Origin of the sequence: Dyadobacter sp. Leaf189 (assembly GCF_001424405.1) — a bacterium.
Lineage (GTDB): Bacteria > Bacteroidota > Bacteroidia > Cytophagales > Spirosomataceae > Dyadobacter.
Genome location: NZ_LMPS01000007.1, coordinates 288,357 through 345,892 on the forward strand (window position 1 = coordinate 288,357; position 57,536 = coordinate 345,892).

Genomic DNA, 57,536 nt, shown 5'->3' on the forward strand with positions numbered 1-57,536 from the left:
CGTGTTGTTGTCGCCCGCTTGTGCCAGTTTTGATTTATTCAAAAACTATGAAGACCGTGGGGAGCAGTTTAAGGCAGCGGTAAGAAATTTGGTCCGTTAAAAAAACCTGATTTATTCAATGGCATCAACAAGTATTGATATGCTGAACAAAACCAGGGAGGATACGCAAGCCTGGTTTACCAAAAATCTGAAAGGAGATCCGTGGATCTGGGGCATTTGCATTATAATGCTTTTGTGGAGCATTGTTGTCGTTTACAGTGCGAGTGTTAAGGATGCTTATAGCCAAATGGGCGGAAATACAGAATACTACCTCTACAAACATGTGGTACTCTGCGTGCTATCTCTGGCGGTAATGTATTTTGTTCACCGCATTCCCTACATCAAGTTTGTGTACGTTACCAGGCTGGCTGTATGGAGCTCCATTCTGCTGCTTGTTTTTACGATGTTTTTCGGAACCTCCGTTAATGATGCGGCCAGGTGGATTGAGATACCCGTCATTGGTCAGCGTTTTCAGCCTTCGGAATGGGCGAAAGTTGCCTTAATCGCGCACTTATCGCTTATTCTCGCGCGGCATATTAAGGGTGGCTGGAACACACGCGAGCTTTTTATGGAGCCGCTTTCATTGGTAGGTGTAGTTTGCGGACTGATTTTCACGAGTAATGTGTCCACGGCTGTTATGCTCGCGGGAATATGCTTTCTGCTCATGTTTGTGGGCAAAGTGCCATTGCATTACCTCGCCTTTACAGCACTGGGACTTGTTTTCTTCGCTACGATCGCCATTCTACTTAATTCTACTCAGCGCGCCGGTACGGCACAAAACCGTATTTCCGCATTTTTTGACAAAGATGTGGTCGTATACCAGTCGCAGCAATCATACATGGCGATGGCGCGGGGCGGATTGTACGGGGAAGGTGTTGCCAAGAGCCGGCAACGGAGATTTTTACCTGAACCTCAAAAGGACTTCATTTTTGCTGTTACTGTTGAAGAATACGGCACAGTGGGTGGGACTATACTGATCATTTTTTACCTCATTTTACTTTATCGCGGCCTGAAAGCAATTGAAGCCACGAAGCGCCCGTTCGGCGGGCTGCTTTCTGCCGGGCTTACATTCATTGTAGTCAGTCAGGCATTTTCGGCAATGGCGGTAACCGTCGGTTTGGTGCCCGTAACCGGACAAACGCTACCATTTTTCAGTCAGGGAGGAACGTCGCTGCTGTTTACGGGAATGGCGATGGGCATGATCCTGAGTGTAAGCCGCGGTGAAATACTCGAAGAGAAACGGATTTAGTATGTCAAAAAAAGTAATTATAAGCGGCGGCGGAACCGGCGGACATATTTATCCTGCCATTGCAATAGCCGATGCATTGCGCCGGAAAGACCCGGATCTGGAAGTACTTTTTGTAGGTGCTTTGGGAAAAATGGAAATGGAAAAGGTGCCGCGGGCCGGGTACGAAATTGTAGGGTTACCTATTGCCGGGATCAAGCGGGAAGTTTCTCTTGACAATCTTGCATTGCCATTTAAGCTGATCAAGAGTTTAAATAAAGCAAAGTCGATTATCCGGGACTTTAAGCCTGATGTAGCTGTGGGTGTAGGCGGCTTTGCGAGCGGACCGTTATTAATGATGGCTTCTTTCCAGGGAATACCTACATTGATTCAGGAACAGAATTCCTATGCAGGAATTACCAATAAGCTGCTGGCAAAAAGAGCGTCAAAAATCTGTGTAGCCTATCCGGGTATGGAAGAATTTTTTCCAAAAGAGAAAATTGCAATGCTTGGAAATCCTGTCAGGAGTGATATCGTCGATGTTTCTTCCAAGAAACGGGAAGCTTTCGCCGAGTTTGGGCTTGATCCTGAAAGAAAGACGCTTTTTGTCATGGGCGGCAGTCTTGGGGCCAGGTCCATTAACGAGAGCATCGCGGCAGGGCTTTCAGAATTTCTGGCGCAAGGTTATCAGGTTTTGTGGCAAACAGGAAGAAATTACATTGATACAGCAAAAGCATTAATTGAAGGCTTAAATACCCATTTGATTAAGGCTTTTGATTTTATTTATACAATGGACCTTGCGTATGCAATTGCCGACGTAGTGGTTTCAAGAGCAGGAGCGCTTTCGGTTTCAGAATTGTGCCTGGCTGCGAAACCTTCCATTCTGGTGCCATTTCCAGCCGCGTCAGAAGATCATCAGACCAAAAATGCGTTGGCACTGGTTGAAAAAGATGCAGCTTTGCTGGTGAAAGACGCTAGTGCAAAAGCTGAGCTGGTACCTAGTGCACTGGCTTTAATGAATGATTTTGCGCAGCAGGAAAATCTAAAAACGAATATCCGTAAGCTTGCCAGACCGACAGCCGCGGATGATATTGCAGCAGAAGTATTGAAATTAATCAGATCATAACTGTTTGTCCTTTAATAGAATGTCATCTTCAATGACCGATTGGAAGTATATTTATTTTGTCGGAATTGGCGGAATAGGAATGAGTGCGCTGGCACGCTGGTTTAAGGCAAATGGCTTTGAGGTTGCAGGTTATGACAAAACCAGGACTACGCTGGTTGAGAAATTGGAAGAAGAAGGAATTGAGATAACGCTGGAAGACTCCATTGATACGATTCCTGCACCTTTTCTTCATGATTCCGACAAAACGCTTGTTATATACACGCCTGCCGTACCTGTGCAGCACCAGCAAATGCTGTATTTCCGGGATCATAATTTTTTGATCCTGAAAAGGTCGCAGGTACTTGGGATTCTCACTAAAAGCCTTCGGACGATCGGTGTAGCGGGCACGCACGGAAAAACGACTACATCATCCCTGGTAGCGCACATTCTCCGGTATGCCGGAGTAAACAGCACTGCATTTCTGGGTGGCATTACACAAAATTATGGCACTAACCTGCTTCTGAATGAGCCAACAGATCATCTGGAAGAAGTTTTCTGCGTAGTAGAAGCCGATGAATTTGACCGCTCATTTTTAACATTATTTCCGGAGATCGCGATAGTTACCTCTACTGACGCCGATCACCTTGACATTTACGGGAAGCACGAGGCCGTTTTGGAATCGTTCAGGGAATATGTCGGGCAGATCGACGAGAATGGGGTGCTGTTTATGCGGACAGGACTTGAACTTTCCGGTAGTACGAAAGCAGAAGTATTTTCCTATTCGCTTGATTCGGGCGTTTTTCATTCCAGGAATATCACGATCAGCAATGGGAGATTTGTATTCGACTTTGTTTATCCTGACGGGGTAATTGAAGGCATTGCAATGAAAATCCCGGGTTATCATAACATTGAAAATTCCATTGCGGCGAGTGCGGTTGCTTTGCACGTAGGCGTGGCACCCGATCAAATTAAAGCGGCCCTTGAAACTTACGGCGGTGTCAAGCGGCGATTTGAATATCAGTTAGAAAAGGACGGAAAAATATATATAGACGATTATGCCCACCATCCGACAGAGATCGAGGCATTTCTTTCTTCGGTAAAAGGATTATATCCCGGCCGGCACGTAACCGCGATTTTTCAACCGCACCTATTCAGCCGGACCAGGGATTTTGCAGATGGGTTTGCGGAAAGCCTGTCGCTCGCTGATCGTTTGCTGCTGCTTGATATTTATCCGGCGAGAGAGTTGCCGATAGAGGGTGTTAACTCAGAAATGATCCTGGAAAAAGTAACATCTGAAGACAAACACCTGGTCTCTAAAGACAAAGTACTTAGCATTTTACGTGATTTAGATACGGATATTGTGGTTACAATTGGTGCCGGAGACATCGATACTTTGGTGGATCCGATACGTAACCAGCTCAAAAATCCCTTTGCGAATAATTAATAAAAGCATTGTTAATATTACTGAGATGTTACGTAAATTTGACTATTCATGGCTTTTGTTGAAACGTAGTTTGTGGCTTCTTCTGCCTATTGCCGGAATTGGTATGGCAGAAAGCAGGCTGAGTCAACAGCGTTGTACCAACCTGACCATTTCCATTCAGGGAGATTCAGGAACACGTTTTCTCGATCAAATGGATGTCCGGATGTTACTTACCGAAAATGGGGGCGATCCTCTGTTGGGCAATAAGTTAAGTAACGTGGCATTGAACGATCTGGAGAATCGGGTGAAGCGGAACAAGTTGATCAAGAAGTGCCAGGTATTTCGTGACCTTAGAGGTAATATAGTTGTTGAAGTAGAACAAGAGAAGCCGTTAGCGCGCTGGATTAACACTTCTGAAAATGGAGAAACGCGGAATACGTCGGGATACTATATTAGCGATGAGGGCATTTTTTTTCCTCTATCAGAAAGTTATTCAGCAAGAACGTTATTGGTTTCAGGCTCATTTTTTAATGATGCTAAAAAGTTACAGACCGCAAAAGGGGCTTCTGTAATGGATTTATTGCATTTCTTGAATTCTGATCCTTTCTGGAAAGCGCAGGTTACGCAGCTGGATGCGGATAATGATGGCGAGATCAGCCTGATGACCGTAGTTGGTGATCAGCAAATTGAACTCGGAAGCGCCGAGGACTATCAGTCGAAATTCAGAAAGCTCAGGATATTTTACGATAAAGTACTGAGTCAGGATTGGAGCAGATATAAAAAAATTAGTGTTAAGTTTCAAGATCAAATAGTTTGTGAATAATAATTCACCTTTAGCATGGCACACGAGAAAATTGTAGTTGGAGTCGATATTGGAAGTACTAAAATAGCCGTGATCGCTGCGCAGGGAAGTTCTTCCGGTTCACGCCAGAGCAACATAGAAATTCTGGGTTTTAGTGAAGTTCCAGTGCCTGCAGGAGCAGTTGTTAACGGATCAGTCGAAAATATAAAACAAGTAGGCGGCGCCATCAGAGAAGCTTTGCAGGAAGCATCGCTGCGCTCAGACCTTGATATTGGTATTGTAAATGTCAGCTTCAGCGGAACCCACGTGAAAGTGAGTGCGCACAGCGACGGGGTGATCAGACCATCTGCCTCTTCAGGTGAAGAAGTAACCCAGCGCGATGTTGACCAGCTGGTGGACGATATGTACCGCGCCAAGATCGAGCCTAATTACGATGTACTGCATGTACTGCCAATGGATTTCATGGTAGATAATTCAGTAGGTGTGAAAGAGCCGGTAGGCCGGACGGGTATCAAGCTTGGCGGTAACTTCCTGATCGTTTCTGCCAACAACCAATCCATTCAGCGGACAAAGAAAAGCCTTTCTGACGCGGACCAGAATTTAAGATGTGATAAAATGGTACTGGGGCCACTGGCTACCAGCCTTGCTGTTTTAACAGATAATGAAATAAAAGCCGGAATTGCATTGGTTGATATCGGCGACCATACTACTGACCTGGTTATATACCAGGATCGCATTATCAGGCACATTGCTACCTTTCCGGTAGGTGGAAGACATATTACAAATGATTTGGCAGTTGGCTGCGGTATTCAGTATGAAAATGCGGAACAACTGAAAAAGCAATACGGTGCGGCCATTTCCGCCGACATACCGCTCAATATTGAGATCCTGATCAATTATTTAAGCGGAAGACAGCCTAAACCTGTTCTGAAGAAAAACGTAGCGCTGATTATCGAAGCGAGGTTGAAGGAGATAGCAGCCATGGTTTACGCTGAAATTATCAAATCCGGCTATCTGGATAAGCTGATAGGCGGCATTGTTCTAACTGGCGGCTCTGCGAATATCGACGAAATTGAGCTTCTGTTTGAAAAAGTAACGGATATGTCAGTAAGGGTCGGTTACCCTGAAAATCTGGAACGGACTGCCAAGGCGGACGCGGTAAGTAACTCCACGTTCAGTACTGCTATCGGACTAGCCTGGGCTGGTATCAGGTCCATCGATCCGCGGGTTAAGTCGGTTTGTAAGCCGGCAACTGCATTCAATACGGGAGTTGTGCAAAAGGAGAAGCCGAAGGAAGTTAAAGAGCCGGTCAAAAAGACGGGTGGCACATTTTGGGATAACATCAATAATATTATCGGAAAAAAGGACGATAGTTTAGGCGACTATTGATAATCAGTAGAAATTATGACCAAATCAACCCCGGAAAAGACATTGAACAAAAGCTTGTTGCAAGCACTAGATCAGGATTATATTGTGAACGAAATCGTAAAGGATTTTCCAGTCGACGAGCAGGAGGAGCCTGCTATTATCAAGGTAATCGGAGTAGGCGGCGGCGGTAGCAACGCCGTAAACTACATGTTTGAACGTAAGATCAAAGATGTGGAATTTGCCGTTTGTAATACCGACAGACAAGCGCTCGCTAATAGTCCTGTTCCTGTTAAAATCCAGCTTGGCGCTACATTGACCCAGGGACTTGGAGCTGGTACGGATGCAACAAAAGGTAAAGAAGCTGCTCTTGAAACGATTGAAGAAATCAAGGGGCTGCTGGGAGGATCAACGCAAATGGTTTTTATCACCGCAGGTATGGGTGGTGGAACCGGAACAGGCGCCGCACCAGTAATCGCGCAGCTTGCCAGAGAAATGGGCAAGTTGACCGTCGCAGTAGTTACTGCACCTTATACGTGGGAAGGATTTGACAAGAAAGAACAGGCACTCGAAGGTATCGAACAACTTAAAAAGTACTGCGACACGGTACTGGTTGTTTTGAATGATAAACTGGAAGAACTGTTTGAAGATATGACCATCACACAGGCATTTGCCGAAGCAGATGGAATTCTTTTGAATGCAGTGAAAAGTATTTCCGAAATCATTACGACAAATGGAAATATCAACACTGACTTTAAAGATGTTGAGAAAGTACTGAAAAAGGCAGGTCAGTCTGTAATGGGAACCTCCGAAGCGACTGGTACCGATCGCGCGCAGGTTGCGATTAAGGAAGCACTGGATTCACCGCTTTTGAACGACAGGGATATCCGCGGCGCGAAACGTATCCTGGTAACGCTTGCTACCAGCAAGAAAAAGGAGGCTACGATGAAAGAGCAGCGCGAAATCTGGAGTTACGTATTGTCTCAGGTAGGCGGCGAAGCGCGTATGTTCAAATTAGGTACGATTATCGACGATTCACTTGTTGATAAGTTGCGCGTGACGATTGTAGCAGCCGGATTTGACAGCATTGAATCTCCGATCCCAGGCATTAAGTTGTCGCACAAATTTCCCGGAACTGTTGAAACAGCAGTAAACGGGTTTGATGCGAAAGATGAAGTTCCTGCTGAACAGGAAGAGATCGTGATGACGGAAGATGTTTTTGAAAATACACCGACCAGTTCAGTGGATCTTGTCATTGAAAAAGAATCAGTTTCCACCGCTTTCGAACCGGTTAATATATCACTGACTGAGGTTGGAGAGAATGACGAATGGTCGGAAGAGGATAATGAGGATTTGCGAATTATGATTGACTCCTTTAAAGACGGACTGGTGAAGTTTGCAGATCTGGAAGGGCCTGCATTCAGAAGAAGCCGGGCCGAGCTTTGGAAGAGACCGGCGATTCCGGCTTTCGAAATGGAACAGCACTGGCTAAAATAATGAGAGGGAGCACTTAGCTCCCTTTTTTCTTTTATGTCAAAAGTGGATGATCTGCCCAGCCTGCATTTCGAGGAGTTCCTTGTACAATGCATTTGACATGACATTATCATGAAAATGGGAGCGTATCTGGGCCAGCTTCACTCGCAATGCAAGTGTATTCATTCCCAGATAGCTGAATACATCATTGAGGTGACTTAATGCAATTGCTGCTCCCTGCATATTGGAAGATAATCCGACCAGGGCAGCTTTCTTATTTGCGAAACTGTTCGGATAAGGCAGCCCATCGATAAATGCCTTTAATACGCCAGGGTAAGATCCATTGTATTCCGGAACGATAAAGACGAATTTATCAGTTTGTTCCAAAAGAAACCTGAGGTTGTTGAAGTCCTCGTTTTTGCCTGAATTTGCGTACAAAGCAGATACTGTAAAATCGTCGGGCAAATTAACTAAATCAAGAATAATGCTCGGCGCATTGAGGTGATTCAGAATGGACTGATAGTATTCTGCAATTTTCCGTGACATAGAGCTGGGCCTGTTGGTTCCAACGATGATCACGATTGGTGAAGGAGCTGTACTCATTTAAATTATAAATAAACCGTCAAACCGTCGGTTTTATAGTAACAAATTACTTTGAAAATTGTTCATACCAGACTGGCTGCTACATTCTTCGGCCGCAGGTATAATCTGGATACCCGCATAAAAAAACATTTATTCTTATATTTGAGTCTGGTATTCATCACGAAATTAATATAAGCTGCTCGTAGCGAAGCTTTTATATTTATAATCAACCCACAAGAAATATGTCCTGGTTCATTCGGAAAGAGAAAGGTATCAATACACCAACAGAAATGAAGCGCGAGGCGCCTGATGGTTTGTGGTATCAGTGTTCAAATTGCAAGAAGATTACTCCTACCAGAGAACATAAGCAGAATGCTTTCACCTGCCCGCATTGTAATTACCACGAGAAAGTAGGATCCGATGTTTATTTTAACCTGCTTTTTGACGATAACGAATTCATTGAACTGGACGCTGATTTAACATCCGGAGATCCGTTGCATTTTGTAGATACCAAAGCTTATCCGGACAGGATCAAGTCGACAATGCAAAAAACGGGCTTGAAAGATGCGGTCAGAACCGGCCACGGCAAGATGAACGAAATGGACATTGTTATTGCCTGTATGGACTTCAATTTCATAGGTGGATCAATGGGCTCTGTGGTAGGTGAGAAAATTGCGCGGGCAATTTCATATGCGCTTGAACATAAATTCCCGTTTTTGATGATCTCAAAATCGGGCGGCGCGAGGATGATGGAAGCAGGATTTTCATTAATGCAAATGGCCAAAACCTCTGCCCGTCTGGCTCAACTATCGGAGGCCAAAGTGCCTTACATTTCGTTACTGACTGACCCGACTACTGGCGGTGTTACTGCTTCCTATGCGATGCTGGGGGATTTTAACATTTCTGAACCAGAAGCTCTGATCGGATTTGCGGGACCACGCGTTATCCGCGAAACGATCGGAAAGGATCTGCCGAAAGGATTCCAAAGTGCTGAATTTGTTTTGGAACATGGATTCCTTGATTTCATCGTTGACAGAAAGGATCTGAAAGATAAATTAACAAGTCTTCTCTCTATGCTGAAATAATATGCGACTGGTCTCCCACCCGGTACTTTGCAATTATTATGTAACCTATCGTTGCAATGCATCCTGCGGATTTTGCGATATCTGGGAGAAGCCCTCGCCTTATATTACAGTTGAAAATCTTCGCGAGAATTTACGGGATTTAAAAAAGCTGGGCGTTAAGGTCATTGACTTTACCGGTGGCGAGCCTTTGCTTCACAGGCAGCTTGACGTGCTTTTGAAAGAAGCAAAGGATCACGGGATGATCACGACCGTCACAAGCAATGGACTGCTTTATCCCAAGCAGGCAGAAAAGCTGCGCGGGCTGATAGATATGCTGCATTTCTCGCTTGATTCTCCCGACCGTGACGAGCACGATCAATCCAGGGGTGTGAAGTGTTTTGACAAAGTGATGGAGTCCATTGCAATCGCCAAATCACTTGGAGAGCGACCGGATATCATTTTTACCGTTTTTGAAGATAATATTGGCAAGATCCGGCAGCTATGGGAAGAAGTATGCATTCCCAATGATCTTGTACTGATCCTGAATCCGGTATTTGAGTACGATAAAGTTGGTTCAAACCTTTCCGAATCAGCGTTAAAGGAATTGTTGTGGTGGGCGAAGCAAAAAAATGTGTACCTCAACGAAGCCTTTGTGCAATTGCGGCTTGATGGCGGAAATCATGTAGAGGCTCCCGTTTGCAAAGCTGCCAGTACAACAATCGTCATTTCACCGGAAAACAAGCTTGTGCTGCCCTGTTACCATTTGGGATTAAAAGACTTTCCAATTAATGGCAGCCTGTTTGAGCTGTACCATTCAGATGAGGTTCAGAAGCTGGTTGCATTGGAGGGGCGCCTGCCGGCTTGCGAGGGCTGCGTGATCAATTGCTATATGCAGCCTTCATTTGCAGTAGAAATGAACAAATACTGGTGGAAGGCACTGCCAAGTACGATCAAGTACAACCGCCTGAAAGGTACGTGGCGGCAAATGGTCAAATTTTGAGCATCACGGGCAATTCTCCTTTCTTCTTGTATCTGTAATCGCATTGATTTTCCAGCCAGCTTTTGTATGTGTTAATGTAAAAACATTGACACCGCAGTGAGAGAAGGTTTCGCCGAGATAAAACTTGTAAGGTGCCCAGACGATCGCCATGGGTTCATCTATACTCACTGTCACGTCATAGATTTTTTCATCCCATTTCTCTTTGTGAGGTGTGCCGACTGCCTTGATAAATCCCTGCATGCTGCTTGTATGCACAATGACGGAGTCAGCTTTGTTTCTGGACAATGATGTTAATGCGCAGTCTGCTGTGACAACGCTTCTGAGAGATAGTGAATCTCCGGCGCGCATTGCATCGAACATCTTATCAACTACGGCTTTCACTTCGGCAGATTTATCCTGTGCATTTACATCAGGGACAGCTAGCATAAGCAATGCGAGTACAAATGCAGTTTGCATTGATCGCGTCAGGTGTGATTTCATGTGTTGGTATAGTTTTAACAAAAAATTAATTTTGAGCCCTTTACAATTTATGATATGTCTGAAAAAATAGTTAAAAAAGTAGATATAAAGAATCGCAGGGCTTCGTTTGAGTATTTTTTTCTGGAAGAGTTTACGGCGGGAATGGCACTGACGGGAACAGAGATTAAGTCTATCCGGCAAGGTAAGGTCAATTTTCAGGACGCATATTGCCTCTTCATGGACAACGAATTGTACATCCGGAGCCTGCACATTTCGCCTTACACGGAAGGTACCCACTATAACCACGAGCCAATGCGGGATCGAAAGCTTTTGATCACGAAGCGCGAGCGGCGAAAATTGACTGAGGGTCTGAAAGACCAGGGTTTGACGATTATTCCTGTGCGAATGTTCACCAACGACCGGGGGCTTGCTAAGCTGCATATTGCACTGGCAAAAGGTAAAAAGCTCTATGACAAGCGCGACAGCATCAAGGAAAGAGATGTAAAGCGCGAGAACGACCGGGCCGGGTATTGAATTGGTGCTCAGTATTTTTGCACCTGCGCAGCGGATTTTTTTGACGGATTTTTGTTATATTGTCAGAAATAATTACCTCGATGTGTCATGGGTAAAGTACTGGTTCTTAATCAAGATTACAGCGCATTAAGTGTTTGCACGGTTCCAAAGGCTTTTTTATTAGTCTACATGAACAAAGCTGAAATGCTGGCCGAGTCCCGAAGGCAGTATTTACGTACAGTAAACGATCAGTATCCCATGCCGGTTGTCATACGCCTCCACCGCTACATACATATTCCGTATCGAGGTGTTGTCATGACCCGGCAAAATCTTTTTAAGAGGGATGGTAACCGGTGTCAGTACTGTGGAACGCACGACAATCTTACATTAGACCACGTCATCCCGAAATCCAGAGGCGGCAAAACTACATGGGACAATCTGGCTACTGCCTGCAAGCGCTGCAATTCAAGGAAAGGCGACCATACACCCGAAGAAATTGATATGCCGCTCAGGCAACGTCCCTTCCGCCCATCTTTTCTAATGTTTATAAGGGACTTTTCAGGTCTGGCCGATGATGAGTGGCTACCATATTTGGGCTCCAAGGAAAGAACATATTGAAATTACTAACTACATTGCTTTCGTAAGTGCCTGTTCCTTGCTGGGCTTACCCTCCTCTTTGCCTTCAAATAAAATTCCCCACATCCCTTCGGAATTTATCCTGAAACGCGTACTTTTGCGCTCTCATTTTTCTAAAATGCTTGTTTAACTAATTTTCAGCTAGGTAGCTCGCAAGCTGATGTATCCAAGAGCTATAATTCCTATTTATGTCTAAGGAAAAACAAAATCAACCTCTTCCTGATTTCGATTGGGACAAAGCAGCAGACAAAGGTTTTGGTACAGGCTATTCAAGCGCTGACCGTACCAGTCTGGAACAAATGTATGAGACTACTCTTTCTCCTGTTCAGGAAAAAGAAGTTGTTAAAGGTGTAGTAGTTGGTATTACTGACCGTGAAGTGATCCTGAATATCGGTTTCAAATCTGACGGTATCGTTTCATCTAACGAATTCCGCGATTTGCCGGGAATGAAAATCGGTGACGAGGTGGAAGTTTACGTGGAGAATCAGGAGGACGCACAAGGTCAGCTTGTTCTATCACGCAAAAAAGCGAAAGTTATTACTGCATGGGACAACATCCAGAAATCGTTTGATGAGGATGTGGTTATTGATGCAAATGTTAAAAGAAGAACTAAGGGTGGTCTTATCGTTGATATCTTCGGTATTGAAGCATTCTTGCCAGGTTCTCAAATTGATGTTAAGCCAATCCGCGATTTCGACATTTTTGTTGGAAAACGTATGGAGGTTAAAGTTGTTAAGATTAACTACGCAAATGACAACGTAGTAGTATCTCACAAAGTACTGATCGAAAAAGATCTTGAAGCACAACGTCAGCAAATCCTGAACAACCTTGAAAAAGGTCAGGTACTTGAAGGTGTAATTAAGAACATGACCAACTTCGGTGTGTTTATCGACCTTGGTGGAGTTGACGGATTGTTGCACATCACTGATATTTCGTGGGGACGTATTAACCACCCATCGGATCTGTTGTCACTTGACCAAAAACTCAATGTTGTTGTTCTTGACTTCGATGAGGAGAAAAAACGTATTTCACTTGGTTTGAAACAACTTCAGTCTCACCCTTGGGATTCTCTTGATGAGGAAATCCAGGTTGGATCGAAAGTTACAGGCCGCATTGTTAATGTTGCAGATTACGGCGCATTCCTTGAGATCAAGCCAGGTGTTGAAGGTTTGATCCACGTTTCTGAAATGTCATGGTCTCAGCACCTGCGCAATCCTCAGGAATTCATGAATGTAAATGACGAGATCAGTGCAGTAGTGTTGACATTGGATCGTCAGGAGCGTAAAATGTCTCTTGGTATCAAACAACTGACTGAAGATCCTTGGACTCAGGCTTCTCTTAAAGAGAAATATGCAGTTGGAACACGTCATAAAGGTGTGGTTCGCAACCTGACAAACTTCGGTTTGTTCATTGAGCTTGAAGAAGGTATCGATGGTCTTGTACACGTTTCAGATCTTTCTTGGACTAAGAAGATCAAGCATCCATCTGATTTCGTGAAAGTAAATGATGAGCTGGAAGTTGTAGTTCTTGAACTTGATGCCGACAACCGTCGTCTTGCTCTTGGCCACAAGCAATTGGAAGAAAATCCATGGGATACTTTTGAAAGCATCTTCGAAGTAGGTTCAGTACATAAATCTACCATCGTTGCAAAAGGCGATAAGTTTGCTACACTTGAGCTTCCTTACGGAATCGAAGGGATTGCAGCTATCAAAAATCTTGCAAAAGAAGATGGTACACTTGCAGAAGTAGGTGAGAGCCTTGACTTCACAGTTCTTGAATTCCTGAAAGATGAGAAGAAAATCGTTTTGACGCATTCAAAAGTTAAGCACGTTTCTGCTGAGGAAAAGAAAGAAGAAAGACCTGCAAAGTCGGCTCCAGCGAAAGCGTCTAATACTGACGCTCCTGCAAAAGACGCAGAAAAATCTACTTTCGGCGACCTTAGTGTTCTCTCTGCATTGAAAGAACAAATGGAAGAAAGCGAAAAAAAGAGCAAAAAGTAATTAATAATGGCGAATAGCCAGAAAAATTAATACTTTTGCACCCGGATTAGCTGTATGCCTAACAGCTTGCAGCTAATCCAAATTTGGTTCCGTGGCCGAGTGGCTAGGCAGAGGTCTGCAAAACCTCGTACAGCGGTTCGAATCCGCTCGGAACCTCATCAGATTTACGGGTAATTGGCACTGCATTTTGGGCACAAATAATTACTCAAAAAGTACCATTTGGTAAGGGCAGTTTGTTATGCCTCCAAATGGTACTTTTTTTTGTCAATATGCTGAAAATCAATGTTGTTCCTGTTGCATTAATCCTGCAAAAATGGCTAATAAATTAGACAAATTATAAATAAGATGGTGCTTCAAAATATCCCCTAAATACTTTTGTGGATAAAAAATCGTAAGCTAGTTTTGTCTGTTGAAGAATAATGAATAGTTGATTATGAATATATCATTCCGTAAGAACGCTAAGTTTTGTTCCTACTTTAGTTACTCAAGAATCCTTTTCACCATCGCCGTAGGGCTACTTTTGAGTGTGCAAAATCTTGCTTCTGCGCAGGATAGCACAGCTACGGCGGCAGCTCCTGCAGGTGGCGGTGATGCTGCTAAAGGTGAAGCACTTTTCAAAAACAATTGTGCGCAATGTCATGCGGTGACTGACGAAAGAGTAGTAGGTCCTGGTTTGAAAGGTGCCAGCTCCCGTCACGATTTTGCCTGGCTTTCGAAGTGGGTACGTAACTCACAGGCTATGATCGCGGCAGGCGATCCTTACGCCGTTAAAATCTACAACGAATATTCTAAGGCGCAGATGACAAGTTTCCCTAACTTGTCTGATGACGATATTAAGGGAATCTTCGCTTACGTGGATCAGGCTTCTACTGCTGCACCTGCAGCTGCGGCTGCTCCCGGTGGAGGTCCTGCTGCGGGAGGTGGCGGTGAGTCGGGTGGTGAAGGTCCTTCCGGTTTGTTTATGGTAGTTCTTGGTGCATTGGTTGTTGTAATGATCCTTGTGCTGGGCGTTCTGCTTGTAATCGTATCACTTTTGTCGAAGGCTGTTGGCGGAGAAGTGGAGTCGGGTACGAAGCCGGACTTCATGACAAGACTCGGCAGTTCTTTAAAGAAGATTTCTTCAGACCCTGCTATCAGATCAGCGACGCTCTGGATTTTTGTTCTCCTGGTACTTAAGGCTACGATCGATGGTGCTTATAGTGTTGGTGTTCAGCAAGGTTACGCTCCTAAGCAACCTATCGCATTCTCTCACAAATTGCATGCAGGAGAATACAAAATTGACTGTAACTACTGCCACACAGGTGTTAACAGAGGGAAGTCTGCGCACATTCCATCAGCGAACATCTGTATGAACTGCCACGGAGTGATCAAGAAGGAATCTCCCGAAATTCAAAAAATTTATACTTCAATTGAAAACAATCAGCCGATCGAATGGGTGAGGGTGCATAACCTTCCTGATCTGGCGTACTTTAATCACGCCCAGCACGTAAATGTAGGTGGATTGGAATGCCAGAATTGCCATGGAGAAGTTGAGAAAATGGAAGTTATTCAACAGCGCTCATCTCTGACAATGGGATGGTGTATTGATTGTCACCGTAAAACAGAAGTAAATACCAAGGACAATCAATACTATGACAAGCTGGTTCAGCTGCACGCTTCGGAAAGTAAGGAAGCTTTGAAAGTAGCTGATATAGGTGGTCTGGAATGCTCTAAGTGCCACTATTAATCAATAAGAGAAAATAATACCCGAGAATACGACTCATTGTATTGAATAGTTTTATGGAAAACAATAGTAAAAGATACTGGCGGGGACTTGAGGAGTTGCGTAACGACGAGAAGTTTATAAAGGACGCAAGTTCAGAGTTTGCTGGTGAACCAACCGAAAGCCAATATGAAAGTTTGGTGGACGGAGCTGGTACGCATCGTCGTGATTTTTTGAAAGTCCTTGGCTTTGGTATGGCAGCGGTATCTTTGGCTGCATGTGAAACCCCTGTTAAAAAGGCAATTCCATACGTGAACAAGCCGGAAGGTGAATTTCCGACAATCGCAAACTGGTATGCATCTACTTATGCGGAAGGTGGAGACTACACAAGCATTTTAGTAAAAACCCGCGAGGGAAGACCTGTTAAGATTGAAGGTAACTCGCTTTCAAAGGTTTCTTACGGAGTTAGTTCAAGAGCGCATGCATCCCTGTTGGGTTTGTATGACAATGAAAAATTAAGAGGCCCTAAAAAGGGTGACGATACAAAGGTTAGTTGGGAAACAGTTGATAAGGAAATCCAGGACCAGCTTTCTCAGATCTCTGCAAGAGGCGGAGCTATCCGTATTCTTACATCTACTGTTCTAAGCCCATCTACAAAGGCGGTTATTGCTGATTTTACAGCTAAATATCCTACTACCAGCCATGTAGTTTATGATGCAAATTCTGCTTACGGAATTGTAAAGGCAAATGAGACCTCATTTGGCAAAGCGGTACTTCCTTCTTATGATTTCAGTAAAGCGAAGGTCATTGTTGGAATTGACGCAGATTTCCTGGGAACCTGGCTTGCACCGGATCTCTATTCCGCACAATTCGCTGAAACACGTCGTGTGAGCAGTGAGAAAGGTGGCAAGAAAGATATGTCCCGCCTTTATCAATTTGAATCAATCTTGTCTTTGACAGGATCGAATGCAGATTACCGTACTGCGGTAAAACCTTCTCAGCTTGGGCTGGTTGCGGCTGCATTATATAATAAAGTAGCTGCTAAATTAGGTGGTTCACCTGTTTCAGTTGCTGCGGTTAACATTCCAAATCTGGATAAGGCAGCAGCAGAGTTAATAGCTGCAAAAGGTCAGGCTTTGGTCGTTTGTGGAATTAACGATCCTTCGGTACAAGTGGTTGTTAATGCATTGAACAATCTGCTGGGCGCTTATGGCACTTTGATCAACCTGGACAAGCCAGCTTATTATCGTCAGGGAAATGACGTAGCGATGAACCAGCTTGTCGACGAAGTTAAAGGCGGCAAAGTTTCAGCTGTTATTCTATGGGGTGCAAATCCTGTTTATGATCACCCACGTGGTGCCGAACTGGCCGCGGCTCTTCCAAAAGTTTCATTAAGTGTATCATTCAATGATCGCGCTGATGAAACATCCTCTCTTTTCAAATACATTCTTCCTGCTCCTCACTACTTGGAGTCGTGGAACGACGCTGAGCCTGTTGCTGGCTCATACAGCTTAACTCAGCCTGCAATCAGTCTGATTTTTAATACAAGACAAGGACAGTCAAGTTTATTGAAATGGGCTGGTCTTTCAACAGATTACCACGAATACGTTAAATCATACTGGAGAAAGAACATTTTTGCTCAGGGCGGAACCGGCAGTTTCGAGCAGTTCTGGGTGAAATCTTTGCACGACGGCGTATTTGAATCAAATACCGCTGCTGCTGCTGGAAGTGTTGCGTTTAATGGCAATCTAAGTGCTGCTGCTTCGGCGATCTCTAAAACTTATAAAGCGTCAACATCAGGTATCGAACTTGCTATTTTCGAGAATGTTGGCGTAGGGAATGGTGCATCTGCAAACAATCCATGGTTGCAGGAATTGCCGGATCCTATTACGAAAGCGTGCTGGGACAACCACGCAGGTCTTTCTCAAAAAACAGCAACTGAGCTGAGCCTTGCACAAGGTGATGTTGTAAAGGTTGAATTTAAAGGAAAGTCGGTTGAACTTCCTGTGATTGTTCAACCTGGACTTGCTAATGGAACTGTTGCAATTTCCATTGGTTATGGTCGCGAAAAGGCTGGAAAGTCTGCTAATGGTGTGGGTAAGAATATCTATCCCTTTGCAACATTTACTGACGGCTATCTTTCCTTTGCTCCTGGTGAAGTAACAATTTCAAAAACTGGGGATACCAGGGAAATTGCTCAAACGCAGACACATAGTACTGTGATGAACCGTAAATCAGTTCTTCAGGAAACAGTACTAGCTCATTTCCAAAAAGATCCGATGGCAGGCAGATTTGCTCCAACCATCCCAACTTCGGAGGGAACAGTTGACGCCACAGATCTAACACTTTGGAATGGACATAAATACAAGAATCACTCATGGGGAATGGTGATCGACCTTAACACTTGTTTTGGTTGTGGTTCATGTGTGATTAGTTGCCAGAATGAGAATAACGTACCTGTTGTAGGTCGTCAGGAAGTAATCAACAGTCGCGAGATGCACTGGTTGCGTATTGACCGTTATTACAGCAGCGATGCAGATGTTGAAGATTTGAGGGGTTTGGAAATTGCTTCTGAGAATCCGGAAGTTACCTTCCAACCGATGCTTTGCCAGCATTGCAATAATGCGCCTTGCGAAACTGTTTGCCCGGTATTGGCAACTACGCACAGCTCAGAAGGATTAAACCAAATGACTTACAACCGTTGTGTTGGTACAAGGTATTGTGCAAATAACTGCCCATACAAAGTACGTCGCTTCAACTGGTTCAAATATTTTGACAACGATAACTACGACTACCACTTCAATAATGATCTTGGTAAGATGGTTATTAACCCTGATGTAACTGTACGTTCAAGAGGGGTTATTGAGAAATGTTCACTTTGCGTTCACAGAATTCAGGAAGCTAAACTTACTGCAAGAAAAGAAAGAAGACGTATTGTGGATGGTGAGGTGAATGTTGCATGTGCATCTTCATGCCCAACCAATGCAATCACATTTGGTGACATGAATGATCCGGAAAGTAGAATATCCAAAATTCTTGAAACAGAGAAGGAGGGACGTGCATTCCACGTGTTGGAAGAAATCAACACCAGACCGCAATTGTCTTACCTGACTAAAATACGGAACAAGGATGTGGCTGCCGCGAAGCCTGCAAGTGAGAAAGAACACGCGTAATTTGAGCTTAGTTTTTGAAGATAAATCATTATAAAAACATAATAGTATGCATGTTACATCACCTGTAAGAGAACCCCTGATTCAAGGTGGGAAGACGTACGCAGACGTAACGGAAGATATATGCCGCCATGTTGAAAGTGCTCCTACCAAGGAGTGGAAAATAGCATTCGGCCTGTCGCTTGTAGTTTTGGCATACGGAACTGTCTGCCTTGCCTGGACTTGGTGGGAAGGTCTCGGTGTCTGGGGTTTGAATAAGACAGTAGGCTGGGCCTGGGATATTACCAACTTCGTATGGTGGGTAGGTATTGGTCACGCCGGAACCCTGATCTCCGCGATCCTTTTGCTATTTCGGCAGAAGTGGAGAACTTCAATTAACCGTGCAGCAGAAGCGATGACCATTTTCGCTGTTATCTGCGCAGCATCTTTCATTCTGATGCACATGGGCCGTCCATGGATGGCATATTGGGCTTTGCCACTTCCTAATGCATTTGGTTCACTTTGGGTTAACTTCAATTCACCGCTTGTTTGGGACGTTTTTGCGATTAGTACTTATTTCTCAGTTTCCCTTGTATTCTGGTACATTGGTTTGATACCTGATCTTGCAACAATCCGTGACCGCGCTACCAGCAAAGTTTCCCGGTTTATGTATGGAACGTTTGCAATGGGTTGGGACGGTTCTGCAAAGACATGGGCTCGCTACGAGTACATCAGCTTAATCCTTGCGGGTCTCTCTACACCACTTGTACTTTCGGTTCACACGATTGTAAGTATGGACTTTGCAACCTCTGTTATTCCAGGGTGGCATACAACGATCTTCCCTCCTTACTTCGTTGCCGGTGCGATTTTCTCAGGTTTCGCAATGGTTCAAAACCTGATGCTTATTACACGGGTTGTTTACAAGCTTGAAGATTATATCACGCTTGAACACATCGAAACGATGAATAAGGTAATTACACTTACCGGATCAGTTGTTGGTGTGGCTTACATCACCGAGTTCTTTATTGCCTGGTACGGAGGTGTTGAATATGAATATTATGCTTTCTTTAACCGTATGACAGGACCTTACTGGTGGGCGTACTGGGCGATGATGACATGTAACGTAATATCTCCTCAGTTATTCTGGTCAAGAAAACTGCGTCGCAGTATCACATTTACATTCTTTATCTCCGTAGTTGTAAACATTGGTATGTGGTTCGAACGATTTGTAATTATCGTTACCTCATTGCATCGCGACTATCTGCCTTCCAGCTGGGCCATGTTCTCGCCGACACGTTATGACATCGGTGACTATATTTTCTCATTCGGGTTATTCTTTACATTGTTCCTGTTGTTCTCGAAATATTTACCCGTGGTTAATATGGCAGAGGTGAAGGCAGTGTTACGATCTACATCAGCTCAGTTACCTGCTAAAATCTCCGGGGTTGCCAAGGTTAGGCAGCGTGGTACAGCTGAACCGGCTTACGATAAAGACAAGGAATAAGGGACTTTCTGATATTTAATTATAAGTTATAGTATGGCAGAATTATCTGGTAAGTATTTGGTCGGAGTTTATGACGATGACGATACTGTGCTTCACGCAGTGCCAAGGCTTAGAAAGGCAGGCGTAAAAATCAAAGAGGTGTATTCCCCCTTCCCAATCCACGGAATGGACGAAGCACTCGGTCATCCCCGGACGCGGATTGGTATTGCTGCATTTATGTTTGGAGTAACTGGATGCATCTGTGCACTTACCTTGATGATCTGGACTATGGGTATTGACTGGCCAATGATTGTAGGTGGTAAAGACCCAATCTCTATCCCCAACTATATTCCTATCACATTTGAGTTAACTGTACTTTTTACGGCTTTCGGGATGGTTACTACCTTCTTTATCTCGAATGGACTTGGACCTGGAAGCCATTTTCATCCAAGGTTCGATCTACGCTCAACAGATAACAAGTTTGTGATGGCGATTGATCTTGGAAGAAACTCAATGACAGTGGACGAAATATCAAGAGCATTAAAGGACAGTGGCGCTGAGGAAGTCAACATCAAGCAATTTTAATGAAGTTTGAGACGATGAAATTTAAGAGTTTATATAAAGGTCTGTTTGTTGCTGCTGTGTTCTTGTCAGCTGTATCGAGCTGTAAGAAGGATCCAAGTGATCCTGGAAAAGAATATGCGCCTAATATGTACTTGCCAGTAGGTTACGAACCTTACAAGCAAGAAAAGGCAAATCCAATCAACCCGATGGGCTTGACAATGAGATTGCCGGTTGCAGGTACAGTAGCGAGGAGGAACTACAAAACAACGTTTGGAGAAAGCGATTCTGCAACTGTTGATCTGATGGTTTACAACATACCGGCTGACAGTATCTCAATTGCTGAAAAGGTTTTGAAAAATCCGATTCCTTTTAATGAAGGTACTTTGGCTGAGGGGAAAGTTTTGTACGAAAGATACTGCCAGCATTGTCACGGTGCTACTGGCGCTGGCGATGGTAAGGTCGGTGCCATGTATAAAGGGGTACCTAATTACGCCAGTGATGCTTATAAGACTATGAATGAAGGTCATATCTTTCACGTGATTACATACGGAAAAGCCCGGATGTGGCCACATGGATCTCAGATAGATCCTGCTGAGCGCTGGAAAATTGTACACTATGTACAGAAGCTTCAGAAAGGAGCATAACATTAAATTGATTAACAGAAATATAATTAGATAATGGCATCAGCACATTCGATTCCTTCTATTGAAGAACGGTTTGAATTTACATCGGGAGCTAAGAGGAATTTACTAATAGGCGGTGGTGTAGGATTAGCCCTGATAGCTTTGGGAGCATATTTGGCAGCTACTGGCGGAGGCGGACATGAAGCTGCGGCACATGGCGCAGAACATGCTGCTGCGGCTGTGGGTCATGGAGCTGCTGAACATGGTGCATCCGGTCATGGAGCAGTAAGTGCGGCAGCGGGTAGTCATCATGAAAAGAGCTGGGTCGCCAGAATTTGGGCGAACCTGTGGGTGAACGGCGTCTACTTTACTGGAATGTCAGTTATCGGAATGTTCTTCATTTCTTATAACTACCTGGCGCAAGCAGGATGGTCAGCTGTTTTCAAAAGAGTACCCGAAGCTCTACCAGCATTTTTGCCATTTACAGGAGTTGTATTACTGCTTACATTCATTTTTGGTGGACATGATCTTTTTCACTGGACGCACGAAGGTTTGTATGAAGTGGGAGGTCCCGAATATGACCGCATTATTGCAGGTAAAAGAGGATTTCTAAATACCCCTTTTTTCCTGATCAGACTTGTTATCTATTTTGTTGTGTGGTACGGCTTGTGGAGAGTGATACGTAATCTGTCTTTGCAGGAAGATGAAATCGGAGGTACTGAATTCTATGAAAAATCAATACGTTTTGGTACAGCTTTCCTTGTAGTGTTTGGTGTAACATCATCTACTTCTGCATGGGATTTCGTGATGTCTATTGACACACACTGGTTTAGTACCATGTTTGGTTGGTATACATTAGCTAGCTGGCACGTTGCAGGATTAGCAGTTATTACATTGACTGTTGTTATGCTGAGAGAAAGAGGTTATCTGAGAGCAGTTAACTCCAGTCACATGCGTGATCTTGGAAAATTTGTATTTGCCTTCAGTATTTTCTGGACGTACGTTTGGTTCGCTCAATTTCTTTTGATCTACTACGCTAACCTTCCGGAAGAGACGATTTACTTTATCGAACGTTTCAGAGGATATGGTGGATTCTATAAAGCTCCGTTCTTTATCACCTTGTTTTTGAACTTCTTCTTTCCATTCCTGGTATTAATGACCCGCGATGCAAAGTATACACATTCAATTTTGAAAGTGGCTTGCTGGAGCGTAATCATCGGTCATTATATGGATTTTTACACGAATATTATGCCTGGATCAGTTGGAGCAGGCGCTGAACTCGGAGCTTTGGAGTGGGGATTCTTCCTTTTGTTCCTTTGTGCATTTGCATATACTATCGCAAGCCAATTGGAGAAAGCTAATCTGATCCCGCGTAACCACCCTATGTTGGAGGAATCATTGCATCACGATATTGCCTAATTGCAAAACCAGTTTATTATCATGTATATCATTATCGCGTTAGTTGCTCTTCTTTTTATCGTTCTAGTAGGTGTCGTTGTATCGAAGCTGCAGGGTGTACTGAAGGGCATTAATAAAGCAGAGTCAACAGAAGTTGATACTTCCGGAAACAAGGTTAATGGCGCTATGTTTATCATCGTGCTTCTGATTGGAGCTGTTGCTATCACATGGTCATATCTTCATGCTCGTGAATTCTTCTTGCCTGAAGCATCTTCTATACATGGACGGAGAACGGATGATCTGTTTTGGTTCTCAATGGGAATTCTGACCATTCCATTCATTATTGTCAACTTCCTTATTTTCTTTTTCGCATGGAAGTATCAGCATAAAAAGGATCACCGTGCCACCTTCTATCCTGAGAACCACAGACTAGAATTGATCTGGACTATTGTTCCGGCAGTTGTTATGGCTCTATTGGTTTTTACAGGTTGGAAAGCCTGGTCTGACATTACTTCTGATGCACCAAGAGATGCAGAGGTAATTGAGATCACAGGTAAGCAATTCAACTGGATTGCAAGATATTCGGGAGTGAGTGACAACAAGCTTGGGAATTATAACTACAAGCTGATCGATCCGCAGAACGAAGTTGGTATTGACTTGTCTGACGAAAATTCATTTGATGATTTTACCAATCCAAGTGAGCTGCATATTCCTGTAAATCGTCCTGTTTTATTAAAAATCAGAGCACGTGATGTATTGCACAGTGTTTTCATCCCACACATGAGGGTTAAAATGGATGCGGTACCAGGTATGCCAACAAAGTTCTGGTTCGTTCCGGACAAGACTACCGCTGAGATGCGCGCTGAATTAGGTGATCCTAAGTTTGATTATGAAATAGCTTGTGCCGAGGTTTGCGGACAAGGACATTTTTCAATGAAGATGCGTTTGGTAGTTGAAGATGAAGCCTCTTATAAGAAATGGTGTGCGGAACAAGCTACGTTCCTTCAGACTTATCCCGAGTATCTTGCAAAGGTACCTGAGAATCTGAAGGCCAAGGCAATGAAGTACGTGCCGGCTGAGGCAGCTGCACCTGCAGCACCAGCAGACAGCACAACTTCAGGAGGAGGAGTAGGAACAAGTTCTAGTCTACGCTAATTAGTAAATTTAAATACATTAAAAGTATATGTCAGCTATTGAAGGATTGGAAACAGCTCACCATCACGCAGGGGAGCATGATCACCACCATGAAGCACAAAACTTTTGGCAGAAATATGTATTTTCTGAGGACCATAAAGTCATAGCAAAACAGTACCTGATTACCGGAATTCTATGGGCGGTAATAGGTATTACAATGTCGATTATTTTCCGTATCCAGCTTGGTTTGCCTGACTCTAACCTGTCATGGTTAAAGCCTATTCTTGGAGGATGGATCAGTGATTCGGGTAAACTTGATCCTAATTTCTACCTTGCTCTGGTTACAATGCACGGTACCATCATGGTATTCTTTGTATTAACAGCGGGATTGAGCGGTACATTCAGTAACTTTTTAATACCACTTCAAATCGGTGCCCGCGATATGGCGTCCGGTTTTATGAACATGCTTTCTTACTGGTTCTTCTTCCTAGCCAGTGTGATCATGTTTGCCTCACTTTTCCTACAGAATGGACCAGCAGCCGGTGGTTGGGTTATCTACCCTCCCCTAAGTGCATTGCCACAGGCTCACCCTGGATCAGGAATGGGTATGACGCTTTGGTTGACCAGTATGGCATTCTTCATCGTTTCTCAGCTACTGGGTGGTATTAACTACATTACTACAGTTATCAACTTGCGTACAAGAGGAATGTCTTTTGATCGTCTTCCGCTGACGATCTGGTCCTTCCTTATTACAGCTGTATTAGGGTTGATTTCTTTCCCTGTACTTCTTTCATCTGTATTGCTGCTTATTTTCGACAGACACTTTGGAACAAGCTTTTACCTGTCTGATATCTACATTAACGGTGAAGCATTGCCTAATGTAGGAGGTAGCCCGATTCTATTCCAACACTTATTCTGGTTCCTTGGCCACCCTGAAGTTTACATTGTATTGCTTCCAGGTTTAGGAATCACGTCTGAGGTAATTGCAACTAATTCACGCAAGCCGATCTTTGGTTATCGCGCGATGATTGCCTCTATGCTAGGTATCGCCTTCCTTGCGTTTATCGTATGGGCTCACCACATGTTTGTAACTGGTATGAATCCTTTCCTTGGATCTGTATTCATGTTCCTTACATTGATTATTGCGGTACCGTCTGCTGTGAAAGGCTTTAACTACATTACTACATTGTGGAAAGGTAACATCGTTTTCACACCTGGAATGTTGTTCTCTATTGGTCTGGTATCGCTGTTCGTGTCTGGTGGTTTGACAGGTATTATTCTTGGAAACAGCGCGCTGGATATACAATTGCACGATACCTACTTTGTAGTAGCCCACTTCCACTTGGTAATGGGAGCTGCATCTGCGTTCGGATTGTTCGCAGGTGTATATCACTGGTTCCCTAAGATGTTTGGAAGAATGATGAGCACAACGCTTGGTCAGATCCACTTCTGGTTTACTTTCATAGGGATCTACATGGTATTTATTCCAATGCACTATGTAGGGATTGCCGGTTTCCCTCGTCGTTACTATCAGTTCACCAGCTACGATTTTACGCATAAGTTCATGGACATGAACATGTTCATCTCTATCGCAGCGATCCTGACTTTCCTGGCGCAATTCATTTTCTTGTGGAACTTCTTTTACAGCATTTTCAAAGGAAGAAGAGCTCCTCAGAATCCATGGCGTTCAAATACGCTCGAATGGACTGCTCCTATCAATCCTGGACATGGTAACTGGGAAGGCGAAATTCCAGCAGTATATCGTTGGTCTTATGATTACAGCAAGCCTGGTGCGAAAGAGGATTTTATCCCTCAGAATATACCATATTCTCAAACACTCGAATCAAACTTCCCACATGAGAATGAGTTGATTTCGTTAGAGAAGACTATTGAGTCACAAAATTTTAATGACCAGTTCAACTCAGCACATTAATTCAAAAGCCAACCGACGTTTCCGTCGGTTGGCTTTAAATACAGTTATCACACTCTATCTCCTGATTATAGCAGGAGGAGTTGTGCGGAGTACTGGTTCTGGTATGGGCTGTCCCGATTGGCCCAAGTGCTTCGGAACCTGGATCCCTCCAACAGACGCGTCACAACTACCACCTGACTACAAACAGATCTACGGAGCAAAACTGAAAGGCGAAGTAGAATTTAATCCAGTTAAGACCTGGACAGAATATGTAAACCGGCTTCTGGGAGCATTTACCGGAATAATGATTTTTCTGACTCTGCTTGCTTCCCTACCGTTTTTAAGATCGGGAAATAAGCAGATTTTTTATTTAAGCCTTGCTGCTTTCATTCTGGTAGGATTTCAGGGCTGGCTTGGAGCAAAAGTGGTTTCGTTCGAGTTGAAACCGGTGGTTGTGACACTACACATGCTATTGGCGATCGTGATCGTTTTTATGCTGCTTTACTTGCTGACCTGGTCGGGATATGTAGACAAGCTTCTCAAGATTAATGAAAGCAGTAAAGGGAGTTTGAACACGCTTGGAGTGTTGGTACTTGGCCTTTCTCTTGTTCAGATCCTCATTGGAACCCAGGTTCGTGAAGCTATTGATCATGTAATCTTCGAACTCGGATATGCTGCGAGAAGCGAGTGGATCAGTCAGCTGGGGACTGAATTTTATGTTCACCGCTCGTTTTCCATTATTGTGCTTTTTGTAAACACACTATTGATCAGACGAGTTTGGGAGCTTGAAGGTAAATCAAGCTTTGCTGGCAAAGTAGCCCTCGGATGTGCTTGGGTGTTGGCGGCTGAGATTGCAACCGGAATTTTAATGGCGTACCTGGGAGTTCCGCCATATGCTCAGCCATTGCACCTGACATTCGCGATCGTTTTGATCGGCTTGCAATTTGTAAGTTGGTTAGTAATAAATGGAAAGACTTATTTGAAGTATAATGACAATGCCGGCGTGCAGCCGCAATCAGTTTAGTAAAATAGAATTAAAGATGATTTCAGTAGAGGAGCGGGTAAGTGGTTTTGACAGGGTGAGAGAGCGGCTGGGCATTTTGTTCGAGCTGTTGAAGTTTCGTCTAGCATCTCTGATCGCTTTTTCTGGCGCTATGGGATATTGCCTGGGAGCTAAGAATGTAAATTCGGGAGAATTGGTTTTGTTTATTCTTGCATCAATCGGAATTACCGGAGCTGCAAATATTATCAATCAGATCCTGGAAAAGGATTTTGACAAATTGATGAAGAGAACTGCTGGCCGGCCTTTGCCGAGCGGCAGAATAACTGTCCAGCAAGCGGCTATCTGGGCGGTTGTTTTAGGAGTTACATCACTGGCTATTTTTATCAGCACATTCAATCTTAGTACCGGATTGATTTCGCTTTTATCACTTGTGCTATATGGTTTTGTTTATACTCCATTGAAGCGCGTTGGTCCAATTGCAGTTTTCGTGGGTGCATTTCCGGGTGCATTTCCTCCAATGATCGGTTGGGTGGCGGCCACGAATCACTTTGGACTTGAACCAGGTATCCTGTTCGCTATCCAGTTTTTTTGGCAATTCCCCCATTTTTGGGCGATTGCCTGGGTTTTAGATGAAGATTATAAAAGAGCAGGGTTTAAGTTGCTTCCGGCAAACGGTCTCAAAGATTCTGATACAACATTGCAGATTATGATCTATACTTTATTCCTGTTGCCCATTGGCTGGTTGCCTTACGAGCTGGGAATGACTGGTATCAACTCTGCATTTGTTGCTACGGTTTTCGGAGTACTGTTCCTGGCTCAGACTTTTCACCTGATGCGTACTTGCACGGACAAGACAGCGAAACAGCTCATGTTTGGCTCGTTTATATACCTGCCCATCGTGCAGATCGCGTTTTTGTTGGATAAATTGTGAATTTGAAACAGTGTAGAAAAATGGAAAATGTTCAGCATTTAAAAATAGAAAAAGAACCACAGGAGACATTGTCAATGGATCCGATCAAGTTTATTTTGTGGTTATTCTTGGTTACGATTATCATGCTCTTTGCTTCTCAGACAAGCGCATACCTCGTAAGGAGAGCGGAAGGTAACTGGCTTGAGTTTGAAATGCCGCGTATTTTTTGGTACAGCACTGGAGTTCTGCTAATAAGCAGTTTGGCAATGCAATGGGCCTATATATCGGCAAAAAAAGATCAGTTCAAACAATTGAAAATAGCAATTTCTATTACTTTTGTACTCGGCCTGCTTTTCCTCTGGATGCAATTTGAAGGGTGGAGTAAGCTGGTTGAAATGAACGTTTATTTCGTTGGAAACCCTTCGGGATCGTTTTTTTATGTGTTTACCGGATTACACGGATTTCACATTATTACGGGTCTGATTGTGTTGTTCGTTTCGCTGACTGCGGCATTTAAAATGAGAGTACACAAGAAGAATTTGAGAAGAATTCAGATCTGTGCGACTTACTGGCATTTTTTAGATATTCTCTGGTTATACCTTTTTGTATTTTTATTGACTTTTAATTAATTATATTATTTACCAATGGCTGCAAATGTAACAACACCTGGTGCTGTGGAACCCAAAATGTGGTTGGGGGGGATAGAGCCCATGAAAGCAAGTTACGGAAAACTGATGATGTGGTTTTTCCTCATCTCCGATACCTTTACTTTCTCCGCCCTCTTGGTGGCTTATGGTACAGCCCGGTTTAGTTTTCCGGCATTCGAAGGAAATCGTGAAGATTTCACATTCTCCAATATGTACTGGCCGGTTCCTGAAAGAGTTTATGAGGCCGTACCTTTTCTGCATGGAATATCTCTGCCGTTGGTATTTGTTGGTATAATGACCTTTATTCTTATTGCGAGTAGTGTTACAATGGTGCTTGCAGTAGAAGCCGGACATAGAATGGACAGAGCGAATGTTGAAAAATACATGCTTTGGACGATTCTGGGTGGTTTTACATTCCTGGGTTGCCAGGCTTGGGAGTGGTCTCACTTTATCCATGGTACCGACACAGGAAGTGTAATGAAAGTTATTGAGAACGGAACCTGGGTAGAGAAGACAATATTCGGGGCTAACCTGACCGAGAACCAATATGGTCCTCCTGCATTCGCAGACTTCTTCTTCTTCATTACCGGTTTCCACGGAACACACGTATTTAGTGGTGTGATCTTAAATATTCTGATCTTCTTCCGTGCTGCTACGGGTTTTTACGATAAGAGGGGAAGCTACGAAATGGTCGAAAAAGTAGGTCTTTACTGGCACTTTGTGGATTTGGTTTGGGTGTTTGTGTTTACATTCTTCTATCTGGTTTAATTTCAAAATTTCTAATTATTTAAGATAAAAATGGCGGACGCACATCATATCCATAATCAGGATCCAAACGCAGGCGCAGAGCAACGCAAGGCGATTATGAAGACGTTCTGGATTCTGTTGATCCTGACAGCACTAGAGTTCTTAATCGCATTCACAGTTCCTCACGGAGTATTGAAGGTGTCTATCTTCATTGTCATGACCATCGTGAAAGCATTTTATATAGTGGGAGAATTCATGCACTTAAAGCATGAAACAAAATCCTTGATCTGGTCAATTCTGGTTCCGATCCTATTCGTAATGTGGCTTATTTTAGCGCTGCTACTTGAAGGAAATGCGATTTTTGAGGCCGTATTTAGTTAAGAATCCCGAATGAAAAATTTTCCCAAAGCCGGATTACTAATCGTAACATTAGTGATACCGGCTTTGATTTTTATCTTTTTGAAGTTCTTCGCACGCAATCATTACGATCTGCCATACTTCAATCCGGAACGGAATAAAGCCGATGCTGTTATAGTTCAAAATGGCGATACCCTGTTTCATAAAGTTTCTGATCGTATTTTTACACAGAAGCAAGTGAAGTTTAGCGGTAAACTTACGGTGCTACACTATCTACCGGAAACCTGCGGGGACACTTGTAAGCTGGTAGTCTCGCAACTTCAAAGAATCAGTGCATTGCATTCCGAAATTCTGGAATTGAATGTTTTGACCTTATCGCAGGGGATTGCTAATCGGAATGGGGAAGTTCCTGGGGCGAATGGAAAGGAGTGGAAGTTGTTCACATATCCTGAAAGTGAAATTACTTCGTTTTTTGAAAACGAGCTGGGCATACAAAAGGGTCAACTTGAAAATGCTCAGGACTTGATTATTCTGGTAGACGCGAATGGATTTGTAAGAGGATATTACAAGGGAGTTGATCCCGAAGAAATAGAACGGCTTATGGCCGAAATCAAGATTCTTGCCTATGAAGGCAATGTAACCAAATAGTATGGCAACTTTAATTATTGAGAAAAAGCCGAAGTACGAACGTATCATCAATATTCTGGCAATTGCAATTCCATTGGCGGTTGCAGTTTTGCTTGGAATCCGGCAGAAAATAGACTTAGGTACCTGGACGAAAATGCTTCCTCATGTTATCGGCATGATCAATACATTAACGTCCGTTTTGCTAATCGCGGGCTTTTACTTTATCAAACAAGGGAATGTTGCGGGTCACAGAAGATCGATGACCGCTGCTTTTTTATTGGGCTCGGTTTTCCTGGTTTGCTACATTTTGTACCACGTGTCGAATGAAGCTACTCCGTACGGTGGACAAGGTTTTTTCAGACCGGTATACTACTTTTTACTAATTTCCCATATCGTACTGTCGATAGTTGTCGTTTGGTTTGTACTGCGCGCCATTTACTTCGGCTATACCAATGACATATTACAACACAGAAAAGCAGTTAAGTGGGCAATGCCGATCTGGCTTTATGTAAGTGTTTCCGGAGTAATTGTTTACCTCATGATAAGTCCCTATTACGTATGAAAAGGTTCTTGATCGTATTTACTTTGATTCTTTTGTTTGTTGCGTTGGGCACGGATACCTGGGCACAATGCGCAATGTGCCGCGGCTCAGTAGAAAGTTCCATGGGCAACGGCCGAAATAATGTAGGCGTGGGTTTGAACACGGGTATTATGTACCTGTTTGTAATGCCTTATCTGCTGGTTGCCGGGATAGCCTATTTCTGGTATAGGAACAGCAAGCGCGCCAGGGATGAGCGGCAGTTTGTTACTTCCAGGGTAAAGCAGGCTTTTCAGCACTAAGCAAAACTTACAGCATTTTAGGCGGGACCGATCAGGTTTCGCCTTTTTTGTTTCTAGAAATGTAAAATCTGTTCCGTTTTGCGTAGAAATTGAGCCCATTGCCTTTAACCAGAAAAGCAATTATGCGAAAGCTACTATTTATACTAATCCTGTTTGTAAGCCTGAATGTACAGGCGCAATCCATTTCTACTACTAAGCCCTGGACATATTGGTGGTGGATGGGAAGTACTGTTACGAAACCCGATATCAAGGCTCAACTTCTACTCTTCAAAAATTCCGGAGTCGGCGGGGTTCATATCATACCCATTTATGGTGTAAAAGGTAAGGAGCAGCAGGCGATTCCTTTTTTGTCGGCCGAGTGGATTGACGTAATGCAATTTACGGTAAATGAAGGAAAGAAGCTAGGTATTGGAGTGGACCTGACCACGGGGACCGGCTGGCCATTTGGCGGGCCGAATGTGAGCGCCGAAATGGCTGCAAAGAATATGTCCGTAGTTGATGGCAGGATTGATGTAAAACCTACCGGCCAGAAAGTGAAGCGCGCGGCACCCGGAGGCGAAGGATACGTTTTGGATCCATTTCATGCGGACGCAATGCCGCAGTACCTGACAAGGTTTGATTCTGCTTTCAGTGGTGTTAAAGGACTCCCCCGGTCTATGTACATGGATTCCTACGAAGCTTATGGTGCTAACTGGACCAATGATTTTGCAGATCAGTTTGCAAAAAGGAGGAAGTATGCATTAGTGCAACATCTACCTGCATTATCCGACTCGACGAGCAATGTGGACAGTACATTGATCAGAATAGATTATCACCAGACTTTGGCAGAATTGCTTTTGGAGAGATATGCATTGCCATGGACGAAGTGGAGCCGGGAACATCGGTTTATGACGCGTTACCAGGCACACGGTTCGCCAGCTAACTTGCTCGATCTGTATGCAGCTGCGGACATTCCGGAGACCGAGTCATTTGGTACCAGCCGCTTTGATATTCCCGGCGTACGCATTGATCCTGATTATTCCATTGATCAGTTTGGCACGCCCAATGCGCTGGCGATGAAGTTTGCTTCCTCAGCAGCTAATTTCAATGGTAAGAAGCTCGTCAGCTCAGAAACCGGAACCTGGCTCGCCAATCATTTCAAAGTTTCTTTATCCCAATTGAAGCCGCAGATTGATGAATTATTTGCAGCGGGAATCAACCACATTTTTTATCACGGAACTACCTATTCACCGCAAAATGAAGCGTATCCGGGCTGGCTCTTTTATGCGTCAACCAACTTTGGACCTACTTCTCATTTTGCGCGTGAATTTCCTTTATTAAACCGGTATGTAGAGAAATGCCAAAGTATTCTCCAAGATACCAAGCCCGACAATGACCTGCTTGTTTATTTCCCTATTCATGATTTGTGGGCGACCAAATCGAAATCTTCGGGTAATGTGCATTTGTTGGAAGTGCATCACGTGGATCGCTGGTTGCTGGGTCTACCTTTTGGAAAATTGTCCGAAAAGCTCTGGAAAGAGGGGTATTCCTTTGATTTTGTTTCGGATCTTCAATTAGCACAACTGAAAATATCCGCATCCGGTACATTGACCTCGAGAAATGCATCTTATAAAGCGATTGTCATTCCGGCAAGTACTTACATGCCAAAGTCGACGCTCTCCAAATTGCACCGATTGGCAGAAGCTGGCGCAAAGATTATTTTTGAAAAGCAAATGCCTTCCATCGTTACCGGCTTTGACGATCACGCCACTCAGCAGGCAGAATTCGAGAAAATGTCAGTTAGACTAGCTCGCATTGAAAATGTCAAAATCGGCACAGAACTGAATCGCTTTCTGAGTGAGTTCAACATTGCCCCGGAGGAAATGGCGCACAAGGGTTTGACTTATATCAGGAAGAAAGATCAAAATGGGCAACCGGTTTATTTTGTGACAAATCTTGGCAATACTTTCCAGGAAGGATGGATCAAGCTAAATGCAAAAGGAAGATTCTTTAAACTCGATCCGCTTAATGGCCGAGCTGTACTTGCTCAGAGAGGTTCTGGTGAAAAGGCAGAAGTATTCCTGAAGTTAAAGCCAGGACAGTCCTGCTTTTTGGAAGTAGGCAGCCAGTCAGCTTCACAAATAGAACTTGAAAAGCCGACGCAAATATTTGAGATTAAGGGAAATTGGAACCTTACGTTTATTGAGGGAAAACCTTCTTTACCAGCTTCCGCAAAACTTTCGAGACTTAGTTCATGGACTACATTGCCTGATTCTGCTGAATATTTTTCTGGTAAGGCAAAATACCAGGTTACCTTCGATCTGCCAGCAGAGATATTGAAAGGAAAATCATTCGAATTGGACTTAGGTGATGTGCGGGAGTCTGCATTTGTGAAGATCAATGGAAAGGAGCTCGGTACTTTCTGGTCCGTTCCCTTCCTTGGAAAAATCCCGTCAAACGTTTTGAAGTCAAAGGGCAATGTGCTCGACATCGAGGTAACCAATCTCTCAGCAAACTACATGCGGCTCCGCGACACGCAGCAGCCAGATTGGAAGAAATTTCAGGACATCAATATCGTTGATATCACTTACAAAAAGTTTGACGCAAAGAGCTGGGAACCGATGCCGTCAGGCCAGCTGGGCCCTGTGCGGCTACTTTACAGATAACATTATTCCCAAAGCGGGTAATGCTCTAATTGGATCTGTTTGCCGAAGAATATGGAAGTTGATTGCTCGAAGGATAAAGTATAATCAGATACGTAGAACTGACGATTTCCACTTCCTTTTTCATTGACAAGATAATGCTGTTCCAGCCACGCCCGCAGTGAATGGGCCACGATTTCAGAAGTATCAAGAATTTCTACTTCATTCCCATAAAATTTACTGATCTGATTTTTGATCAAAGGGTAGTGCGTACACCCTAGTATCAGAGCTTCAATGGAGGAAATAGCAGGATCAGACAAATAGCTGGCAACAATGCTCTCGCTGATCGTATTGTCAAAGAAACCTTCCTCGATCATGGGAGCTAGCAGCGGCGTTGCAAGTGATTTTAAATGGATGTTTTTTCCAATTGCATCCACTTTTTTCTTGTACACATTGGAAGATACAGTCTGCTTTGTCCCGATCAGTCCAATAGTTTTGCCGTCGTAATGCTCTTTGATATAGTCTACGACCGGATCAATTACATTCAATACTTTGGCTTTGCTCCCAACATATTCGCGTACCAGTTCATATGCAGCCGCAGAGGCAGAATTACAGGCAATTAGGATCAACTTGCAGTTTTGCTGTAGCAGCATATTGCAGATTTTGATTGAATAAGCCTGGATCGCAGCAGTCGATTTGTCGCCGTAGGGAAGATGCGCCGTATCCCCGAAGTAAATGGTGTTTTCCTGAGGTAAGAGCCTGGTAACCGCACTGGCGACGGTCATTCCGCCAATTCCGCTATCAAAAATACCTATTGGTGCAGCTGAGTCGAGCATATTAATGCAATGAAGTAGATCAATGCGCCAAAGCTAAAAGAAGCTGACAGATTATTTTTTATAAAAATCCAGAAAAAGTTAATCGGCACGTGCAACCTCGTCGGGAGGAATAAGCATCTTGTAGTCGAAACCACCAGTTAGAATGGGTAAAATTTTAGCACTATTTAGCCAGGAAGCACAACTTGTTAAAGCACTTAAAAGGGAAGATCCCAAGGCGCAGCAACAGGTTTACCATAAATACAGCACTCGCATGCTGGGTTTATGCTTCCGGTATATATGTGATGAAATGGCTGCTGAGGACGTGATGGTTGAGGGTTTTTTGAAAGTATTCGGGAAAATTGATCAGTTCAATAGTAACGGGAGTTTTGAAGGCTGGATCCGCCGGATTATGGTCAATGAGTCGCTTGGTTATCTCAGAAAACAGAAGAGGATTCTGGAAGATAATCTATCCGACGAGGCTCATAACATCCCCGACTACATTCAGGCTGACCAAAATCTTGAAGCACAGGAATTATTAGAATTGATCGAGCGCCTGCCGGCAGGTTATCGGACAGTTTTCAACTTGTATGCAATTGAAGGTTATGCCCATTCAGAAATCGCGGAAATGCTGGGTATCACCGAAAGTACTTCGAAGTCGCAGTTGCATAGAGCAAGAGCTTTGTTACAGAAAATGGTATTGGAGTGGGAGAATGAATTTAAAAAAAAAGTAGACTATGAAAAAGCATCCTGTTGATGATCTTTTCAAACGCAAGCTGACTGATTTGGATAAGGAACCTTCGGCAAATGCCTGGACCAGAATTCAGGAAAAGCAACAACCGAAACCCAGGGTTATTGGCTGGGTGAAGTATGCTGCAGCGAGTGTGCTGGTAGGAGCATTAGGCGGATATCTGATTCTGCAAAATAGTCCATCGGCAACTGAAAAGGCGATCATTAGCAGGCAGGAAGTGGTTAAGCCAGAGCAACCGGTCGATGCTTCGCAGCGCGAAACGATGGAGAATGCAGCTGACGCCGAACGCCAAATTGCCGAAGTGCCCGAGGAAAAGTTGTTGAAGAAAGTTTTGCCTGCGAAATCGGATTTGAAAACCCAGAAGGTACAATCAGATCTCATTGATAACTCAGTCGGCAATCAAAAGCAGGATCTGGCAAAGTTGGAAGTTGTGCAATCCGGGAAAGATCAAGCTCAAAATGAAACTCCGTTAATGCGTGAAATTTCTGAGCCTGTCAATCTGAAATCAGTAAGTCCACAAATAAGTACGCCGTCAATCGCTAGCCTGGAAGTAGAACCTACGCGGACAATTGTTGTGGCCGTCGAATCTGAACCGGATCATGACGAAGACAAACCCAAGGCTTCAAAATTTTCGAAAGTATTCCGCCAGCTGAAAAATGCGAGAGCTGGTGAAAGAGTCGACTGGGATGAAGTAGGGTTTAATCCCAAAACCCTGGTCGCGAAAGTTGACGATCGGCTTCGTAGCAAAGAAGAAAAAACAGAAAAGTATCAGAACCCCAGAACAAAATTGTAATCTGTTAGCCATGAAAAATAGAATAGTTGCCTCGCTCACAATGATTTTCCTATTCATCTCTGTTGGAGTATTTGCAAAGAATAATGAACGGAAGGAGACGTCGGAAAGGGATTCCATTATTGTAACATTCGGAGACAAAACCCGGCTGATCATCTACGGTGAAAACCGCAGGGAGTTGGAAAAGATCATGAAGTACGATCTTAATGCATTGCTGAAAGATTTAAAGGTACGTTTGGACAGCACAGATGCAGATACAACTTATTTAAGGGAAGAATTTAATGGAGTTAACTATCTCAAAGATCCCGGGGATAAGGAAGAAAAGGATTACGTCAGGATTGGTTTGCGTGGTATTCATGTGAAAGATGGCGATACCAGGGTTACCATCAATGGCAAAGGAGTTGAGGTAAGAGATGGCGATGAGGAAGTGTCTACTGAGTCAACGTACAGGAGGACTGGTAAGCGTTTTTACAGACCTAGCTGGGGTACAAGTCCGAGAAAAGGGTTTAATGTTGCTGTTGGTCTTAATACATACGGCGCTAATGAAAGTACGCCGGGTTACGACAAGGTAAGTTATGAGTTGAAGCCTTTTGGCTCGCGGTTTATTAGTCTGGGTTATGTTGCAAGCGCTACATTAGCGAGAGGAAAGAATGCAGGATTCCACCTTGATTTTGGTGCCGACTTCTCGTGGTACAATCAGATGTTTGATAACAATCATACAGTGGTTAAGGGTAGTGATAAGGTCGAGTTTTTGCCGGTAATGGAAGATGGGAAAGAGATCGAGATGAAAAAAAGTAAGCTGGTTGTCCCTTATGTCAGCCTCTCCATTATGCCGACAGTCAGTTTTTCCCGCTCATTTATTTCCTATCTGAGTGCGGGCGTGTATGGCGGATACCGGCTTGGCAGCTATACCAAGTTGCGGAAAGTAGGAAGTAAGGATGTAGATCACGTTCGCAAAAACTTTTACATCGAAGATCTGAAGTACGGACTGGCAGCCGAAATTGGGATCCGAAAATTTCCTGACCTTTTTGTTAACTATGATTTAAACTATCTGTATGAGCAAAACAGAGGACCCGCAGTACGGATGCTGAGCTTTGGTGTAAGACTATTTTAAACGAGAAATACGCCAATACGGGCTGAAATCGACGATTTTCGATTTAGTCCGTATTTTTATTTATTTTTTTTTCGAAAGAATTTGAGAATTTAAGAAAAGGCCATAATTTTGCGACTCCAAAAAGTGAAACAAACGGTTTCGCGGTAGTGTTGAAATGATGTACGGGGGTGTACCAGAGTGGCCAAATGGGGCAGACTGTAAATCTGCTGGTGTATGCCTACGGTGGTTCGAATCCATCCGCCCCCACAGTTAATGCCAATACAATCCTGTATATTACCAGTCAGGATCGGGCATAACAAATGCGGAAGTAGCTCAGCTGGTAGAGCGATAGCCTTCCAAGCTATAGGTCGCGAGTTCGAACCTCGTCTTCCGCTCATTTAGAAGCACCGTCGAAGCGATTAGCGAAAACATTCAATTGTAACTTTTTCGCTAATCGCTTTTTGGTTCTTACAAGGGTTTTGCTTTTGTAGCTCAGGGGTAGAGCACTTCCTTGGTAAGGAAGAGGTCAGGGGTTCAAATCCCCTCAAAAGCTCGGTAAGATTTTGATTCTGTATTTAGTTAATTGGTTTTGAAGCGCTTGGGTTTTGTAAGCTGAACAGGATCAATCAGTAGTGTTAAATAAATTCGTAATAACTTTTAATTTTAAGCGTACTTAAGTCATGGCAAAAGAGACGTTTGACCGCTCGAAACCCCACGTAAATATCGGTACTATCGGGCACGTTGACCACGGTAAAACCACCCTTACAGCAGCAATTACAACTGTACTTGCTGACAAAGGTTTCGCACAAAAACGCGATTTCTCATCAATCGACAATGCTCCTGAAGAGAAAGAACGTGGTATCACCATCAATACTTCACACGTAGAATACCAGACAGCCAATCGTCACTATGCGCACGTTGACTGCCCAGGTCACGCTGACTATGTGAAGAACATGGTAACTGGTGCTGCTCAGATGGATGGCGCGATCATCGTAGTTGCTGCTACTGATGGACCAATGCCACAAACTCGTGAGCACATCCTTCTTGCTCGTCAGGTAGGTGTTCCTCAACTTGTAGTATTCATGAACAAAGTGGATATGGTTGATGATCCTGAACTTCTTGAGCTTGTTGAAATGGAAATTCGTGAGCTTTTGAGCTTCTACGAATATGATGGAGACAACATTCCTGTAATCCAAGGTTCTGCTTTGGGTGGTTTGAATGGTGAGCCGAAATGGGTAAAAACTATCGAAGATCTTATGGATGCTGTTGATAGCTATATTCCAATTCCTCCACGTATGACAGATCTTCCATTCTTGATGCCTGTTGAAGACGTATTCTCGATCACTGGTCGTGGTACTGTTGCAACTGGTCGTATCGAGCGTGGTGTGATCAACTCTGGTGATCCTGTTGATATCCTGGGTATGGGTGCAGAAGGTCTTAAATCTACCGTTACTGGTGTTGAGATGTTCCGTAAGATCCTTGACCGTGGAGAAGCTGGTGACAACGTTGGTCTTCTTCTGCGTGGTATTAACAAAGAAGATATCCGTCGCGGAATGGTAATTTGCAAGCCAGGTTCAGTAAAACCTCACGCTGCATTCAAAGGTGAAGTTTACGTTCTTTCGAAAGAAGAAGGTGGTCGTCACACTCCATTCTTCAACAAATATCGCCCTCAGTTTTACTTCCGTACCACGGACGTAACAGGTGAAATTACCCTTCCAGCTGGTGTTGAAATGGTTATGCCTGGTGATAACATCACAATTGAAGTTAAGTTGATCAACAAGATCGCTATGGAAAAAGGTCTTCGTTTCGCGATTCGTGAAGGTGGACGTACCGTAGGTGCTGGTCAGGTGACTGAAATTCTTGACTAATCAAGAAAGCAATAATAGCAAGTGCATTTCCTTACGGAGTGCACTTGTTTTTTATAAATAAATCGTATCTTTGCAGCCCGAAAGGATGGGTTGAGTGATAAACGGGTGTAGTTCAAGGGTAGAATAGCGGTCTCCAAAACCGTTGATGGGAGTTCGAATCTCTCCACCCGTGCATATTTAAAAGGAACAATGGAAAAGTTTACTTCTTTCTTGAAGGCTTCCTGGGAAGAAATCACCCAGCATGTTACATGGCCTCCTTTCAACGAATTGCAGGCAAATACAACTCTAGTTCTGGTGGGTTCCCTCATTTTTGCTTTGGTTGTTGGTGTGATGGATTTCGTGTTCGAAAATGCATTAAAACTGTTTTATCAGTCTTTCTGAGGCTATTTTAACCCCTAAATGGTATGAGTAGTCTAAATTGGTTTGTGTTAAGAGCAGTGTCTGGACAGGAGAAAAAAATCAAGTCCTACATTGAAAATGAAATAACACGGCAGAAATTAACCGAGTTTGTTCCGCAGATCCTGATACCTTCTGAGAAGATATATGAGATGCGCAATGGTAAGAAACGTGTCAGAGAAAAGAATTTTTTTCCTGGCTACATCATCATTTCGGCTGACCTTTCAAAAGGTGAGGTGCTCCACATTATAACAAGTATCCCTGGTGTAATCGGATTTCTGGGAAATGCGGAGGGGAATTCGAAAGTGCCGGTTCCGCTCAGGCAATCGGAAATTAACAGGATTTTAGGTAAAGTGGATGAGGCGGAGCAGCATGAAGAAGCTCCAAGTATGTCCTTTATCAAAGGAGAAACTGTCAAGGTTGTTGACGGTCCATTCAGTGGCTTTATCGGACTTGTTGAGGAGGTATTCGATGAGAAGAAAAAACTCAATGTAGTTGTTAAGATATTCGGGCGTAATACACCCGTGGAACTCAGTTACGCACAAGTAGAAAAGGATAGTTGAGAAAGAGCGGGCAGGTAAGCTTCCACTTGCACTAGAACCGTGATTGATCAATGACCCAACAAATTCCAAAACAATGGCAAAAGAAATAGGTGGATACGTCAAACTACAGGTAAAAGGTGGCCAAGCCAACCCTTCACCTCCAATCGGTCCTGCATTAGGATCGAAGGGTTTGAATATCATGGAGTTTTGCAAGCAATTCAATGGCCGTACCCAGGATAAAATGGGTGTGGTATTGCCGGTAGTTATTACATACTATAAGGATAAGTCTTTTGACTTCGTCATTAAGACCCCCCCGGCCGCGATTTTGCTTCTGGAAGCATCAAAGGTGAAGACTGGTTCGGCGCAGCCTAACCGTCTGAAAGTAGGTTCGGTTTCTTGGGATCAGGTTCGTACAATCGCTGAGACTAAGATGCCAGATTTGAACTGCTTTACAATTGATTCTGCCATGAAGATGATAGCGGGAACGGCTCGTAGTATGGGTATCACTGTGGCAGGCAAAGCCCCATGGGAAGAAAACAACTAAGCGTAGGTTTTAATACGCTAACGAAACAAAGAACATGGGAAAACTGACCAAAAAGCAAAAAGAAGCTCTTTCGAAATACGACCCAAATCAAGCTTACTCTCTGGAGCAGGCAGCGGACGTTCTTAAAACGATTTCTTATACCAAATTTGATTCATCTGTGGATATCGACGTTCGTTTAGGCGTGGATCCTCGTAAAGCTGATCAAATGGTACGTGGCGTGGTGACATTGCCACACGGAACCGGAAAAGAGGTGCGTGTTTTGGTACTTTGCACTCCAGATAAGGAGGCAGAAGCGAAAGAAGCAGGAGCAGATTTTGTTGGTCTTGACGAGTATATCCAAAAGATAGAACAAGGCTGGACTGACATCGACGTAATCATCACTATGCCGAGTGTTATGGCAAAAGTGGGACGTTTAGGTAAAGTATTAGGTCCTCGCGGATTAATGCCAAACCCTAAATCGGGAACGGTAACCCCTGAAGTAGGCAAAGCTGTTAAAGAAGTAAAAGCAGGTAAGATTGATTTCAAAGTTGATAAAACAGGGATCATTCACACCAGCGTAGGAAAAGTTTCTTTCGGAACTGACCAGCTTGCACAAAACGCTCAGGAAGTTATCAACACCTTGGTACGCCTTAAACCATCTTCGGCAAAAGGTACTTACGTGAAAAGCATTCACTTGTCTAGTACGATGAGCCCGGGTGTTGTTATTGATAAAAACACGATTCCAGGATTATAATATGACAAGGGAAGAGAAAGCAGTAATTATAGACGAGTTAAGTCAAAAATTCGCTAGCACTCCGTACTTCTATATTACAAGCGCGAGTGGAATGTCTGTTAGCGAGGTTAACCAGCTAAGAGGATTGTGCTTTGAGCGCGGTATTGAGTATCGTGTTGTTAAGAATACATTGATTAGAAAAGCGCTCGAAACGTTAGACACGGATTATTCTTCATTCAATGAAGTTTTGAAAGGATTTTCTGGTGTAATGTTTCATCCGGAGTCAGGTAAAGTTCCTGCACAACTGATAAAAGAATTCAAGAAAAAATCAGGTAGCGACAAGCTTAAGTTTAAAGGAGCTTCTGTGGATACTGCGGTTTTTGTTGGCGAAAGCCAGCTTGACGTTCTGATCTCTCTCAAATCGAAACAAGAGATGATCGGAGAAGTTATCGGATTGTTGCAATCACCTGCTAAAAATGTTATCGGTGCTCTTTCAAGCGGCGGCAACAAATTGGCTGGTATCCTCAAAACTTTGTCTGAAAAAGAAGACTAGTTAAATAGCCAGGCTTAGCTCTCCGGGTCAAGAAAATTGGAGCTTTTTAAATCATCTTATTGTATAATCAAAAAATCAAAAATAAAATGGCAGATTTGAAAGCTTTCGCAGAACAGCTTGTTAACCTAACGGTTAAAGAAGTGAACGAATTGGCTACAATTCTTAAAGACGAGTACGGTATTGAGCCTGCAGCTGCTGGTGCAGTTATGGTAGCAGGTCCTGCTGGCGGTGGCGGTGCTGATGCTCCCGCAGTTGAAGAGAAAACTTCTTTTGACGTTATTCTTAAATCAGCTGGTGCAAGCAAACTGGCTGTTGTGAAATTGGTTAAAGATCTTACTGGTCTTGGACTGAAAGAAGCGAAAGAACTAGTTGACGGTGCTCCAAAACCTGTTAAAGAAGGAGTTGCTAAAGACGAAGCAGAAGCTTTGAAAAAACAACTTGAAGAAGCAGGTGCAGAAGTTGAAGTAAAATAATTTGCTTTCAACAGCATCCTATAATTACAGGAAACAGGCCTGACAATCGTCAGGTCTTTTCCTATTTTGAGTATATACCAAACGAAAAACTTTTTTTTGACGTTTGGTTTAGAGGTAGCAGCTTTTGCTGTGTATACCTCCATCTTCTCCGATAGTCTGCCCGAAACACTTCTTTACTCGTAGAAAAGATAGAAAAGGGGCCGTTATCTTATTCTCTACGAGGCATTAGATTAGGTTTAAAACTAATTAATACCATGCCCGACACTCAGTTCGACGCACTGGTTTTTCTTCTAACCCAAATCAAACATAGCCTTGGCTACAATTAAAGCAACAACACCTAGAAAGAACTTCTCAAGGATCAATCAGATTATCGATTATCCGGACTTGCTAGGAATCCAGGTACAATCGTTCCGGGATTTCTTCAGTTTGGATACTTCGGTAGAAGATCGTTCTGGAGAAGGATTGTACAAAGTTTTCGCTGAAAACTTTCCTATTGCGGATTCACGCGACAATTTCGTTTTAGAGTTCATTGACTATCTTCTTGAACCACCAAAATACTCTGTTGACGAATCCATTGATCGCGGGCTTACTTATGCAGTGCCCCTTAAAGCAAAGTTACGTTTGATCTGTAACGATGCTGATCATGAAGAATTCGAAACCATTGAACAGGAGGTTTTCCTAGGAAATATCCCTTACATGACCGAAAGAGGTTCATTTGTAATCAATGGTGCTGAGCGCGTTATCGTATCTCAGCTTCACCGTTCGCCAGGGGTGTTCTTCTCTATGAGCAAGCACACAAATGGTTCAAAACTATATTCTGCGCGTATTATTCCGTTCAAAGGATCTTGGATTGAATTCTCGACTGACGTGAATAACGTGATGTATGCTTACATCGACCGTAAGAAGAAGTTCCCGGTTACAACTCTTTTGAGAGCAATTGGATTCGGGTCTGATAAGGACATTCTGGACCTGTTCGGATTGTCTGAAGAAATCAGCGCTACTCCTGCAAACCTCAAGAAAGCAGTAGGCCGCCGCTTGGCTGCAAGGGTTCTTCGTACCTGGACAGAGGATTTCGTAGATGAAGATACTGGTGAAGTAGTTTCCATTCAGCGTAATGAAGTATTGCTGGAACGTGATTCTACTATTTCGGCTGATGATATCGATGTAATCACCGAATCAGGTCAGAAATCAGTTATTCTTCACAAAGAAGATATGAACGTAGCGGATTATAATATCATTTATAATACCCTGCAAAAAGATAGCTCGAACTCTGACAAAGAGGCAGTTGAGCAAATTTACCGCCAATTGCGTAATGCTGAGGCACCGGACGAACAAACTGCTCGCGATGTAATTCAGAGCTTGTTCTTCAGTGACAAACGTTACGACCTTGGTGATGTTGGCCGTTACAGGATCAACAAAAAACTAGGTTCTGACACAAGTCTTGACGTTCGCGTTCTGACAACAGGTGATATCGTTTCCATCGTGAAGTATCTGATCGGTTTGATCAATGCAAAAGCGGTTGTCGATGATATTGACCACTTGTCAAACCGTCGTGTACGTACAGTAGGCGAGCAGCTTTATGCTCAGTTTGGTGTAGGTCTTGCGCGTATGGCGCGTACGATTAAAGAGCGTATGAATGTGCGTGACAATGAAGACTTTAAGCCTGTTGATCTGATCAATGCGCGGACATTGTCTTCTGTTATCAACTCATTCTTTGGTACAAACCAATTGTCACAGTTCATGGATCAAACGAATCCATTGGCTGAGATTACGCATAAGCGTCGTATGTCGGCACTTGGACCTGGTGGTCTTTCCCGTGAAAGAGCCGGTTTCGAGGTTCGTGACGTTCACTACACGCATTACGGTCGTCTGTGTACGATTGAAACTCCGGAAGGACCGAATATCGGTTTGATCTCTTCACTCTGCGTTTTTGCAAAAGTGAATGGAATGGGCTTCATCGAAACTCCTTACCGCGTTATTGACGGCGCAGGTAAGCTGACAGATGAGCTTATCTATATGACTGCCGAGGAAGAAGATTCTAAGTATATCGCACAGGCAAATGCGTCTGTTGATAAAGAAGGAAACTTTACGGTAGAAAAAATCAAGACACGTTTCGAAGGTGACTTCCCGATGGTAGATCCTTCGCAGGCATCTTACATGGACGTTGCTGCGAACCAGATCGTATCTGTAGCCGCTTCGCTGATTCCGTTCCTGGAACACGATGATGCAAACCGTGCATTGATGGGATCTAACATGCAGCGGCAGGGTGTTCCATTATTGCGCCCACAAGCGCCTATAGTTGGAACAGGCCTAGAGAAACGTGTTGCAATGGATTCACGTGCATTGGTTGTTGCAGAAGGCGACGGTGTGATTGAATTTGTTGATGCGAAGAAAATTGTTGTTAAATACGATAGAACAGATGAAGATCGTCTGGTTAGCTTTATCGAGGACAGCGTTTCGTATGATCTGGTAAAATTCCGTCGTACCAACCAGGATACTTGCCTTAACCTGCAACCTATGGTTTTGAAAGGCCAGAAAGTGAAGAAAGGTGAGGCGCTTTGCCAGGGTTATGGTACAGAAGGTGGTGAACTTGCATTAGGCCGCAACCTTTTGGTTGCATTCATGCCTTGGCAGGGATACAACTTTGAGGATGCTATCGTGATTTCTGAGAAAGTTGTTCGCGACGATATCTTTACTTCTATCCACATTGAAGAATTCGAACTTGAAGTTCGTGACACAAAGCGTGGAGAAGAAGAATTAACAGCTGAAATCCCTAACGTAAGTGAGGAGACTGTTAAAAATCTGGATGAAAATGGTATCGTTCAGGTTGGTACCGAGGTTAAAGAAGGTGATATCCTGATTGGCAAGATTACTCCAAAAGGAGAATCCGATCCAACTCCGGAAGAAAAACTACTTCGTGCAATCTTTGGTGATAAGGCTGGTGATGTAAAAGACGCATCTAAGAAAGCGCCGCCATCAATGAAAGGTGTGGTTATAGATACCAAACTTTTCTCCCGCCCAACTAAGGAGGAGCGTGCGAAACATAAAGACGAGCTGCGTCTTTTAATGAAGAAGTATAGCCGTGATCTGACTGCATTGCGCAGCCGCATTATCGACAAGCTTGTTCAATTAACAGATGGCAAAACGACTCAGGGTGTTAAACACAAATTCGGAGATGAGTTGATCAGCAAAGGAATGAAGTTCAACGTGAGAAATATCTCTGAGAACTTGTTCCCAGCGAATAACCCTTACCGCGATGAGAGCCAGTATGCCGTTCCTGAGGAGGTAAACCTTATTGGTGATGTATTAACAGACTCATGGACTGAGGATGCTGATACAAACCGCCAGATTTCTCTTGTTTTGAAAAACTACCTCAATGCAAGAAGTGAAATCATGGGACGCTTCAAACGCGATCGTTTTGCGCTTGAAGTCGGTGATGAATTGCCAGCAGGTATCGTGAAACTTGCAAAGGTTTATATCGCTAAAAAACGTAAGCTGAAAGTTGGAGATAAAATGGCAGGTCGTCACGGTAACAAAGGGGTAGTTGCCCGTATTGTTCGTGATGAGGATATGCCATTCCTTGAAGATGGAACACCGGTTGATATCGTGTTGAACCCACTTGGGGTACCTTCACGTATGAACATCGGTCAGATTTACGAAACCATTCTTGCCTGGGCAGGTCTGAAACTGGGTCGTCGCTATGCAACGCCTATTTTCGACGGAGCAACAGAAGCAGAAGTGGCAGCGGAATTGAAAGAAGCAGGGTTACCTGATTGGGGACGTACTTATCTGTACAATGGTCTTACTGGCGACAAATTCGATCAGCCTGTAACTGTTGGTCTGATGTACATGATGAAACTTGGTCACTTGGTTGATGATAAGATGCACGCCCGTTCTATCGGACCGTACTCTTTGATTACACAACAACCATTGGGTGGTAAAGCACAATTCGGAGGTCAGCGTTTTGGAGAGATGGAAGTGTGGGCTTTGGAAGCATTCGGTGCATCACACATTCTTCAGGAGATCCTTACCGTGAAATCTGATGACGTGGTTGGCCGTGCAAAAGCCTATGAAGCGATCGTGAAAGGTGAGAACCTTCCAAAACCAAATATTCCGGAGTCATTCAACGTACTTGTTCACGAGCTTCGCGGACTAGCATTGGAGATTACACTGGACTAATTTCTAGTCGTGGCGCCGAAAGGCGCCATTAATGAAATCAGATTAGTTTTCGACTAACAGACAAACGACTTTTTATTATGTCTTTCAAAAAGAACAAAAAATTAAATAGTGACTTTTCCAGAATGACCATCAGTCTGGCTTCACCGGAGTCTATCCTTGAGAGCTCTTTCGGTGAAGTAACCCAGCCTGAAACCATCAACTACCGGACTTACAAGCCGGAAATGGGTGGGTTGTTCTGCGAGCGTATTTTCGGGCCTGTGAAGGACTGGGAATGTCACTGCGGAAAATATAAGCGCATTCGCTACAAAGGCATTATTTGCGACCGTTGCGGTGTGGAGGTAACTGAGAAAAAAGTACGTCGTGAACGTATGGGACACATTGAATTGGTGGTTCCGGTGGCGCATATCTGGTACTTCCGCTCATTGCCAAACAAAATCGGTTACCTGCTTGGACTTTCTACCAAGAAGCTTGATCAGATCATTTATTATGAGCGGTATGCAGTTGTTCAGCCAGGTGTTAAAGAAGAAGATGGCGTAGGTTACCTTGACTTCCTTACAGAAGACGAGTACCTCGATATCATCGACAAATTGCCTCGCGAAAATCAATTGCTTCCTGACACAGATCCCAACAAATTCATTGCGAAAATGGGAGCTGATGCATTGGAAATGCTATTGAGCCGCATTAAGTTGGATGAACTTTCATACGAACTCCGTCACCAGGCTGCAACAGATACTTCTCAGCAACGTAAAGCAGAAGCTTTGAAACGCCTGAAAGTAGTTGAAGCTTTCCGTGATGCAAATACACGTATTGAAAACCGTCCTGAATGGATGGTGATCAAAATGGTACCTGTTATTCCACCGGAATTGCGTCCATTGGTACCTCTTGATGGTGGCCGTTTCGCAACTTCGGATTTGAATGACCTTTACCGTCGTGTGATTATCCGTAACAACCGTCTGAAACGTCTGATCGAAATCAAGGCACCTGAGGTGATCTTGCGTAACGAAAAAAGGATGTTGCAGGAAGCGGTTGACTCGCTTTTCGATAACAGCCGTAAAGTGAATGCAGTACGTTCAGAAGGTAACCGTGCTTTGAAATCACTTTCAGATATGCTGAAAGGAAAGCAAGGACGTTTCCGTCAAAACTTGCTTGGTAAGCGTGTTGACTACTCTGGTCGTTCGGTTATCGTAGTAGGTCCTGAATTGAAATTGCACGAATGCGGTTTGCCAAAAGATATGGCGGCAGAGCTATTCAAGCCGTTCATTATCCGCAAGCTTATCGAGCGTGGAATTGTTAAAACTGTAAAATCAGCGAAGAAGATTGTGGATCGCAAGGATCCTGTGATCTGGGATATTTTGGAAAACGTTTTGAAAGGACACCCTGTTCTTCTTAACCGTGCTCCGACACTTCACCGTTTGGGTATCCAGGCATTCCAGCCTAAGCTGATTGAAGGAAAAGCGATCCAGCTGCACCCATTGGTTTGTACGGCATTCAACGCTGACTTTGACGGTGACCAGATGGCGGTACACGTACCACTTGGTCAGGAAGCTGTTTTGGAAGCATCAATGCTGATGTTGTCATCGCATAACATTTTGAACCCTGCAAACGGGGCGCCGATTACTGTACCTTCTCAAGACATGGTTTTGGGTCTGTATTATGTAACAAAAGGCCGCGTAAGCACACCGGAATATCCGATTATCGGAGAAGGTAAGATTTTCTATGGTCCTGATGAGGTGATCATCGCGATCAATGAAGGCAAGCTTTCAAAACATGCCAATATTAAATGCCGCGTAAGTGTTCGTAATGATGACGGAACTTTCGAGGTTAAATTGATCGATACAGTTGCTGGTCGCTTGTTGTTTAATCAGGCAGTTCCGGCAGAAGTAGGGTATATCAACGAATTGCTGACTAAGAAGAAATTGCAGCAAATCATTGGTTTGGTCTTCAAGCAAGCTGGTGTAGCACGTACTGCTCAATTCCTTGATGAAATCAAAGAACTTGGTTTCCAAATGGCCTTCAAAGGTGGTTTGTCAATGGGATTGGACGATGTAATGGTTCCGGAAGAAAAAGAGAAGCTGATCGAGCAAGCCAAAGGGGACGTTGAGAACGTTTGGAACAACTACCTGATGGGTCTTATCACCGAGAATGAGCGTTACAACCAGGTTATTGATATCTGGACACGTGTTAACTCACGGATTACCGAGACTTTGATGAAGCAGCTGGAAACAGACAAGGGCGGATTCAACTCCATTTATATGATGATGCACTCAGGTGCACGTGGTTCGCGCGAGCAGATCCGTCAGCTGGGTGGAATGAGGGGTTTGATGGCGAAACCACAGAAGAACATTGCTGGTGGCGCCGGTGAAATCATTGAAAACCCAATCCTTTCTAACTTTAAAGAAGGTTTGGACGTGCTTGAATACTTTATCTCAACCCACGGTGCTCGTAAAGGTTTGGCCGATACTGCATTGAAAACTGCGGATGCTGGTTACCTGACCCGTCGTTTGCATGACGTGGCGCAAGATGTGGTTGTAGTTGAAGAAGACTGCGGATCACTTCGTGGTATCGCAATCTCTGCTCTCAAAGACAACGAAGATATTGTTGAGCCACTTTCTGAGCGTATCCTTGGTCGCGTGAGTGTTCATGATGTATTTGACCCATTGTCAAATGAAATGATCCTTGCTTCCGGACAGGAAATTACAGAAGAGATTGCCGCATACATTGACGAAACCAGCATTGAAACAGTAGAAATTCGTTCTGTATTGACTTGCGAAACCCGCAATGGAGTATGTGCGAAATGCTACGGGCGTTCATTGGCTTCGGCGCACATGGTGAACATTGGTGAAGCTGTGGGTGTAATTGCATCTCAGTCAATCGGTGAGCCAGGTACGCAGCTGACCCTTCGTACATTCCACGTCGGTGGTACTGCTTCCAACATTTCTGTTGAAGCAAATATCAAGGCGAAGTTTGACGGGGTGATCGGTTTCGAAGATCTGCGTCTTGTACAGTCGGTTAATTCCGAAGGAGATGAGGTAACAGTAGTAATGGGCCGCTCAGGTGAAGTTAAAATTACCAACCCTGAAACCGGACAATTACTGATCTCAAACAACGTACCTTACGGTGCGCACCTGTTGGTAAAAGACGGTGAAAAGGTTTTCAAAGGACAAGAACTTTGTACCTGGGATCCATATCATGCAGTAATTCTTTCTGAATTCACGGGAGCAGTTTCTTTCGATGCAATTGAAGAAGGTATTACATACCGTGAAGAATTTGATGAGCAAACAGGCTTCCAGGAGTCGGTGATCATTGAAACACGTGATAAAACCAAAAACCCGGCTATCGTGGTAAAAGGTAAGTCTACGTTGTTGAAAGATCAGACTGAAAAAGGCTATAACCTTCCTGTTGGAGCACGTTTAGTAGTAAAAGCTGGTACCAACATCAAAGCTGGTCAGCCACTTGCTAAGATCCCGCGTGTTGTTGGTAAAACCCGTGACATTACCGGAGGTCTTCCACGTGTAACTGAGCTTTTTGAAGCACGTAACCCATCTAACCCTGCTACGGTTTCTGAGATCGATGGTGTGGTATCTTATGGTGGTGTTAAGCGTGGTAACCGCGAAATCCATATTGAATCAAAAGACGGAACGCAGCGTCGCTACATGGTGGCACTTTCGAAACACATTCTTGTTCAGGATGGTGACTTCGTAAGAGCTGGTGATCCGCTTTCTGATGGAGCGATTACACCTGCGGATATTCTTTCTATCAAAGGACCGACCGCAGTTCAGGAATATCTGGTAAATGAAATTCAGGAAGTATACCGTCTGCAAGGTGTGAAGATCAACGATAAGCATATCGAATGTATCGTACGCCAGATGATGCAGAAAGTGGAGATCCTGGATGCAGGTGATACTAACTTCCTTGAAATGCAGCCAGTTGACCGCGTTCTGTTCCGCGAAGAAAATGATAAGATCCTGGATCTGAAGGTGGTAGAGGATGCTGGTAGCTCCGAAACATTGAAACCGGGTATGATCGTTTCTGTTCGCCGCCTACGTGACGAAAATTCAAGCTTGAAACGCCGCGACCTTAAACTGGTTACTGCGCGTGATGCGCAGGCAGCTGTGGCGAAACCTACTTTGATGGGTATCACACAAGCTTCATTGGGTACTGAAAGTTTCGTTTCTGCGGCTTCATTCCAGGAAACAACCAAAGTATTGAGTGAAGCAGCTGTTCGTGGAAAGCGCGATGAACTGAAAGGCTTGAAAGAAAACGTGATCGTAGGTCACTTGATCCCAGCCGGAACAGGAATGCGTCAATACGAAAGCCTGATCGTTGGATCAAAAGAAGAATTCGATGCATTAACCGATTCCCGTGACAGACAGTCGCGTAAGAAAAAAGAATTGGCATAGTATAGTAAAACAGGTAAAAGGCCGGCCCGCAGCAATGTGAGCCGGCCTTTTTGCTTTTGGTAGCTGCAATTTTTTAGTAATTTCCATGATCCATTCTAGCTCCGGCTGTATCAAAACCAACCAATGAAAGAAGAAAAGGAAAGCGAACAACAAATCAATGTAGAATTGTCTGAGGAAATGGCTGAGGGTGTTTACTCCAATCTTGCAATGATAGCACATTCAAACAGCGAATTTATCCTGGACTTCATCCGGCTGATGCCAGGTGTGCCAAGAGCCAAGGTAAAAGCGAGGATTATCGTCACACCCGAACACGCCAAGCGTTTAGTGGCCGCATTGAAAGATAATATACAGAAATACGAGGATCAATATGGTCCTATCCCAAGCTCGCAGGACAATGATCCGACCTTTAACTTCCCTATCAGCTTCGGAGGTCCGGGAGGCGAAGCGTGATTATCGTCGCCAGATAAAATGTTAATAGCCAGTATCTTTTTGGGATTTTTTGTAATTTCGGAAAGTTCGCTGCTCAGTGAGCTTTGTAAGACTCAACCTATTCACCATGGCTTTATTCAAACTTTCAATTAACAACCGCACCGTCGAGGCGGATGTGGAGCAGGACACTCCGCTTCTCTGGGTATTGCGGGACAACCTCGGATTGGTTGGTACAAAATACGGCTGCGGGATCGCCCAATGCGGCGCATGTACCGTACACCTGGACGGTAAGGCTGTAAGATCCTGCGTCCTTCCCGTATCAGCAGTCGGAAAGTCCAAAGTGACAACAATCGAAGGACTCTCTGAAAAAGGCGATCATCCTGTTCAAAAAGCTTGGGACGAAGTGGATGTGGCGCAATGCGGCTATTGCCAGGCTGGACAGATTATGACAGCCGCAGCTCTTTTGAAGGCAAAACCAAAGCCAACCGACGAAGAAATCGTAGCAACCATGAGCGGCAATTTGTGCCGTTGCGGTACCTACCACCGCATTAAGGAAGCAGTGAAAGTAGCAGCCTCTAAATCCAATTAATCATGAAGACACTAGATCAGACTTCCCGGCGTGATTTTATGAAAGTCGCGGCGGCAGCAGGTGGCGGATTGTTCCTGGGATTCAGTTGGTCCAACTCCAATGCACTTCCAGTGGTTGTTGATGCAAAATCCATTGCAGCCGGCACGATCAATTTCAATGCATATCTTTCAATCGGGACTGACGATATTATTACCATTGTTTCGCCCAATCCGGAAATTGGCCAGGGAATTAAAACCGCATTTCCGATGGTCGTGGCCGAAGAACTGGACGCCGATTGGAAGCAGGTAAAAACGGTACAAGGGAATTTAGATACAAATATTTTCGAAAGGCAGCTCACCGGAGGAAGTGGCGCAGTACCTCACTCGTGGGACAGATTGCGTAAAGCGGGTGCTACTGCGAGGTATATGCTTGTGGAAGCGGCCGCTTCGACCTGGAAAGTGCCCGCTGCGGAATGTACAACCGAGAATGGAAAAGTTTTGCATAAAGCTTCCGGCAAATCACTGACTTACGGTCAGCTTGCAGAAGCCGCATCCAAGCTTGAAGCACCCAAAGAGGTTCAATTAAAAGACGAAAAGAACTTCAAACTGATCGGCCAATCCGTCAGGAATGTTGATAATAACAATATCGCAACAGGCAAGCCGCTTTTCGGCCTCGATTTTTATCGGGAAGGAATGTTGTTTGCGCTGGTTCAGCGGCCCAAAGCTTTTGGGTTAAAACTGAAATCGGTTAATGCAGATGCGGCGAAGAAAATGCCGGGAATCGTCGACGTAGTTACGTTTGAAAACAGCGTCGCCGTAGTTGGTAAGTCTACCTGGCAGGTGAAAAAGGCCCGCGAAGCTTTGAAGATCGAGTATGAAAAAGCGGCTGATCTGGAAAGCTCTGCCGATCATAACCGGATCTTCTCACAATTGATGGACAATGGAGAAGCGACTGTCCGGAGAAAAAACGGGGATGTAGAAGCTGCATTCAAGGGTGCTGCCAAGGTAATCAAGGCGGAGTACCAATGCCCGTTCCTGCCGCACAGCCCGCTTGAACCTATGAATTTCTTCGCACACGTGCGTGAAGATGGCGTTGAGCTGGTTGGTCCGACCCAAACACCCGATCGCGCCCGAGCAGAGGTAGCAAAACTTACGGGAATCGCGCCCGAAAAGATATCGGTTGAAATCACGCGCCAGGGCGGAGGTTTCGGAAGAAGGCTTGCGGCAGATTATGTAATTGAAGCAGCACACGTGTCCAAGCTGGTAAAAGCACCGGTTAAAGTGATCTGGACGCGGGAAGATGATATGACAGGCGGCATTTACCGGCCGGCAGTAAGATACCGTTTTGAAGCTGCATTGGACAAGAATGGTGAAATGATCGGATACAAGCTTCGCGGAGTAGGTATCAACTCGGGTAACCCGACCAGGGAAGATAATTTTCCTTCCGGCTCCGTGGATAACCTGCTGATCGATTCGGTTGAACATAAATCACCGATCACAACCGGGCCGTGGAGAGCGCCGATTACCAACTTCCTGGCTTATGCAGAGCAATCGTTTATAGACGAAGTAGCCGAGGCTGCTGGCAAAGATCCTGTTGCATTCAGACTTGCGCTTCTTGAGAAAGCCAAAAAATCACCTGCCGGTGAAGTGAAATACGATGTTGACAGAATGATTGGCGTAATTAAGCTGGCAGCTGAAAAAAGTAACTGGGGTAAAAAGAATGGAGTTCATCAGGGTTTCAGCGTCTATTTCTCGCACCGGTCTTACGTGGCCCAGGTGGGCGAAGTAGTAGTTGAAAAAGGCAAGCCGGTTCTGAAAAACGTGATTGCTGCTGTGGATTGCGGCATTGTAATCAATAAAAGCGGCTCACTGCAGCAAGTACGGGGCGGTGTTGTCGATGGATTAGGCCACGCGATGTACGGGAATATGACTTTCAAGGACGGAACGCCAGACCAAAGCAATTTTAATGGTTTCAGACTGATCCGCATGAATGAGATTCCGGAAGTGGAAGTTCATTTTGTGGAGAATGGGATATCTCCGACCGGCCTTGGCGAACCTGCATTGCCACCTACCGGCGGCGCAGCAGCCAACGCATTTTATAAAGCAACCAAGCAGCGCCTGAGAAATCAGCCGTTTATCAACGAAGAAGCTTTTAAGGGAATATCGTAAGATTGTTAACGATAATTTGAAAAGACAGTAAGAAGAAATGTAACATTGCATTTCTATCTTACTGTCTTTTTTTACAACTCCATTTTTCCGCTTATACTCATAAATTCAGTACTGTTCAAACTCAATGAAAAACCTAATTGTAGTCTCGGTCGCATTCATTTGTATGTGCGTGAGCGCGTTCAAAGTAGCGGATTATCCGGGTACCGAAATATCAAATGGAATTGTTCAGGCTAAATTGTACCTGCCCGACAGCAAAACGGGTTACTATCGCGGAAAGCGGTTTGACTGGGCCGGCGTAATTCACAGTCTGGAATATAAAGGGCATTCCTACTTTGGCAAATGGAACCAGGCTCCTTACGATCCGGAGCTGCACGACGCGATTATGGGTCCGGTAGAAGAGTTTGTGGCCCTGGATTTCGATGAGGTTAAGCCAGGAGATACTTTCGTGAAAATAGGTGTGGGCACATTGGTGAAGCCCGACGATAAAAAGTATGCGTTTGCAACTAATTATAAACTTGAAAACGGAGGTAAATGGACAGTGAAGAAGGGAAAAGATCAGGTAGCATTTACTCACGAGCTAAAAGATAAATCCGGGTACGGATATGTTTATACGAAAACAGTGCGACTCGTGCCAGGCAAGCCCGGGCTGGTGCTGGAACACAACCTCAAAAACACGGGAACAAAGGCAATCGCCACAAGCACTTACAATCATAATTTTTTCATGATTGACAATGAGCGTTCCAATGAAAATATCAGGATCGTTTTTCCGTTTGATGTATCCGGTGAGGGCAGCGGATTTGGCAGTATCATCAATGCAAAAGGAAAACAACTTACTTATGCAAGAGAAGTGAAGCCAGGCGATCAGGTATTCAGCAGTGGTTTGACAGGTTTCGGGACCTCGGCAAAAGACTACGATATCCGCATTGAAAATACCAAAAGCCGGGCCGGGGTCAGAATAACCTGTGATAAACCCCTCGAAAAGCTTGTTTACTGGGCTTGTCCCACTACCTCCTGTCCGGAGCCTTACATCCGCATTGCCGCGGAGCCGGGCAAAGAAGTTAGCTGGAAAGTCAATTATGAATTTTATACACTTTAAAATGTTTGAGGATTGTTATAATCCTCATTTTTTGTAAAAACCAATGGGTTCTCATAAGCATCTTGACAAAGCCTCTGCAGCGGGGTTACTGGTCGCATTAGGGATTATTTTCGGAGATATAGGCACATCGCCATTGTACGTAATGCAGGCGATTATCGGTACAAGCGCAATCTCTGATGAAGTGGTGTATGGAGCAGTATCCTGTATTTTCTGGACGCTTACTTTACAAACGACGGTGAAGTACGTGATCCTGATCCTGCGGGCCGACAATAAAGGAGAAGGCGGAATTCTGGCACTGTTTGCATTGGTAAGGAAAAATGCCTCCTGGCTGGCTGTTCCTGCAATTATTGGTGCCAGTACCTTGCTTGCAGACGGTATTATAACGCCGCCCATTTCGGTTTCTTCTGCGGTGGAGGGTCTGCGGATACTTTATCCGGATATTCAAACAATCCCCATCGTAATCGGGATACTTACCTTGCTCTTTATCATTCAGATATTCGGTACCACCATTGTGGGGCGCGCATTTGGTCCCGTCATGCTGATCTGGTTCCTGATGCTGGCGGTACTGGGCCTTTCGCAGGTGATCGATCACATGGAGATCCTCAAATCGCTTAATCCTTATTACGGTTATCAGCTGCTCGCCAATCATCCCGGCGGCTTCTGGATGCTGGGCGCAGTATTTCTTTGTACAACGGGCGCCGAAGCCCTATACAGTGACTTGGGGCATTGCGGAAGGGGAAATATCCGGATCAGCTGGATTTTTGTCAAAACCTGTTTGATCCTTAACTACTTCGGTCAGGGCGCCTGGCTTATTGTCCATTCCGGCGATTACCTTAACGGACGCAAACCGTTTTTTGCAATGATGCCTGAATGGTGGCTGCTGCCGGGCATTGCGATAGCCACAATGGCTACTATCATCGCCAGCCAGGCTTTGATCAGCGGATCGTTTACATTGATTTCAGAAGCAATCCGGCTTAACTTCTGGCCAAAGGTGCGGTTGATTTATCCGAGCGATCAAAAAGGACAGCTCTACGTACCAAGCGTAAACTGGCTCTTGTGGGCTGGCTGCGTTGGCATTGTGCTTTATTTCAAAGAATCGTCGCACATGGAAGCGGCATATGGTCTGGCTATCACGCTCACGATGATCATGACCACCATTCTGATGTCCGTTTACCTCTATGTGCATAAGGTACAAAAATGGTTGCTCGCCGTATTCCTGATCGTGTACCTTGCTATTGAGGGCTCCTTCCTGGCCGCCAATCTTTTGAAATTCATGCATGGAGGCTGGGTTTCGTTGTTACTTGCCAGCGTGATCGCATTTGTAATTACAGTTTGGTTAAAAGCCTATTACATCAAGCTGAGGTTGACTGAATTTGATAATCTTGAAAAATACATCAGTCCGCTCCGCGAGCTGAGCAATGATATCAGTATTCCCAAGTACTCGACGCACCTTATTTTCATGTCCAATGCGTCACACGAATCGGAGATCGAGACCAAGATCATTTACTCGATTTTTTACAAACGTCCGAAGCGGGCCGATATCTACTGGTTTGTGCACGTGGAAACCACTGACGAACCTTACACAATGGATTATCACGTGAATATCCTGGCTGAGGACGACGTGATTAAAGTTACATTCCGCCTTGGTTTCAGGATTGAGCAGCGTATTAATCTGTTTTTCAGGAAAGTGGTAGAGGATATGGTGATGAATAAAGAAGTGGATATAACCAGCCGCTACGAATCGCTCAACAGGCAGAATATTACAGGCGATTTCAGGTTTGTTGTACTGGAACGGTATCTTTCCCTCGAAAACAACCTGCCTTTCCGGGAAGAGCTGATCATGAAAATCTACTTTGCTATCAAAGGAATAACTACCTCCGAGGACAAGTGGTTTGGACTGGACAGCAGTGCTGTGAAAGTGGAAAAGGTACCGCTTGTTTTGACGCCAAGCGAGAAAATCAGAATGCGCCGGGTTTATAACTAGCGCTGCGAAATATTTCTAAACAGGTAAACAATTCATTTTTAAAATGATAGCAGGCTTAATGGGTATTTGAATGCGCAATTTGTGGATAAGTGCCTTAACAACAGTTAAGTAAGCAAATATCACTCTGGTTAACTTATCAGGGCATACTCATTTTAATTCAATAAAAAGTTGAAATAAGTAAACTCTTGTTGACTTGATTTTCGTCGCTGGAATGCTTTTGTTAGTTACAATAACATCACTGTAACCAACTAAAAACCAGACGAAAATGAAAAAGATCATAACCATGACATTCGGCGCTTTGCTTGCGGCAGCAGGAATGGTGAGCGCACAAACGACCACAACTCCGGGTACTTCGGTACCTCAGACCGTACCGACCCAGGACCCGGCTACAACTACGCCAGCAACTGAAAAAAAGACGGATTTCAATGCGCCGCAATCACCAACAAGACCTGCGACAATCCCCTCCGAGGATACATTAATCAAAGGGCAATCCAGTTCCGGCGCGGTTATAAAAGACACATTGATGCCTTCATCGAACAGGAAAGAAGATCGGATGAACCGCAGAAAAAACAGGAAAGGAACAGTTGAAACAGGCGATACTACTTCAACCAGTGGTTCCGGCCCGGCAAGAAAGCAGTAATTAAGCGCATCATACAACAAAAAGAGGCTGTCTCAAATGCACTGCCCCCAAAAAGTTAGACACTTCTTGGGGGCATTTTTATGGGTAAAAACAGAAAACATAGTGTAGAGTTCAGGCTGATGGTTGTGAAAGCTT

General features: G+C 44.2%; 50 protein-coding genes and 5 tRNA genes (1 of these 55 only partly in view). 52 read left to right on the forward strand and 3 right to left on the reverse strand.

Going from position 1 to position 57,536, the window contains the following annotated elements:
* The 7 genes in view from murD to ftsZ are tightly spaced (at most 42 nt apart) and all read left to right on the forward strand, a layout consistent with a single transcriptional unit that may run on beyond the window.
* On the forward strand, nucleotides 1–100 hold the final stretch of the coding sequence (gene murD / locus ASG33_RS22820; RefSeq protein ID WP_409012546.1) for a UDP-N-acetylmuramoyl-L-alanine--D-glutamate ligase. Its footprint begins 1,244 nt before the window's first position; only the last 100 of its 1,344 coding nucleotides appear in the window; the start codon falls outside the window, past its left edge; it ends in the stop codon at nucleotides 98–100.
* A gap of 18 nt (nucleotides 101–118) precedes the next feature.
* Nucleotides 119–1,288, forward strand: a complete 1,170-nt coding sequence (locus tag ASG33_RS22825; RefSeq protein WP_229238816.1) for an FtsW/RodA/SpoVE family cell cycle protein — start codon at nucleotides 119–121, stop codon at nucleotides 1,286–1,288.
* A gap of 1 nt (nucleotide 1,289) precedes the next feature.
* On the forward strand, nucleotides 1,290–2,390 hold the full coding sequence (murG, locus tag ASG33_RS22830) for an undecaprenyldiphospho-muramoylpentapeptide beta-N-acetylglucosaminyltransferase (protein ID WP_056291099.1): 1,101 nt from the start codon (nucleotides 1,290–1,292) through the stop codon (nucleotides 2,388–2,390).
* 31 nt (nucleotides 2,391–2,421) lie between these two features.
* Complete coding sequence (murC, locus tag ASG33_RS22835) at nucleotides 2,422–3,813, forward strand: UDP-N-acetylmuramate--L-alanine ligase (protein ID WP_200942856.1); 1,392 nt, start codon at nucleotides 2,422–2,424, stop codon at nucleotides 3,811–3,813.
* A 25-nt stretch (nucleotides 3,814–3,838) separates the two neighbouring features.
* On the forward strand, nucleotides 3,839–4,615 hold the full coding sequence (locus ASG33_RS22840) for a cell division protein FtsQ/DivIB (RefSeq protein WP_056291102.1): 777 nt from the start codon (nucleotides 3,839–3,841) through the stop codon (nucleotides 4,613–4,615).
* A gap of 15 nt (nucleotides 4,616–4,630) precedes the next feature.
* Nucleotides 4,631–5,983, forward strand: coding sequence for a cell division protein FtsA (gene ftsA / locus ASG33_RS22845; RefSeq protein WP_056291104.1), 1,353 nt, complete (start codon nucleotides 4,631–4,633; stop codon nucleotides 5,981–5,983).
* 42 nt (nucleotides 5,984–6,025) lie between these two features.
* The gene (gene ftsZ, locus ASG33_RS22850) at nucleotides 6,026–7,456 is read left to right on the forward strand and encodes a cell division protein FtsZ (RefSeq protein ID WP_056291210.1); all 1,431 of its coding nucleotides are present in this window, start codon (nucleotides 6,026–6,028) and stop codon (nucleotides 7,454–7,456) included.
* Between the two features lie 36 nt (nucleotides 7,457–7,492).
* Here ftsZ and ASG33_RS22855 read toward each other — a convergent pair whose 3' ends face one another.
* Nucleotides 7,493–8,035, reverse strand: a complete 543-nt coding sequence (locus tag ASG33_RS22855) for an NADPH-dependent FMN reductase (RefSeq protein ID WP_082489381.1) — start codon at nucleotides 8,033–8,035, stop codon at nucleotides 7,493–7,495.
* Nucleotides 8,036–8,256: 221 nt separating this feature from the next.
* Here ASG33_RS22855 and accD point away from each other — a divergent pair, with 221 nt between their 5' ends.
* A complete protein-coding gene (gene accD, locus ASG33_RS22860; RefSeq protein ID WP_056291106.1) occupies nucleotides 8,257–9,099 on the forward strand; it encodes an acetyl-CoA carboxylase, carboxyltransferase subunit beta in 843 nt (280 codons plus the stop codon).
* A 1-nt stretch (nucleotide 9,100) separates the two neighbouring features.
* Nucleotides 9,101–10,078, forward strand: a complete 978-nt coding sequence (locus ASG33_RS22865) for a radical SAM protein (RefSeq protein ID WP_056291108.1) — start codon at nucleotides 9,101–9,103, stop codon at nucleotides 10,076–10,078.
* Between the two features lie 3 nt (nucleotides 10,079–10,081).
* Here ASG33_RS22865 and ASG33_RS22870 read toward each other — a convergent pair whose 3' ends face one another.
* Nucleotides 10,082–10,558 carry a nuclear transport factor 2 family protein gene (locus ASG33_RS22870; protein WP_082489382.1) on the reverse strand — a complete coding sequence of 159 codons (477 nt, stop codon included), beginning with the start codon at nucleotides 10,556–10,558 and terminating at the stop codon, nucleotides 10,082–10,084.
* A 54-nt stretch (nucleotides 10,559–10,612) separates the two neighbouring features.
* On the opposite strand from ASG33_RS22870, the gene smpB reads away from it, so the two are divergent.
* From smpB to ASG33_RS22975, 21 genes are all read left to right on the forward strand, one after another.
* Nucleotides 10,613–11,071, forward strand: coding sequence for an SsrA-binding protein SmpB (smpB, locus tag ASG33_RS22875; protein WP_056291110.1), 459 nt, complete (start codon nucleotides 10,613–10,615; stop codon nucleotides 11,069–11,071).
* An 87-nt stretch (nucleotides 11,072–11,158) separates the two neighbouring features.
* Nucleotides 11,159–11,668, forward strand: coding sequence for an HNH endonuclease (locus ASG33_RS22880; protein WP_056291112.1), 510 nt, complete (start codon nucleotides 11,159–11,161; stop codon nucleotides 11,666–11,668).
* A 206-nt stretch (nucleotides 11,669–11,874) separates the two neighbouring features.
* Nucleotides 11,875–13,686, forward strand: coding sequence for a 30S ribosomal protein S1 (rpsA, locus tag ASG33_RS22885; RefSeq protein WP_056291114.1), 1,812 nt, complete (start codon nucleotides 11,875–11,877; stop codon nucleotides 13,684–13,686).
* Between the two features lie 85 nt (nucleotides 13,687–13,771).
* A tRNA-Cys gene (locus tag ASG33_RS22890) sits at nucleotides 13,772–13,842 on the forward strand.
* Nucleotides 13,843–14,119: 277 nt separating this feature from the next.
* The gene (locus tag ASG33_RS22895; protein WP_056291115.1) at nucleotides 14,120–15,412 is read left to right on the forward strand and encodes a c-type cytochrome; all 1,293 of its coding nucleotides are present in this window, start codon (nucleotides 14,120–14,122) and stop codon (nucleotides 15,410–15,412) included.
* A 53-nt stretch (nucleotides 15,413–15,465) separates the two neighbouring features.
* Nucleotides 15,466–18,561, forward strand: a complete 3,096-nt coding sequence (locus ASG33_RS22900; RefSeq protein WP_056291117.1) for a TAT-variant-translocated molybdopterin oxidoreductase — start codon at nucleotides 15,466–15,468, stop codon at nucleotides 18,559–18,561.
* A gap of 46 nt (nucleotides 18,562–18,607) precedes the next feature.
* Nucleotides 18,608–20,041, forward strand: a complete 1,434-nt coding sequence (gene nrfD / locus ASG33_RS22905; RefSeq protein ID WP_056291119.1) for an NrfD/PsrC family molybdoenzyme membrane anchor subunit — start codon at nucleotides 18,608–18,610, stop codon at nucleotides 20,039–20,041.
* Nucleotides 20,042–20,074: 33 nt separating this feature from the next.
* Nucleotides 20,075–20,605, forward strand: coding sequence for a DUF3341 domain-containing protein (locus ASG33_RS22910; RefSeq protein WP_056291120.1), 531 nt, complete (start codon nucleotides 20,075–20,077; stop codon nucleotides 20,603–20,605).
* Nucleotides 20,605–21,228 (forward strand): cytochrome c, encoded by a 624-nt coding sequence (locus ASG33_RS22915; RefSeq protein ID WP_056291122.1) that lies wholly within the window; start codon nucleotides 20,605–20,607, stop codon nucleotides 21,226–21,228. Before ASG33_RS22910 ends, ASG33_RS22915 begins: the two co-directional genes overlap by 1 nt.
* 33 nt (nucleotides 21,229–21,261) lie before the next feature.
* Entirely contained in the window at nucleotides 21,262–22,626 is a 1,365-nt protein-coding gene (locus ASG33_RS22920) for a hypothetical protein (protein ID WP_056291124.1), read from the forward strand.
* A 21-nt stretch (nucleotides 22,627–22,647) separates the two neighbouring features.
* Complete coding sequence (locus ASG33_RS22925) at nucleotides 22,648–23,760, forward strand: cytochrome c oxidase subunit II (protein ID WP_056291213.1); 1,113 nt, start codon at nucleotides 22,648–22,650, stop codon at nucleotides 23,758–23,760.
* Between the two features lie 28 nt (nucleotides 23,761–23,788).
* Nucleotides 23,789–25,672: a cbb3-type cytochrome c oxidase subunit I gene (locus tag ASG33_RS22930; protein ID WP_056291126.1), complete on the forward strand. Its 1,884-nt coding sequence runs from the start codon at nucleotides 23,789–23,791 to the stop codon at nucleotides 25,670–25,672.
* Nucleotides 25,647–26,675 carry a heme A synthase gene (locus ASG33_RS22935; RefSeq protein ID WP_056291128.1) on the forward strand — a complete coding sequence of 343 codons (1,029 nt, stop codon included), beginning with the start codon at nucleotides 25,647–25,649 and terminating at the stop codon, nucleotides 26,673–26,675. Before ASG33_RS22930 ends, ASG33_RS22935 begins: the two co-directional genes overlap by 26 nt.
* A gap of 16 nt (nucleotides 26,676–26,691) precedes the next feature.
* Nucleotides 26,692–27,585 carry a heme o synthase gene (gene cyoE, locus ASG33_RS22940; protein ID WP_056291129.1) on the forward strand — a complete coding sequence of 298 codons (894 nt, stop codon included), beginning with the start codon at nucleotides 26,692–26,694 and terminating at the stop codon, nucleotides 27,583–27,585.
* 20 nt (nucleotides 27,586–27,605) lie between these two features.
* The gene (locus tag ASG33_RS22945) at nucleotides 27,606–28,193 is read left to right on the forward strand and encodes a cytochrome c oxidase subunit 3 (RefSeq protein WP_056291131.1); all 588 of its coding nucleotides are present in this window, start codon (nucleotides 27,606–27,608) and stop codon (nucleotides 28,191–28,193) included.
* 15 nt (nucleotides 28,194–28,208) lie between these two features.
* Entirely contained in the window at nucleotides 28,209–28,979 is a 771-nt protein-coding gene (locus ASG33_RS22950) for a cytochrome c oxidase subunit 3 (protein WP_056291133.1), read from the forward strand.
* A gap of 30 nt (nucleotides 28,980–29,009) precedes the next feature.
* The gene (locus ASG33_RS22955) at nucleotides 29,010–29,339 is read left to right on the forward strand and encodes a cytochrome C oxidase subunit IV family protein (protein ID WP_056291135.1); all 330 of its coding nucleotides are present in this window, start codon (nucleotides 29,010–29,012) and stop codon (nucleotides 29,337–29,339) included.
* 9 nt (nucleotides 29,340–29,348) lie between these two features.
* Nucleotides 29,349–29,963, forward strand: a complete 615-nt coding sequence (locus ASG33_RS22960) for a hypothetical protein (RefSeq protein WP_056291137.1) — start codon at nucleotides 29,349–29,351, stop codon at nucleotides 29,961–29,963.
* 1 nt (nucleotide 29,964) lies between these two features.
* Nucleotides 29,965–30,504, forward strand: coding sequence for a DUF420 domain-containing protein (locus ASG33_RS22965; protein WP_056291139.1), 540 nt, complete (start codon nucleotides 29,965–29,967; stop codon nucleotides 30,502–30,504).
* Nucleotides 30,501–30,782, forward strand: coding sequence for a hypothetical protein (locus tag ASG33_RS22970; RefSeq protein ID WP_056291140.1), 282 nt, complete (start codon nucleotides 30,501–30,503; stop codon nucleotides 30,780–30,782). The genes ASG33_RS22965 and ASG33_RS22970 overlap by 4 nt, the downstream gene beginning before the upstream one ends.
* Nucleotides 30,783–30,904: 122 nt before the next feature.
* The gene (locus ASG33_RS22975) at nucleotides 30,905–33,427 is read left to right on the forward strand and encodes a glycosyl hydrolase (protein ID WP_056291142.1); all 2,523 of its coding nucleotides are present in this window, start codon (nucleotides 30,905–30,907) and stop codon (nucleotides 33,425–33,427) included.
* 2 nt (nucleotides 33,428–33,429) lie between these two features.
* On the opposite strand, the gene murI is transcribed toward ASG33_RS22975, so the two are convergent.
* The gene (gene murI / locus ASG33_RS22980) at nucleotides 33,430–34,239 is read right to left on the reverse strand and encodes a glutamate racemase (RefSeq protein WP_056291144.1); all 810 of its coding nucleotides are present in this window, start codon (nucleotides 34,237–34,239) and stop codon (nucleotides 33,430–33,432) included.
* Nucleotides 34,240–34,381: 142 nt separating this feature from the next.
* Between murI and ASG33_RS22985 the strand changes: the two genes are divergently transcribed.
* From ASG33_RS22985 to ASG33_RS23090, 22 genes are all read left to right on the forward strand, one after another.
* The gene (locus ASG33_RS22985) at nucleotides 34,382–34,972 is read left to right on the forward strand and encodes an RNA polymerase sigma factor (RefSeq protein WP_056291145.1); all 591 of its coding nucleotides are present in this window, start codon (nucleotides 34,382–34,384) and stop codon (nucleotides 34,970–34,972) included.
* A complete protein-coding gene (locus tag ASG33_RS22990) occupies nucleotides 34,953–35,759 on the forward strand; it encodes a hypothetical protein (protein ID WP_056291147.1) in 807 nt (268 codons plus the stop codon). The genes ASG33_RS22985 and ASG33_RS22990 overlap by 20 nt, the downstream gene beginning before the upstream one ends.
* A gap of 10 nt (nucleotides 35,760–35,769) precedes the next feature.
* A complete protein-coding gene (locus tag ASG33_RS22995) occupies nucleotides 35,770–36,870 on the forward strand; it encodes a hypothetical protein (RefSeq protein WP_056291148.1) in 1,101 nt (366 codons plus the stop codon).
* Nucleotides 36,871–37,033: 163 nt separating this feature from the next.
* Nucleotides 37,034–37,116 (forward strand) — tRNA-Tyr (locus ASG33_RS23000).
* Nucleotides 37,117–37,171: 55 nt separating this feature from the next.
* Nucleotides 37,172–37,244 (forward strand) — tRNA-Gly (locus ASG33_RS23005).
* 86 nt (nucleotides 37,245–37,330) lie between these two features.
* Nucleotides 37,331–37,402 (forward strand) — tRNA-Thr (locus ASG33_RS23010).
* Between the two features lie 127 nt (nucleotides 37,403–37,529).
* Nucleotides 37,530–38,717 carry an elongation factor Tu gene (gene tuf / locus ASG33_RS23015; protein ID WP_031528324.1) on the forward strand — a complete coding sequence of 396 codons (1,188 nt, stop codon included), beginning with the start codon at nucleotides 37,530–37,532 and terminating at the stop codon, nucleotides 38,715–38,717.
* A 101-nt stretch (nucleotides 38,718–38,818) separates the two neighbouring features.
* Nucleotides 38,819–38,889, forward strand: a tRNA-Trp gene (locus ASG33_RS23020).
* A gap of 17 nt (nucleotides 38,890–38,906) precedes the next feature.
* Nucleotides 38,907–39,098: a preprotein translocase subunit SecE gene (gene secE / locus ASG33_RS23025; RefSeq protein WP_056291150.1), complete on the forward strand. Its 192-nt coding sequence runs from the start codon at nucleotides 38,907–38,909 to the stop codon at nucleotides 39,096–39,098.
* Between the two features lie 23 nt (nucleotides 39,099–39,121).
* Nucleotides 39,122–39,676, forward strand: a complete 555-nt coding sequence (gene nusG, locus ASG33_RS23030) for a transcription termination/antitermination protein NusG (protein WP_031528322.1) — start codon at nucleotides 39,122–39,124, stop codon at nucleotides 39,674–39,676.
* A 73-nt stretch (nucleotides 39,677–39,749) separates the two neighbouring features.
* Nucleotides 39,750–40,199: a 50S ribosomal protein L11 gene (gene rplK, locus ASG33_RS23035; protein WP_026631777.1), complete on the forward strand. Its 450-nt coding sequence runs from the start codon at nucleotides 39,750–39,752 to the stop codon at nucleotides 40,197–40,199.
* A 34-nt stretch (nucleotides 40,200–40,233) separates the two neighbouring features.
* Nucleotides 40,234–40,932, forward strand: coding sequence for a 50S ribosomal protein L1 (rplA, locus tag ASG33_RS23040; RefSeq protein ID WP_031528321.1), 699 nt, complete (start codon nucleotides 40,234–40,236; stop codon nucleotides 40,930–40,932).
* Nucleotide 40,933: 1 nt separating this feature from the next.
* The gene (rplJ, locus tag ASG33_RS23045; protein WP_031528320.1) at nucleotides 40,934–41,464 is read left to right on the forward strand and encodes a 50S ribosomal protein L10; all 531 of its coding nucleotides are present in this window, start codon (nucleotides 40,934–40,936) and stop codon (nucleotides 41,462–41,464) included.
* 86 nt (nucleotides 41,465–41,550) lie between these two features.
* Nucleotides 41,551–41,937 (forward strand): 50S ribosomal protein L7/L12, encoded by a 387-nt coding sequence (rplL, locus tag ASG33_RS23050; protein ID WP_056291214.1) that lies wholly within the window; start codon nucleotides 41,551–41,553, stop codon nucleotides 41,935–41,937.
* A gap of 312 nt (nucleotides 41,938–42,249) precedes the next feature.
* On the forward strand, nucleotides 42,250–46,116 hold the full coding sequence (gene rpoB / locus ASG33_RS23055) for a DNA-directed RNA polymerase subunit beta (protein WP_056291152.1): 3,867 nt from the start codon (nucleotides 42,250–42,252) through the stop codon (nucleotides 46,114–46,116).
* A 77-nt stretch (nucleotides 46,117–46,193) separates the two neighbouring features.
* Entirely contained in the window at nucleotides 46,194–50,516 is a 4,323-nt protein-coding gene (rpoC, locus tag ASG33_RS23060; RefSeq protein WP_056291153.1) for a DNA-directed RNA polymerase subunit beta', read from the forward strand.
* A gap of 123 nt (nucleotides 50,517–50,639) precedes the next feature.
* Nucleotides 50,640–50,966 (forward strand): DUF3467 domain-containing protein, encoded by a 327-nt coding sequence (locus ASG33_RS23065; protein WP_056291156.1) that lies wholly within the window; start codon nucleotides 50,640–50,642, stop codon nucleotides 50,964–50,966.
* Between the two features lie 106 nt (nucleotides 50,967–51,072).
* Nucleotides 51,073–51,534 carry a (2Fe-2S)-binding protein gene (locus ASG33_RS23070; protein ID WP_056291158.1) on the forward strand — a complete coding sequence of 154 codons (462 nt, stop codon included), beginning with the start codon at nucleotides 51,073–51,075 and terminating at the stop codon, nucleotides 51,532–51,534.
* 2 nt (nucleotides 51,535–51,536) lie between these two features.
* Nucleotides 51,537–53,681, forward strand: a complete 2,145-nt coding sequence (locus tag ASG33_RS23075) for a xanthine dehydrogenase family protein molybdopterin-binding subunit (protein ID WP_056291160.1) — start codon at nucleotides 51,537–51,539, stop codon at nucleotides 53,679–53,681.
* Nucleotides 53,682–53,805: 124 nt separating this feature from the next.
* Entirely contained in the window at nucleotides 53,806–54,777 is a 972-nt protein-coding gene (locus tag ASG33_RS23080; RefSeq protein ID WP_056291162.1) for a hypothetical protein, read from the forward strand.
* 43 nt (nucleotides 54,778–54,820) lie between these two features.
* Entirely contained in the window at nucleotides 54,821–56,761 is a 1,941-nt protein-coding gene (locus ASG33_RS23085) for a KUP/HAK/KT family potassium transporter (protein ID WP_056291163.1), read from the forward strand.
* Between the two features lie 265 nt (nucleotides 56,762–57,026).
* Nucleotides 57,027–57,401, forward strand: coding sequence for a hypothetical protein (locus ASG33_RS23090; protein WP_056291165.1), 375 nt, complete (start codon nucleotides 57,027–57,029; stop codon nucleotides 57,399–57,401).
* Nucleotides 57,402–57,536: the final 135 nt, after the last annotated feature.

What these genes read in the sequence shown, in the direction of transcription:
- ASG33_RS22825 (WP_229238816.1), top strand. Translation starts at nt 119, where the DNA reads ATGGCATCAACAAGTATTGATATGCTGAACAAAACCAGGGAGGATACG.
- murG (WP_056291099.1), top strand. Translation starts at nt 1,290, where the DNA reads ATGTCAAAAAAAGTAATTATAAGCGGCGGCGGAACCGGCGGACATATT.
- murC (WP_200942856.1), top strand. Translation starts at nt 2,422, where the DNA reads ATGACCGATTGGAAGTATATTTATTTTGTCGGAATTGGCGGAATAGGA.
- ASG33_RS22840 (WP_056291102.1), top strand. Translation starts at nt 3,839, where the DNA reads ATGTTACGTAAATTTGACTATTCATGGCTTTTGTTGAAACGTAGTTTG.
- ftsA (WP_056291104.1), top strand. Translation starts at nt 4,631, where the DNA reads ATGGCACACGAGAAAATTGTAGTTGGAGTCGATATTGGAAGTACTAAA.
- ASG33_RS22855 (WP_082489381.1), bottom strand. Translation starts at nt 8,035, where the DNA reads ATGAGTACAGCTCCTTCACCAATCGTGATCATCGTTGGAACCAACAGG.
- accD (WP_056291106.1), top strand. Translation starts at nt 8,257, where the DNA reads ATGTCCTGGTTCATTCGGAAAGAGAAAGGTATCAATACACCAACAGAA.
- ASG33_RS22865 (WP_056291108.1), top strand. Translation starts at nt 9,101, where the DNA reads ATGCGACTGGTCTCCCACCCGGTACTTTGCAATTATTATGTAACCTAT.
- ASG33_RS22870 (WP_082489382.1), bottom strand. Translation starts at nt 10,558, where the DNA reads ATGAAATCACACCTGACGCGATCAATGCAAACTGCATTTGTACTCGCA.
- smpB (WP_056291110.1), top strand. Translation starts at nt 10,613, where the DNA reads ATGTCTGAAAAAATAGTTAAAAAAGTAGATATAAAGAATCGCAGGGCT.
- ASG33_RS22880 (WP_056291112.1), top strand. Translation starts at nt 11,159, where the DNA reads ATGGGTAAAGTACTGGTTCTTAATCAAGATTACAGCGCATTAAGTGTT.
- rpsA (WP_056291114.1), top strand. Translation starts at nt 11,875, where the DNA reads ATGTCTAAGGAAAAACAAAATCAACCTCTTCCTGATTTCGATTGGGAC.
- ASG33_RS22895 (WP_056291115.1), top strand. Translation starts at nt 14,120, where the DNA reads ATGAATATATCATTCCGTAAGAACGCTAAGTTTTGTTCCTACTTTAGT.
- ASG33_RS22900 (WP_056291117.1), top strand. Translation starts at nt 15,466, where the DNA reads ATGGAAAACAATAGTAAAAGATACTGGCGGGGACTTGAGGAGTTGCGT.
- nrfD (WP_056291119.1), top strand. Translation starts at nt 18,608, where the DNA reads ATGCATGTTACATCACCTGTAAGAGAACCCCTGATTCAAGGTGGGAAG.
- ASG33_RS22910 (WP_056291120.1), top strand. Translation starts at nt 20,075, where the DNA reads ATGGCAGAATTATCTGGTAAGTATTTGGTCGGAGTTTATGACGATGAC.
- ASG33_RS22915 (WP_056291122.1), top strand. Translation starts at nt 20,605, where the DNA reads ATGAAGTTTGAGACGATGAAATTTAAGAGTTTATATAAAGGTCTGTTT.
- ASG33_RS22920 (WP_056291124.1), top strand. Translation starts at nt 21,262, where the DNA reads ATGGCATCAGCACATTCGATTCCTTCTATTGAAGAACGGTTTGAATTT.
- ASG33_RS22925 (WP_056291213.1), top strand. Translation starts at nt 22,648, where the DNA reads ATGTATATCATTATCGCGTTAGTTGCTCTTCTTTTTATCGTTCTAGTA.
- ASG33_RS22930 (WP_056291126.1), top strand. Translation starts at nt 23,789, where the DNA reads ATGTCAGCTATTGAAGGATTGGAAACAGCTCACCATCACGCAGGGGAG.
- ASG33_RS22935 (WP_056291128.1), top strand. Translation starts at nt 25,647, where the DNA reads ATGACCAGTTCAACTCAGCACATTAATTCAAAAGCCAACCGACGTTTC.
- cyoE (WP_056291129.1), top strand. Translation starts at nt 26,692, where the DNA reads ATGATTTCAGTAGAGGAGCGGGTAAGTGGTTTTGACAGGGTGAGAGAG.
- ASG33_RS22945 (WP_056291131.1), top strand. Translation starts at nt 27,606, where the DNA reads ATGGAAAATGTTCAGCATTTAAAAATAGAAAAAGAACCACAGGAGACA.
- ASG33_RS22950 (WP_056291133.1), top strand. Translation starts at nt 28,209, where the DNA reads ATGGCTGCAAATGTAACAACACCTGGTGCTGTGGAACCCAAAATGTGG.
- ASG33_RS22955 (WP_056291135.1), top strand. Translation starts at nt 29,010, where the DNA reads ATGGCGGACGCACATCATATCCATAATCAGGATCCAAACGCAGGCGCA.
- ASG33_RS22960 (WP_056291137.1), top strand. Translation starts at nt 29,349, where the DNA reads ATGAAAAATTTTCCCAAAGCCGGATTACTAATCGTAACATTAGTGATA.
- ASG33_RS22965 (WP_056291139.1), top strand. Translation starts at nt 29,965, where the DNA reads ATGGCAACTTTAATTATTGAGAAAAAGCCGAAGTACGAACGTATCATC.
- ASG33_RS22970 (WP_056291140.1), top strand. Translation starts at nt 30,501, where the DNA reads ATGAAAAGGTTCTTGATCGTATTTACTTTGATTCTTTTGTTTGTTGCG.
- ASG33_RS22975 (WP_056291142.1), top strand. Translation starts at nt 30,905, where the DNA reads ATGCGAAAGCTACTATTTATACTAATCCTGTTTGTAAGCCTGAATGTA.
- murI (WP_056291144.1), bottom strand. Translation starts at nt 34,239, where the DNA reads ATGCTCGACTCAGCTGCACCAATAGGTATTTTTGATAGCGGAATTGGC.
- ASG33_RS22985 (WP_056291145.1), top strand. Translation starts at nt 34,382, where the DNA reads ATGGGTAAAATTTTAGCACTATTTAGCCAGGAAGCACAACTTGTTAAA.
- ASG33_RS22990 (WP_056291147.1), top strand. Translation starts at nt 34,953, where the DNA reads ATGAAAAAGCATCCTGTTGATGATCTTTTCAAACGCAAGCTGACTGAT.
- ASG33_RS22995 (WP_056291148.1), top strand. Translation starts at nt 35,770, where the DNA reads ATGAAAAATAGAATAGTTGCCTCGCTCACAATGATTTTCCTATTCATC.
- tuf (WP_031528324.1), top strand. Translation starts at nt 37,530, where the DNA reads ATGGCAAAAGAGACGTTTGACCGCTCGAAACCCCACGTAAATATCGGT.
- secE (WP_056291150.1), top strand. Translation starts at nt 38,907, where the DNA reads ATGGAAAAGTTTACTTCTTTCTTGAAGGCTTCCTGGGAAGAAATCACC.
- nusG (WP_031528322.1), top strand. Translation starts at nt 39,122, where the DNA reads ATGAGTAGTCTAAATTGGTTTGTGTTAAGAGCAGTGTCTGGACAGGAG.
- rplK (WP_026631777.1), top strand. Translation starts at nt 39,750, where the DNA reads ATGGCAAAAGAAATAGGTGGATACGTCAAACTACAGGTAAAAGGTGGC.
- rplA (WP_031528321.1), top strand. Translation starts at nt 40,234, where the DNA reads ATGGGAAAACTGACCAAAAAGCAAAAAGAAGCTCTTTCGAAATACGAC.
- rplJ (WP_031528320.1), top strand. Translation starts at nt 40,934, where the DNA reads ATGACAAGGGAAGAGAAAGCAGTAATTATAGACGAGTTAAGTCAAAAA.
- rplL (WP_056291214.1), top strand. Translation starts at nt 41,551, where the DNA reads ATGGCAGATTTGAAAGCTTTCGCAGAACAGCTTGTTAACCTAACGGTT.
- rpoC (WP_056291153.1), top strand. Translation starts at nt 46,194, where the DNA reads ATGTCTTTCAAAAAGAACAAAAAATTAAATAGTGACTTTTCCAGAATG.
- ASG33_RS23065 (WP_056291156.1), top strand. Translation starts at nt 50,640, where the DNA reads ATGAAAGAAGAAAAGGAAAGCGAACAACAAATCAATGTAGAATTGTCT.
- ASG33_RS23070 (WP_056291158.1), top strand. Translation starts at nt 51,073, where the DNA reads ATGGCTTTATTCAAACTTTCAATTAACAACCGCACCGTCGAGGCGGAT.
- ASG33_RS23075 (WP_056291160.1), top strand. Translation starts at nt 51,537, where the DNA reads ATGAAGACACTAGATCAGACTTCCCGGCGTGATTTTATGAAAGTCGCG.
- ASG33_RS23080 (WP_056291162.1), top strand. Translation starts at nt 53,806, where the DNA reads ATGAAAAACCTAATTGTAGTCTCGGTCGCATTCATTTGTATGTGCGTG.
- ASG33_RS23085 (WP_056291163.1), top strand. Translation starts at nt 54,821, where the DNA reads ATGGGTTCTCATAAGCATCTTGACAAAGCCTCTGCAGCGGGGTTACTG.
- ASG33_RS23090 (WP_056291165.1), top strand. Translation starts at nt 57,027, where the DNA reads ATGAAAAAGATCATAACCATGACATTCGGCGCTTTGCTTGCGGCAGCA.